General features: G+C 41.1%; 59 protein-coding genes (2 of these 59 only partly in view). 57 read left to right on the forward strand and 2 right to left on the reverse strand.

Translation table 11 applies throughout. The features are described 5' to 3' along the window. From NQ560_RS07225 to NQ560_RS07290, 14 genes are all read left to right on the forward strand, one after another. A protein-coding gene (locus NQ560_RS07225) for a sodium ion-translocating decarboxylase subunit beta (RefSeq protein WP_005332909.1) crosses the window boundary here: on the forward strand, positions 1-450 show its 3' portion. 702 nt of this gene lie to the left of the window's left edge; only the last 450 of its 1,152 coding nucleotides appear in the window; the start codon falls outside the window, past its left edge; its stop codon occupies positions 448-450. A gap of 40 nt (positions 451-490) precedes the next feature. After that, a complete protein-coding gene (locus tag NQ560_RS07230) occupies positions 491-1,906 on the forward strand; it encodes an oxaloacetate decarboxylase subunit alpha (protein WP_040015459.1) in 1,416 nt (471 codons plus the stop codon). Positions 1,907-2,153: 247 nt separating this feature from the next. After that, entirely contained in the window at positions 2,154-3,056 is a 903-nt protein-coding gene (locus NQ560_RS07235) for a MurR/RpiR family transcriptional regulator (protein WP_005332906.1), read from the forward strand. An 18-nt stretch (positions 3,057-3,074) separates the two neighbouring features. After that, positions 3,075-4,319 carry a BaiN/RdsA family NAD(P)/FAD-dependent oxidoreductase gene (locus tag NQ560_RS07240; protein WP_005332904.1) on the forward strand — a complete coding sequence of 415 codons (1,245 nt, stop codon included), beginning with the start codon at positions 3,075-3,077 and terminating at the stop codon, positions 4,317-4,319. 37 nt (positions 4,320-4,356) lie between these two features. After that, a complete protein-coding gene (gene cmk / locus NQ560_RS07245) occupies positions 4,357-5,013 on the forward strand; it encodes a (d)CMP kinase (RefSeq protein ID WP_005332902.1) in 657 nt (218 codons plus the stop codon). Between the two features lie 23 nt (positions 5,014-5,036). Beyond that, positions 5,037-5,894 carry a 4-hydroxy-3-methylbut-2-enyl diphosphate reductase gene (ispH, locus tag NQ560_RS07250; RefSeq protein ID WP_040015458.1) on the forward strand — a complete coding sequence of 286 codons (858 nt, stop codon included), beginning with the start codon at positions 5,037-5,039 and terminating at the stop codon, positions 5,892-5,894. Beyond that, on the forward strand, positions 5,875-6,954 hold the full coding sequence (gene rpsA / locus NQ560_RS07255) for a 30S ribosomal protein S1 (protein WP_005332898.1): 1,080 nt from the start codon (positions 5,875-5,877) through the stop codon (positions 6,952-6,954). The genes ispH and rpsA overlap by 20 nt, the downstream gene beginning before the upstream one ends. Before the next feature lie 179 nt (positions 6,955-7,133). Then, positions 7,134-8,453, forward strand: coding sequence for an electron transport complex subunit RsxC (gene rsxC, locus NQ560_RS07260; protein ID WP_005332896.1), 1,320 nt, complete (start codon positions 7,134-7,136; stop codon positions 8,451-8,453). Positions 8,454-8,497: 44 nt separating this feature from the next. Further along, positions 8,498-9,427 (forward strand): RnfABCDGE type electron transport complex subunit D, encoded by a 930-nt coding sequence (locus NQ560_RS07265; RefSeq protein WP_040015481.1) that lies wholly within the window; start codon positions 8,498-8,500, stop codon positions 9,425-9,427. After that, positions 9,427-10,020, forward strand: coding sequence for an RnfABCDGE type electron transport complex subunit G (locus tag NQ560_RS07270; protein ID WP_005332886.1), 594 nt, complete (start codon positions 9,427-9,429; stop codon positions 10,018-10,020). The genes NQ560_RS07265 and NQ560_RS07270 overlap by 1 nt, the downstream gene beginning before the upstream one ends. A gap of 2 nt (positions 10,021-10,022) precedes the next feature. Further along, the gene (gene rsxE, locus NQ560_RS07275) at positions 10,023-10,742 is read left to right on the forward strand and encodes an electron transport complex subunit RsxE (protein WP_005332885.1); all 720 of its coding nucleotides are present in this window, start codon (positions 10,023-10,025) and stop codon (positions 10,740-10,742) included. A 14-nt stretch (positions 10,743-10,756) separates the two neighbouring features. Beyond that, complete coding sequence (locus NQ560_RS07280; protein WP_005332884.1) at positions 10,757-11,341, forward strand: electron transport complex protein RnfA; 585 nt, start codon at positions 10,757-10,759, stop codon at positions 11,339-11,341. A gap of 12 nt (positions 11,342-11,353) precedes the next feature. Next, the gene (locus tag NQ560_RS07285; protein ID WP_005332883.1) at positions 11,354-12,145 is read left to right on the forward strand and encodes an RnfABCDGE type electron transport complex subunit B; all 792 of its coding nucleotides are present in this window, start codon (positions 11,354-11,356) and stop codon (positions 12,143-12,145) included. Positions 12,146-12,163: 18 nt separating this feature from the next. Further along, positions 12,164-12,643, forward strand: coding sequence for a DUF2752 domain-containing protein (locus tag NQ560_RS07290; protein ID WP_005332882.1), 480 nt, complete (start codon positions 12,164-12,166; stop codon positions 12,641-12,643). 26 nt (positions 12,644-12,669) lie between these two features. On the opposite strand, the gene NQ560_RS07295 is transcribed toward NQ560_RS07290, so the two are convergent. After that, on the reverse strand, positions 12,670-13,647 hold the full coding sequence (locus tag NQ560_RS07295; RefSeq protein ID WP_052302920.1) for an FAD:protein FMN transferase: 978 nt from the start codon (positions 13,645-13,647) through the stop codon (positions 12,670-12,672). Between the two features lie 198 nt (positions 13,648-13,845). Here NQ560_RS07295 and NQ560_RS07300 point away from each other — a divergent pair, with 198 nt between their 5' ends. The 20 genes from NQ560_RS07300 (at position 13,846) to NQ560_RS07395 (ending at position 30,945) form a co-directional block, all read left to right on the forward strand. Next, positions 13,846-14,217: a NusG domain II-containing protein gene (locus NQ560_RS07300; protein ID WP_005332880.1), complete on the forward strand. Its 372-nt coding sequence runs from the start codon at positions 13,846-13,848 to the stop codon at positions 14,215-14,217. 96 nt (positions 14,218-14,313) lie between these two features. After that, entirely contained in the window at positions 14,314-14,811 is a 498-nt protein-coding gene (locus NQ560_RS07305; protein ID WP_040015480.1) for a Gx transporter family protein, read from the forward strand. A 19-nt stretch (positions 14,812-14,830) separates the two neighbouring features. Further along, positions 14,831-15,442 carry a Holliday junction branch migration protein RuvA gene (gene ruvA, locus NQ560_RS07310; RefSeq protein ID WP_005332878.1) on the forward strand — a complete coding sequence of 204 codons (612 nt, stop codon included), beginning with the start codon at positions 14,831-14,833 and terminating at the stop codon, positions 15,440-15,442. Between the two features lie 19 nt (positions 15,443-15,461). Beyond that, positions 15,462-16,469 (forward strand): Holliday junction branch migration DNA helicase RuvB, encoded by a 1,008-nt coding sequence (gene ruvB / locus NQ560_RS07315; RefSeq protein ID WP_005332877.1) that lies wholly within the window; start codon positions 15,462-15,464, stop codon positions 16,467-16,469. Between the two features lie 72 nt (positions 16,470-16,541). Beyond that, the gene (locus NQ560_RS07320) at positions 16,542-16,955 is read left to right on the forward strand and encodes a cell division protein ZapA (RefSeq protein ID WP_005332876.1); all 414 of its coding nucleotides are present in this window, start codon (positions 16,542-16,544) and stop codon (positions 16,953-16,955) included. 145 nt (positions 16,956-17,100) lie between these two features. After that, on the forward strand, positions 17,101-19,263 hold the full coding sequence (locus NQ560_RS07325; protein WP_005332875.1) for a peptidase U32 family protein: 2,163 nt from the start codon (positions 17,101-17,103) through the stop codon (positions 19,261-19,263). 8 nt (positions 19,264-19,271) lie between these two features. Then, complete coding sequence (locus NQ560_RS07330) at positions 19,272-20,744, forward strand: FtsW/RodA/SpoVE family cell cycle protein (RefSeq protein WP_040015457.1); 1,473 nt, start codon at positions 19,272-19,274, stop codon at positions 20,742-20,744. Between the two features lie 37 nt (positions 20,745-20,781). After that, positions 20,782-22,113, forward strand: a complete 1,332-nt coding sequence (locus NQ560_RS07335; RefSeq protein WP_227274999.1) for a peptidoglycan D,D-transpeptidase FtsI family protein — start codon at positions 20,782-20,784, stop codon at positions 22,111-22,113. Between the two features lie 61 nt (positions 22,114-22,174). Next, the gene (locus NQ560_RS07340; RefSeq protein ID WP_005332872.1) at positions 22,175-22,498 is read left to right on the forward strand and encodes a hypothetical protein; all 324 of its coding nucleotides are present in this window, start codon (positions 22,175-22,177) and stop codon (positions 22,496-22,498) included. A gap of 6 nt (positions 22,499-22,504) precedes the next feature. Further along, a complete protein-coding gene (locus NQ560_RS07345; protein ID WP_005332871.1) occupies positions 22,505-23,542 on the forward strand; it encodes a DUF2953 domain-containing protein in 1,038 nt (345 codons plus the stop codon). A 15-nt stretch (positions 23,543-23,557) separates the two neighbouring features. Further along, positions 23,558-23,950: a GerW family sporulation protein gene (locus tag NQ560_RS07350; protein ID WP_005332870.1), complete on the forward strand. Its 393-nt coding sequence runs from the start codon at positions 23,558-23,560 to the stop codon at positions 23,948-23,950. 72 nt (positions 23,951-24,022) lie between these two features. Next, complete coding sequence (locus NQ560_RS07355; RefSeq protein ID WP_005332869.1) at positions 24,023-24,163, forward strand: hypothetical protein; 141 nt, start codon at positions 24,023-24,025, stop codon at positions 24,161-24,163. A gap of 141 nt (positions 24,164-24,304) precedes the next feature. Next, a complete protein-coding gene (rpmB, locus tag NQ560_RS07360; protein WP_005332867.1) occupies positions 24,305-24,493 on the forward strand; it encodes a 50S ribosomal protein L28 in 189 nt (62 codons plus the stop codon). Between the two features lie 164 nt (positions 24,494-24,657). Next, positions 24,658-25,017, forward strand: a complete 360-nt coding sequence (locus NQ560_RS07365; protein WP_040015456.1) for an Asp23/Gls24 family envelope stress response protein — start codon at positions 24,658-24,660, stop codon at positions 25,015-25,017. An 18-nt stretch (positions 25,018-25,035) separates the two neighbouring features. Beyond that, entirely contained in the window at positions 25,036-26,712 is a 1,677-nt protein-coding gene (locus NQ560_RS07370) for a DAK2 domain-containing protein (RefSeq protein ID WP_005332861.1), read from the forward strand. Positions 26,713-26,717: 5 nt separating this feature from the next. Continuing rightward, positions 26,718-28,748 carry an ATP-dependent DNA helicase RecG gene (recG, locus tag NQ560_RS07375; RefSeq protein ID WP_005332860.1) on the forward strand — a complete coding sequence of 677 codons (2,031 nt, stop codon included), beginning with the start codon at positions 26,718-26,720 and terminating at the stop codon, positions 28,746-28,748. Between the two features lie 56 nt (positions 28,749-28,804). Continuing rightward, positions 28,805-29,011 (forward strand): alpha/beta-type small acid-soluble spore protein, encoded by a 207-nt coding sequence (locus tag NQ560_RS07380; protein WP_005332859.1) that lies wholly within the window; start codon positions 28,805-28,807, stop codon positions 29,009-29,011. A 240-nt stretch (positions 29,012-29,251) separates the two neighbouring features. Beyond that, positions 29,252-29,803 (forward strand): 16S rRNA (guanine(966)-N(2))-methyltransferase RsmD, encoded by a 552-nt coding sequence (rsmD, locus tag NQ560_RS07385; RefSeq protein ID WP_005332857.1) that lies wholly within the window; start codon positions 29,252-29,254, stop codon positions 29,801-29,803. 9 nt (positions 29,804-29,812) lie between these two features. Next, a complete protein-coding gene (gene coaD, locus NQ560_RS07390; RefSeq protein WP_005332855.1) occupies positions 29,813-30,307 on the forward strand; it encodes a pantetheine-phosphate adenylyltransferase in 495 nt (164 codons plus the stop codon). Continuing rightward, positions 30,307-30,945 (forward strand): hypothetical protein, encoded by a 639-nt coding sequence (locus NQ560_RS07395; RefSeq protein WP_005332854.1) that lies wholly within the window; start codon positions 30,307-30,309, stop codon positions 30,943-30,945. Before coaD ends, NQ560_RS07395 begins: the two co-directional genes overlap by 1 nt. Before the next feature lie 84 nt (positions 30,946-31,029). Here NQ560_RS07395 and NQ560_RS07400 read toward each other — a convergent pair whose 3' ends face one another. After that, complete coding sequence (locus NQ560_RS07400; protein WP_005332852.1) at positions 31,030-31,977, reverse strand: nucleoside recognition domain-containing protein; 948 nt, start codon at positions 31,975-31,977, stop codon at positions 31,030-31,032. A 156-nt stretch (positions 31,978-32,133) separates the two neighbouring features. On the opposite strand from NQ560_RS07400, the gene NQ560_RS07405 reads away from it, so the two are divergent. The 23 genes from NQ560_RS07405 to NQ560_RS07515 form a co-directional block, all read left to right on the forward strand. Next, positions 32,134-33,579, forward strand: coding sequence for an aminoacyl-histidine dipeptidase (locus NQ560_RS07405; protein WP_040015455.1), 1,446 nt, complete (start codon positions 32,134-32,136; stop codon positions 33,577-33,579). A 201-nt stretch (positions 33,580-33,780) separates the two neighbouring features. Continuing rightward, entirely contained in the window at positions 33,781-34,527 is a 747-nt protein-coding gene (locus tag NQ560_RS07410) for a M23 family metallopeptidase (protein WP_005332850.1), read from the forward strand. Positions 34,528-34,590: 63 nt separating this feature from the next. Next, the gene (locus NQ560_RS07415) at positions 34,591-35,976 is read left to right on the forward strand and encodes an RsmF rRNA methyltransferase first C-terminal domain-containing protein (RefSeq protein WP_005332849.1); all 1,386 of its coding nucleotides are present in this window, start codon (positions 34,591-34,593) and stop codon (positions 35,974-35,976) included. Further along, on the forward strand, positions 35,973-36,689 hold the full coding sequence (locus NQ560_RS07420) for a pseudouridine synthase (RefSeq protein WP_040015454.1): 717 nt from the start codon (positions 35,973-35,975) through the stop codon (positions 36,687-36,689). The genes NQ560_RS07415 and NQ560_RS07420 overlap by 4 nt, the downstream gene beginning before the upstream one ends. 23 nt (positions 36,690-36,712) lie before the next feature. Further along, complete coding sequence (locus NQ560_RS07425; protein ID WP_005332847.1) at positions 36,713-38,614, forward strand: YgiQ family radical SAM protein; 1,902 nt, start codon at positions 36,713-36,715, stop codon at positions 38,612-38,614. Positions 38,615-38,661: 47 nt separating this feature from the next. Next, positions 38,662-39,423: an SDR family NAD(P)-dependent oxidoreductase gene (locus NQ560_RS07430; protein ID WP_005332846.1), complete on the forward strand. Its 762-nt coding sequence runs from the start codon at positions 38,662-38,664 to the stop codon at positions 39,421-39,423. Positions 39,424-39,432: 9 nt separating this feature from the next. Next, positions 39,433-40,011: a hypothetical protein gene (locus NQ560_RS07435; RefSeq protein ID WP_005332839.1), complete on the forward strand. Its 579-nt coding sequence runs from the start codon at positions 39,433-39,435 to the stop codon at positions 40,009-40,011. A 4-nt stretch (positions 40,012-40,015) separates the two neighbouring features. Beyond that, entirely contained in the window at positions 40,016-41,023 is a 1,008-nt protein-coding gene (locus NQ560_RS07440) for an RluA family pseudouridine synthase (RefSeq protein ID WP_005332838.1), read from the forward strand. Beyond that, positions 40,981-41,520 carry a Holliday junction resolvase RecU gene (locus tag NQ560_RS07445; protein ID WP_040015453.1) on the forward strand — a complete coding sequence of 180 codons (540 nt, stop codon included), beginning with the start codon at positions 40,981-40,983 and terminating at the stop codon, positions 41,518-41,520. The genes NQ560_RS07440 and NQ560_RS07445 overlap by 43 nt, the downstream gene beginning before the upstream one ends. Before the next feature lie 75 nt (positions 41,521-41,595). Further along, a complete protein-coding gene (gene hisZ, locus NQ560_RS07450; protein ID WP_005332830.1) occupies positions 41,596-42,843 on the forward strand; it encodes an ATP phosphoribosyltransferase regulatory subunit in 1,248 nt (415 codons plus the stop codon). 75 nt (positions 42,844-42,918) lie between these two features. After that, positions 42,919-43,554, forward strand: a complete 636-nt coding sequence (gene hisG, locus NQ560_RS07455; protein ID WP_005332829.1) for an ATP phosphoribosyltransferase — start codon at positions 42,919-42,921, stop codon at positions 43,552-43,554. Positions 43,555-43,638: 84 nt separating this feature from the next. Further along, positions 43,639-44,931 carry a histidinol dehydrogenase gene (gene hisD, locus NQ560_RS07460; protein ID WP_040015452.1) on the forward strand — a complete coding sequence of 431 codons (1,293 nt, stop codon included), beginning with the start codon at positions 43,639-43,641 and terminating at the stop codon, positions 44,929-44,931. Positions 44,932-44,946: 15 nt separating this feature from the next. Beyond that, on the forward strand, positions 44,947-45,534 hold the full coding sequence (gene hisB, locus NQ560_RS07465; RefSeq protein ID WP_005332827.1) for an imidazoleglycerol-phosphate dehydratase HisB: 588 nt from the start codon (positions 44,947-44,949) through the stop codon (positions 45,532-45,534). Between the two features lie 25 nt (positions 45,535-45,559). After that, positions 45,560-46,843 (forward strand): bifunctional phosphoribosyl-AMP cyclohydrolase/phosphoribosyl-ATP diphosphatase HisIE, encoded by a 1,284-nt coding sequence (gene hisIE, locus NQ560_RS07470; RefSeq protein WP_167532496.1) that lies wholly within the window; start codon positions 45,560-45,562, stop codon positions 46,841-46,843. Between the two features lie 85 nt (positions 46,844-46,928). Beyond that, a complete protein-coding gene (locus NQ560_RS07475) occupies positions 46,929-47,246 on the forward strand; it encodes a hypothetical protein (RefSeq protein WP_005336299.1) in 318 nt (105 codons plus the stop codon). A gap of 123 nt (positions 47,247-47,369) precedes the next feature. Further along, positions 47,370-49,328, forward strand: a complete 1,959-nt coding sequence (locus tag NQ560_RS07480; protein WP_005332824.1) for a polysaccharide deacetylase family protein — start codon at positions 47,370-47,372, stop codon at positions 49,326-49,328. Positions 49,329-49,475: 147 nt separating this feature from the next. Beyond that, complete coding sequence (locus NQ560_RS07485) at positions 49,476-50,066, forward strand: hypothetical protein (protein WP_005332823.1); 591 nt, start codon at positions 49,476-49,478, stop codon at positions 50,064-50,066. Positions 50,067-50,312: 246 nt separating this feature from the next. Continuing rightward, positions 50,313-52,541 carry an NlpC/P60 family protein gene (locus NQ560_RS07490; protein WP_005332820.1) on the forward strand — a complete coding sequence of 743 codons (2,229 nt, stop codon included), beginning with the start codon at positions 50,313-50,315 and terminating at the stop codon, positions 52,539-52,541. Positions 52,542-52,677: 136 nt separating this feature from the next. Beyond that, on the forward strand, positions 52,678-54,024 hold the full coding sequence (locus NQ560_RS07495; RefSeq protein WP_005332818.1) for an MATE family efflux transporter: 1,347 nt from the start codon (positions 52,678-52,680) through the stop codon (positions 54,022-54,024). A gap of 313 nt (positions 54,025-54,337) precedes the next feature. Next, positions 54,338-56,203 carry a TIGR03960 family B12-binding radical SAM protein gene (locus tag NQ560_RS07500; protein ID WP_005332816.1) on the forward strand — a complete coding sequence of 622 codons (1,866 nt, stop codon included), beginning with the start codon at positions 54,338-54,340 and terminating at the stop codon, positions 56,201-56,203. Further along, positions 56,187-56,906, forward strand: a complete 720-nt coding sequence (locus tag NQ560_RS07505; protein WP_040015451.1) for a TIGR03936 family radical SAM-associated protein — start codon at positions 56,187-56,189, stop codon at positions 56,904-56,906. The genes NQ560_RS07500 and NQ560_RS07505 overlap by 17 nt, the downstream gene beginning before the upstream one ends. 84 nt (positions 56,907-56,990) lie before the next feature. Beyond that, positions 56,991-57,476, forward strand: coding sequence for a Cys-tRNA(Pro) deacylase (gene ybaK / locus NQ560_RS07510; RefSeq protein WP_040015450.1), 486 nt, complete (start codon positions 56,991-56,993; stop codon positions 57,474-57,476). A gap of 54 nt (positions 57,477-57,530) precedes the next feature. Then, a protein-coding gene (locus NQ560_RS07515; protein WP_005332809.1) for an HAD family hydrolase crosses the window boundary here: on the forward strand, positions 57,531-57,671 show its 5' end (the start). It continues 468 nt past the right edge of the window; the window shows 141 of its 609 coding nt (coding positions 1-141); its start codon is at positions 57,531-57,533; its stop codon lies off the right edge, out of view.

Raw genomic sequence — 57,671 nt, forward strand, 5'->3', positions numbered from 1 at the left:
CCACTTGTAGGTATGTTGATGCTTGGTAACCTGTTCCGTGAGTCAGGCGTCGTTAGACAGTTGACAGAGACAGCATCCAATGCATTGATGTATATTGTAGTTATCCTGCTTGGTACATCAGTAGGAGCTACAACAAGTGCGGAAGCATTCCTGAACTTTGATACATTGAAAATCGTTGTGTTAGGTCTGATCGCATTTGCATTTGGTACAGCAGCCGGAGTTGTATTTGGTAAAATCATGTGTGCGTTTACACATGGAAAAGTAAACCCTCTGATTGGTTCAGCAGGAGTTTCCGCGGTTCCTATGGCTGCGCGTGTATCTCAGAAGGTCGGTGCAGAGGCAGATCCAACGAACTTCCTTCTGATGCATGCAATGGGACCGAACGTAGCTGGTGTTATCGGTACTGCCGTAGCTGCAGGTACATTCATGGCAATCTTTGGAGTAATGTAACAGTCAATATTGTAATTGACAATATATGGAGGAAATTATAATGGCAGAAATTGAAAAAAAACCAATTAAGATAACGGAAACAGTTCTGCGTGATGCGCATCAGTCTTTGATCGCTACTCGTATGACTACAGAGCAGATGCTTCCGATTGTGGAAAAGATGGACAAAGTTGGATATCATTCTGTAGAGTGCTGGGGTGGTGCTACATTTGATGCATCTCTTCGTTTCCTGAAAGAAGATCCATGGGACAGACTTCGCAAATTCCGTGATGGATTTAAAAATACAAAATTACAGATGTTATTCCGTGGGCAGAATATCCTTGGATATCGTCCATATGCTGATGATGTGGTAAGATATTTTGTGCAGAAATCTGTTGCAAATGGAATAGATATTATTCGTATTTTTGACTGCCTGAATGATCTTCGCAACCTTCAGACAGCAGTAGATGCAGCAAATGAGGAAAAAGCAGAGGCGCAGGTAGCTCTTTCTTATACACTTGGTGATGCTTATACACTGGATTACTGGGTAGAGACAGCGAAGAGAATTGAGGATATGGGAGCAAGTTCTATCTGTATCAAAGATATGGCCGGACTTCTTGTACCATACAAAGCAACAGAGCTTGTACAGGCATTGAAAGAAGCTGTAAATCTTCCAATTCAGCTTCATACCCACTATACGTCAGGAGAGGCGTCTATGACTTACTTAAAGGCTGTAGAGGCAGGGGTCGATGTAATTGATACTGCAATGTCACCATTTGCGCTTGGAACATCACAGCCGGCTACAGAGGTTATGGTTGAGACATTTAAGGGAACTCCTTATGACAGCGGACTGGATCAGAACTTACTGGCAGAGATTGCTGATTACTTCAGACCGATTCGTGATGAGGCTCTTGAGAGTGGACTTCTGAATCCTAAGAACTTAGGTGTTAATATTAAGACACTTCTTTATCAGGTACCGGGAGGAATGTTGTCTAACCTGACTTCCCAGTTAAAAGAACAGGGAGCGGAGGATAGATTCTACGACGTGCTTGAGGAGGTCCCAAGAGTTCGTAAAGATCTTGGTGAACCGCCACTTGTAACACCATCTTCACAGATTGTAGGTACACAGGCTGTATTTAATGTGTTGATGGGAGAACGCTACAAAGTTGCAACACAGGAGACAAAAGACATCTTAAGTGGAAAATATGGTAAGACAGCAAAACCATTTAACCCAGATGTCGTAAAGAAAGTTCTTGGAGATAATCCGGAAGTTATCACTTGCCGTCCGGCAGATTTGATTCCGGATGAGCTTGACACACTCAGAAAAGAATGTGCTCAGTGGATCCAGCAGGATGAAGATGTATTATCTTATGCATTGTTCCCACAGGTAGCAACAGAGTTTTTCAAATATCGTCAGGCACAGCAGACAAAGGTCGACCAGACAATTGCTGATACTGAGAATGGAAGTTATCCAGTATAGCAGAATATAAAATAATGAAAACGGGCGGAAAGTCAAAGATGCATTTATGCGGAAGATTTTCCGCCTGTTTTATTATGCTGGCTTAAAAAAAGATATCAGAGGTGCGCAGTAGAAGTATTTAAGGCAGATTTGAGATAGAATTAAGACAGAATTAAGATAGATGATTGAGATAGATAGGATTAAAGGTTGAAGATTTCTCTTTTACATCTTATAATAGAAACGATGTAATAGAAAAGGAAGACGCTATATGGGAACACAAAATGAATTAGTGCAAAGATTAGAAGACGGATATAACAAGTTCAGTAAAGGGCAGAAAAAGCTGGCGGATTTTATCCGTGAAGATTATGATAAAGCAGCATTTATGACGGCTGCAAAAATGGGTGAAGAGGTTGGAGTCAGTGAATCGACAGTTGTAAGATTTGCAACAGCTCTTGGATATGAAGGTTATCCCCAGTTTCAAAGGGCGCTTGGCGAGATGGTCCGTACAAAACTTAATTCCATTCAACGAATGGAAGTGACGTATGGACGGATCAGTCAAGGAGAGATTCTAACATCGGTTCTACAGTCGGATATAGAGAAGATAAAGCTGACAATGGAAGGAATTGACCATGAGGCGTTTGAAATGGCTGTAGACACGATTCTGAATGCAAGGCGAGTATATGTAGTCGGAATACGAAGCTGTGCACCACTTGCAAGCTTTCTGTCTTTCTATCTCAATTTGATTTGTGATAATGTGACAGCGGTTCATACGAACAGTTCCAGTGAAATCTTCGAGCAATTGCTGCGAATTGATGAAGAAGATGTGATCATTGGGATTAGTTTTCCGAGATATTCTATGAGAACGCTTAAAGCATTGGAATTTGCAAGCAACAGAAAGGCTAAGGTAATCACGATTACGGATAGTGTACATTCGCCGATGAACCTGTATTCTTCCTGTAATTTGATTGCAAGAAGTGATATGGCTTCAATCGTAGATTCTCTTGTAGCACCACTTAGTGTGATCAATGCTCTTGTGGTGGCACTCTGCATGAAGAAGCAGAAAGAAGTAATCACTACACTGGAGGCGCTGGAAGATATCTGGGATGAGTATCAGGTCTACAGTGGAGATGAACTGAATATGGTAGGCGATACAGTCAAAATGAATGACTAGAATAAGAGGATAATATAAATGAGTCATGTTATTGTAGTAGGTGGCGGAGCAGCGGGAATGTTTGCGGCAATTGCAGCGGCAAAAAACGGACATCAAGTCACGCTTTATGAAAAAAATGAAAAACTAGGAAAGAAAATATTTATTACTGGAAAAGGAAGATGTAATATTACAAATGCCGCAGATATGGAAGAGTTGTTTGATGCAGTTGTGACGAATTCTAAGTTTTTGTATAGCAGCTTTTATGGTTATACGAATCAGAATGTGATAGATTTCTTTGAAGATGCAGGGGTGCCAGTGAAGATAGAGAGAGGAAATCGAGTGTTTCCAATCTCGGATCATTCGTCTGATGTTATCCGCGCATTGGAACGGGAAATGAAAAAAGTGGGCGTGAAAGTCTGCTTAAATACAGAAGTGAAAAGTGTAGAAGCTGAAAAAGGCAAGTTTAATAAGGTAGTATTAAAAGATACTACTACACAAACCGCAGATGCATGTATTGTTGCGACAGGTGGATTGTCTTACCGTTCCACAGGATCTACAGGTGATGGATTCCGATTTGCCGAAAACGTTGGTCATAAAGTAACACAATGCTTTCCGTCTCTTGTGCCGATGGAGACAAAAGAACCATGGATCTGTGAATTGCAGGGGCTTTCACTTCGCAATGTAGAAGCAAAGATATTGGATGGAAAGAAAGAATTATATAAAGATTTTGGAGAAATGCTGTTTACACATTTTGGTGTCAGTGGTCCGTTGATTATCAGTGCCAGCAGTTATGTAGGCAAAAAATTCATGGATAAAAATGGACAGAAAAAGGAACTGACATTGGAAATTGATCTGAAACCGGCTCTTACAGAAGAACAACTGGATCAGAGAGTGCTGAGAGATTTTGAAGAGAATCATAACCGGCAATTTAAAAATGCAATCACAAAGCTGTTTCCAACTAAATTAATTCCGGTCATGCTGGAACTTGGCGGGATTGATCCGGAGAAAAAGGTTAACAATATAGAGAAAGAAGAACGGAAACAGTTTGTTCATTTGATCAAGCATTTTCGTATGACGCTTACCGGACTTCGCGACTATCCGGAAGCGATTATTACAAAAGGCGGAGTTAATGTGAAAGAAATTGATCCTGGAACGATGGAATCAAAGCTTGTAAAAGGGTTATATTTTGCGGGAGAAGTACTGGATCTGGATGCATTGACCGGAGGTTTTAATCTGCAGATTGCCTGGTCGACCGGATATGCGGCAGGAAATGCAATCCAGTAATTAAAAGAAATATAAAGCAGATTAAGAAGGAGAAAATATGGGTTATAATGTTGCAATTGATGGCCCGGCTGGTGCAGGAAAAAGTACGATTGCCAAACGGGTTGCGAAAGAAAAAGGATATATATATGTAGATACGGGAGCAATGTATCGCGCGCTTGCTGTCTATTTTTTGGACAAAAAAATTAATCCGGAGAATCTGGATGCTATTGCCGCGGCATGTGAAGGTGCAGAAGTGAAAATACAGTATGAACAAGGTGAACAGCAAGTGTATCTGAATGGCGAAAATATTACTTCCAGGCTTCGAAATGAAGAGGTTGGAAATATGGCTTCTAAAGTATCCGCGGTTCCGGAGGTGAGGGCACATTTGCTGAATCTTCAGAAAGAACTTGCAAGAACTCAGGACGTTGTGATGGATGGAAGGGATATTGGAACCTGCGTGTTGCCTGAAGCGGATGTGAAGATTTTCCTGACAGCAAGTGTGGAGACGAGAGCGCTCCGTAGATACAAAGAACTGGAAGAAAAAGGTGTTTCATGTGATTTGGAAGAAATTAAGAAAGATATCAAAGAACGCGATGAACGCGATTGTACAAGAAAAATTGCACCTCTCAGACAGGCGGAAGATGCAGTGTTGATCGATAGCTCAGATATGACAATCGAAGAGGTTGTAAAAGCAATCACAGATAATATCGTGTGAGAAAAAGAAAAGGTGGGATGAACATGCAGGTAGAACTGGCGAAATCGGCAGGCTTCTGCTTTGGTGTACAGAGAGCTGTGGATACAGTATATAAGCAAATTGAAGAAAATTCGGCAGAGAAGATCTACACTTATGGTCCGATCATTCACAATGAAGAAGTCATCAAAGATATGGAGAAAAAGGGAGTTGAAGTAATCCTGTCAGAAGAAGAACTCAAGCAGATAGAATCAGGAATCGTGATCATCCGTTCCCACGGCGTTCCAAAGAGAATCTGTGATCTTCTGGATGAAAACGGAGTACGTTATGTAGATGCAACCTGTCCATTTGTGAAGAAAATACATAGGATCGTGGAAGAAAAAAGCCGGGACGGATATCATATTGTAATTATAGGAAACCGTGAACATCCAGAAGTTATGGGAATTGAAGGATGGGCGCAAGGCCCGGCTACGATCATTCAGACAGAAGAGGAAGCAAGGGCATTTGAACTGGTCCCGGAGAGTGAAAAAGTTTGTGTAGTAGCACAGACGACATTTAATTACAATAAATTTAAAGATTTAGTTGAAATTATTTCTGAAAAGCGTTATGATATTATTGTTTTAAATACGATTTGTAATGCAACGAAAGAGCGTCAGGAAGAGGCTTATGACATTGCAAAGCGGGTGGATGCGATGATTGTCATCGGAGACAAGAGAAGCTCAAATACCCAAAAGTTATTTGAAATCTGCAGCAATGCATGTGCGGATACGTACTATATACAGACACTTGGCGATTTGAATATGAATCAATTAAGGTCCGTGGAAACAGTAGGTATTACAGCAGGGGCATCCACGCCCAATAAAATAATTGAGGAGGTTCAAAATAATGTCAGAATTAACTTTTGAACAGATGTTGGAAGAGTCTTTAAAAACAATTAGAAACGGAGAGGTAGTAGACGGTACTGTCATCGATGTTAAACCAGATGAGATCGTTTTAAATATTGGTTACAAAGCAGATGGTATCATTACAAGAAGTGAGTACACGAACGACAGCAATGCAGATCTTACTACTATGGTATCCGTAGGTGACCCTATGACAGTGAAGGTTCTGAAAGTAAACGACGGAGAAGGACAGGTGTTGCTGACATATAAGAGATTAGCTGCCGAGAAAGGTAATGAAAGATTAAAAGAGGCTTATGAGAACCATGAAGTTCTGAAAGCTCCTGTTACACAGATCCTTGGCGGAGGTCTCAGTGTAGTAGTTGATGAAGCAAGAGTATTTATTCCTGCAAGCCTTGTGTCAGATACTTATGAGAAAGATTTGAGCAAATATCAGGACCAGGAAATTGAATTTGTGATCAGCGAGTTCAATCCAAGAAGAAACCGTGTAATCGGTGACAGAAGACAGCTTCTTGTTGCTGAGAAAGCTGAAAAACAGAAAGAGCTGTTTGAGAAGCTTCATGTTGGTGATACAGTAGAAGGTGTTGTTAAGAATGTTACTGACTTTGGTGCATTTATCGATCTTGGTGGAGTTGACGGACTTCTTCATATTTCAGAGATGTCCTGGGGACGTGTTGAGAATCCGAAGAAAGTATTTAAAGTTGGCGATGAGTTAAAGGTTCTTGTAAAAGATATTCACGATACAAAGATTGCTCTTAGCCTGAAATTCCCAGAGTCTAATCCATGGGCTAATGCTGCAGAAGATTATGCTGTTGGAACAGTAATTACAGGTAAAGTTGCAAGAATGACAGACTTCGGTGCATTTGTAGAACTTGCGCCTGGAGTAGATGCATTACTTCATGTATCTCAGATTTCAAAAGCACATGTTGACAAACCGTCAGATGTACTGAAAGTTGGAGAAGAAGTAACAGCTAAGATTGTTGATCTGAATGAAGCAGAGAAGAAGATCAGCCTTAGCATGAAAGCTCTTGAGGCAGCTGATGAAGAGACAGCTGACGCTGAGTAATAGATTATAAGATGCAAATAATAAGGGGCGGAAAGTTGTAGAACTTTCGCCCCTTTACTTTGTTAATAAAAGAACGAGCTGTATTACATAATATACAAGAAAATCGAAGCTAACACTGGAAAAATCAGATATTTTCTAGTATAGTATAAAAAGACAAATTAGGAAGGAAGGATAAAAGGATGTCATTGTTAACATTTAAAGGTGGAGTTCATCCGAATGACGGCAAAGCTCTGGCAAAAGATAAAGCAATTGTCCAGGTACAGCCGAAAGGTGATCTGGTATATCCGATGTCACAGCATATCGGTGCACCGGCAGTACCGATTGTGGCAAAAGGTGACCATGTCCTTAGAGGACAGATGATTGCGGAAGCCGGTGGTTTTGTATCAGCGCCAATTTACGCATCAGTTTCTGGAACCGTAAAAGTTATTGAACCGCGTTTCACTCCGGCTGGCTCCAAAGTCAACAGCATTGTGATTGAAAATGACGGAGAGTATGAGGAAGTTGAGTACAGTACACCAAAGGCAGTGTCAGAGATGTCAAAAGAAGAAATTCTGAATGCAATCGGAGATGCCGGAATTGTCGGTATGGGTGGAGCTGGATTTCCAACAAAGGTAAAATTATCTCCAAAAGAACCGGATAAGATCGATTATATCATTGCCAATTGTGCGGAGTGTGAGCCTTATATTACAGCAGATTACAGACAGATTTTGGAGCATGGCGAGGAGTTAGTAGAAGGTATGAAGATAATTCTTCGACTGTTTGATAATGCAAAAGGTCTTTTTGGAGTAGAAGATAATAAACCGGACTGTATTGAAAAATTAAAAGAACTGACAAAAGATGAGCCACGTATGGAAGTGCTGAAACTCCAGACAAAGTACCCACAGGGGGGTGAGCGTCAGCTCATTTATGCAACAACTGGACGTGCGATTAATTCATCAATGCTTCCGGCTGATGCTGGTTGTGTTGTAGACAATGTTGCTACGATTTCAGCAATTTACCGTGCAGTTGCAAAAGGTGAGCCATCTATGGATAGAATTGTAACAGTCAGTGGAGATGCAGTTCATGAACCTGGCAACTTCAAAGCGCCATTTGGTATGAATCAGGCAGAATTGATTGAAGCAGCTGGAGGCTATAAGGTTGATCCGGAGAAGATTATTTCCGGAGGTCCGATGATGGGATTTTCTATGTTTACAGTGGATGTTCCGGTAACAAAGACTTCTTCATCCATTCTCTGCTTCACAAAGGATGAAGTTGCACAGTACGAGCCGACAGCATGTATTAATTGTGGAAGATGTGTGGAGGTCTGTCCAAGTCGTCTGATTCCATCAAGACTTGCAGATTATGCGGAACACCATGATGAAGAAGCATTTACGAAACACGAAGGCCTGGAATGCATGGAATGTGGATCTTGTAGTTATGTCTGCCCGGCTAAGCGTCAGTTGAAGCAGGCAATCGGTTCTATGAGAAAAACAGCACTTGCAAATCGCAAGAAGAAATAAGAAAGAATAAGAGGTGAATCAACGTGAGCGATCAAACATTAAAAATGTCATCATCACCACATATCCGTGATAATATGACAACCAGCAAGATTATGCTCATGGTAGTAATTGCACTGCTGCCTGCATCTGCGTTCGGTATATATAATTTTGGAGTTCCGGCGCTCATTATGCTCATCAGTACGACAGCATCTGCAGTACTGACAGAATATATTTATGAAAAATTAATGCACAAAAAAATTACAATCGGGGATTACAGTGCTGTTGTAACAGGACTGCTTCTGGGGCTTAATATGCCACCTACAGCACCATGGTGGATGGGTGCACTTGGAAGTGTATTTGGTATCTTGATTGTAAAACAGCTTTTTGGAGGTCTGGGACAGAACTTTATGAACCCGGCACTTGGAGCAAGATGTTTCCTTTTGATTTCTTTTACAAGTCAGATGACGACATTCGTCTATGACGGAGTAACAGGAGCAACACCACTGGCGCTTCTGAAGTCAGGGAAAGCTGTTAATTCTATGGACATGCTGATCGGAACAATTCCTGGAACAATTGGTGAGACTTCAGTGATTGCAATTATCATTGGAGCAATCTTCTTAATTTTAATGGGAATTATTGATCTTCGTATCCCTGGTACATATATTGTGACATTCGTTATCTTTATTGGTATATTTGGACATTTCCAGAATCCGGCTGTAGGATTTTTTGATGCACAGTATATTACAGCACATCTGTGTGGCGGTGGACTGATGCTTGGTGCATGGTTCATGGCAACGGATTATGTAACATGTCCGATCACGCCAAAGGGACAATACGTGTATGGAATCTTGCTTGGAATTCTGACTGGACTCTTCCGTCTGTTCGGCGGTTCCGCAGAGGGAGTTTCCTATGCGATCATTATCAGTAACTTAATTGTACCATTGATCGAGAGAGTTACTCTCCCAAAACCATTTGGTAAAGGAGGAGAGAAATAATGAATAAGATTTTGAAAAACACATTGATTCTGACTGCTATCACTTTGATTGCAGGACTTGGACTTGGTCTCGTTCATGAGATAACTCTGAATCCAATCGCCCAGGCGCAGGAAAAGGCGAAAAAAGAAGCTTGGCAGGCTGTATTTCCAGATGCAAAGCTTGATGAGTTTAAAGAGACAGATGTAGATCAGAAGGCTGCAAAGCAGGCAATCAGTGATCTTGGTGTTAATGCAACTATTGACGAAGTCTGTACAGTTGGTGATACAGGATATGTCATCACAACAACCGATAAGGACGGATATGGCGGAGATATTCAGGTTAGTGTTGGTATCCAGTCTGATGGTACTGTGACAGGTGTTTCCTTCCTTTCTATCAGTGAGACTGCAGGTCTTGGTATGAAAGCAAAAGAACCGTCTTTCTATGAACAGTATGTAGGAAAGAATCCGACAAAGTTTGCTGTGTCAAAAGATGGAGGAGACGGTGAGCAGATAGATGCTTTAAGTGGTGCAACAATCACTTCAAGAGCAGTGACCGGAGCTGTCAATGCGGCCCTTGGCTATTATCAGAATGCATTTGGACAGGGAGGTAATTAAAGATGAATAAATGTACGGAAAGAGTTTATAATGGACTGATTAAAGAGAACCCTACTTTTGTTCTGATGCTTGGTATGTGTCCGACACTTGCGGTTACGACATCTGCAATCAATGGAGTTGGTATGGGACTTTCAACAACAGTTGTACTGGTCCTTTCCAATATGTTGATTTCCATGCTACGTAAGATCATACCGGATTCAGTCAGAATGCCGGCGTTCATTGTAGTTGTTGCTTCATTTGTAACAATTGTTCAGTTCCTGTTAGAAGGATTTGTGCCGAGTCTTTATGATGCACTTGGACTTTACATTCCACTGATTGTAGTAAACTGTATCATTCTTGGACGTGCTGAGAGCTATGCTTCCAAGAACCCGGTTCTTCCTTCTATCTTTGATGGAATTGGTATGGGACTTGGATTTACATTTGGACTTGCATGCATTGGTATTGTTCGTGAGTTCATCGGAACAGGAGCAATTTTCGGAAAACAGATTCTGCCGCTTGCAGATCTTGCAGCCGGACAGGGCGGTTATGTCCCGGTAACAATCTTTATCCTGCCACCAGGAGCATTCCTTGTTCTTGCATTCTTGGTTGCAGGTATGAATAAAATCAGAAAAAATGCTGAAAAGAAAGGCAAGAAAATCGCAGAGCCTCAAGGATGTTGCTCAGACTGTGCCGGATGTGCCGGATGTAGCGGAAAAGTATTTCCAACAGGCGATGAAGAATAGGAGGAGTGCAGAGTATGAAGACATTATCAGAATTACTGATTATTGCAATCGGTTCAGCTATTGTAAATAACGTTGTACTCAGCCAGTTTCTTGGAATTTGTCCATTCCTTGGAGTATCCAAAAAAGTTGAGACAGCTACAGGTATGGGAGGAGCAGTTGTGTTTGTTATTACACTTTCTTCCCTGTTGACAAGTTTGATTTATAAATTTATTCTTGTTCCATTAGGATTTGAATATCTGCAGACGATTGTATTTATATTATTTATTGCAGCACTCGTTCAGTTTGTTGAGATGTTTCTGAAAAAAGCGATGCCATCACTTTATCAGGCACTTGGAGTATATCTTCCACTGATCACAACAAACTGTGCGGTTCTTGGTGTAGCACTTACAAATGTCCAGAAAGATTATACAATTTTAGAAGGCGTTGTAAATGGTGTTGGAACATCTGTTGGATTTTTGATTGCAATCGTAATTATGGCAGGTATTCGTGAGAAGATTGAGTACAATGATATTTCAGAGTCCTTCCAGGGGACGCCAATTGTCTTGCTTACAGCATGTCTTATGGCAATTGCGTTCTGTGGATTTTCAGGACTGATATAGGAGGGATAGACAATGAATATTACAGCTGTTATTATTGCTGCTGTTATCGTAGGTGGTACTGGCTTGTTCATTGGTGTATTCCTTGGACTTGCCGGAAAGAAATTTGCGGTTGAAGTAGATGAGAGAGAAGAGGCAATTCTTGGAGTGCTTCCGGGAAATAACTGTGGCGGTTGTGGATATGCCGGATGCTCCGGCCTTGCTGCAGCAATTGCAAAGGGAGAAGCGGAAGTTGGAAGCTGTCCGGTCGGAGGTGCACCAGTCGCAGCCAAGATTGGTGAGATTATGGGAGTGTCTGCAGGCGAGCAGATCCATGAAGTAGCATTTGTAAAATGTGGTGGAACATGTGAGCAGGCAGCAACAGATTACGAATATCATGGAATTGGTGACTGTGTCATGGTCAATATGATGCAGAATGGCGGGCCAAAGACTTGTACATATGGATGTCTTGGAGAAGGAACGTGTGTGAAAGCCTGTCCGTTTGATGCAATCCACATTGTTGATGGCGTTGCTGTGGTTGATAAAGAAGCTTGTAAAGCTTGTGGAAAATGTGTTGCCGCGTGTCCTCGTAAATTGATTGAGATTGTGCCATATGACATGAAACATCTTGTAAAATGTAATTCTAAAGACAAGGGTAAAGATGTCATGAAGGCATGTAAAGTTGGATGCATTGGCTGCAAGATGTGTGAAAAAGCATGCCAGTTTGATGCTGTTAAGGTTCTGGATAATGTTGCGCATATTGATCCGGAAAAATGTACCGGATGCGGTGCATGTGCGGCAAAATGTCCGAAGAAAGTTATTCTCTAGAAAGAATTAAAGTGGAAGATGGAGAAAAAACGTAATCTGAAACAAAGATTAAAAGTTGGAAAAACGATATTTTTTAAAGATGTGAAACATGCAAAATGGGCGATACTTTCAGTATTCGCCTATTTTGTGTTGCTTAGGAAATTTTTTATTACAATCTGTCCGGCTGTGCTGATTACCGGACTTCCGTGTCCGGGTTGTGGCATGACGAGAGCACTTATACGTCTTTTGCATCTGGATTTTGCGGGAGCTTGGCAGATGCATCCATTTGTATATCTTTTTATGATTTTTATTCTGTGGTTCGGAATACGAAGATATATATTGGGAATTTCTGATACAAAAAAAGCATGGAAAATTCTTGCCATGCTTGGAATATTGATGATTTTGTTTTATATCTGGCGGATGCTCCGGTATTTTCCCGGAAATCCGCCAATGAGTTATTATTATGGAAATGTGTTATTGAATCTGCACCATATTATTAAAAGCTTCTTACAAATCTGAAAGATGAAAATAAGTATTTGCCGAAATTACCGAAGAAAATTCTTTGTGTAGTGAATTTCGTTGTCATTTGTAATAAACAATGCATCTACATTTTCTAACTGATCGATCAGATCGTTGGCAGCTTCATATCCCATGAGATAACATACTGTACTCAGAGCATCAGCTGTCAGGGAAGAATCAGTAATGATTGTATCGCTGTACAATGTATTCTCACATGGATAACCTGTGCGAGGATCAAGAATGTGATGGTAAATTTTCCCATCTGCCTCAAAGTAACGCTGGTAAATCCCGGTTGTAACAACAGATTTATTTGCTACTTTGATGGAAGTGATCGGTTCTCCGGTCTCGCCAAATGGTTTCTGGATTCCGATGTTATATTTGGAGCCGTCGGTCTTGGATCCGAGCAGAAGGATATTTCCTCCCAAATCTATGACTGCATGTTTTACACCATTTTTTTTCAGATAATCTTTGATACGATCCGCAATATATCCTTTGGCAATAGCACCTACATCAATGGAAGCGTTTGGATCCAAAAGCTGGACGGTGTTATCAGATACGCTGATATTTTTGTAATTTACGTGACTGAGCGCAGAGGCAATTGCATCTGCATCTGGAACAGTTCCGGAACCAGAAGTAAAATCCCATAATTGGGAAACAGATCCAATCGTGATATCAAAAGATCCATTGGATAAATCGCCGTAGTAGATACCTTTTTTGATAAGTGTCGCAGTATCAGAGGAAACAGCTACCGGCATGCCTTGGGCATGATTGATATTGTAAATGTCACTGCCTTCTACATACATAGAAAACATGGTATTGTATTTTTGACAAAGACTTTTTAATCCGCTCATGACATTCTTGTTTACAGGATCCAGAATCTGGACCTTTACAACTGTATCGTAAAGTGTGTCGGAATAAGTTTGGTCTTTTGCATTCGCAGAACTGCAGCCACATAAGAGCATGGCAACTGAACTTAGAACAGCAATCATTTGTTTTAGTTTCATAATAATCTCCATTTTCAAGTATTTATAACTATGGTAATTATAACATGAAATATGAGATATGCAATGCTATTGTTCTTTCAGACACTTGACACTAGCTGCCTTGAGTTTAAGAAAGTGATTCTGGTGAAAGAAACAATCGAACATGTGGTTGCATAGATAGAAGTACTGTGCTAAAATATCCGTAGAGAGGTAGCCAAGATGAAAAATAGATTGAAGAAAAAAGATATTGTACTAATGATCATCATTCTGGTAGTGGCGGGATCGTGTATGTTGTTACATAGGATTATTGGAGAGAAAAGTGCGGATTACATTACGGTAAAGGTGAATGGAAAGATAGAAGGCGTATATAGTCTGGCAGATGATCAGGAGATCGTGCTGAATAATGGAAGCAATGTTTTGAAAATCAAGAATGGAGAAGCTGATATGATCCGTGCGGATTGCCCGGATCAGCTCTGTGTGAAGCAGAAGGCGGTTTCTAAGAATAAAGAAAGTATTATCTGCCTGCCGAATAAGATTATTGTGGAAGTTGACAGCCATCAGAACAGCCAGTATGATGCGGTAAGTAATTAAAGTTCAGAATTAGTGTCCGTGAAGCAGTAGCATTATGTGCCACAGCGGATAAAGAATAAGAAAGAGCAGCCTGATATAGTAGGAGGAGACATAAAAGTGAAAAACCGCGTAGCATATTTTGGAGTATTTACAGCGCTTGCATTGATTTTTAGCTATATAGAAACTCTTGTTCCGATTTCGTTTGGAATCCCGGGAGTCAAGCTTGGGCTGGCTAATCTGATTATCGTGATTGCACTTTATAAGATACCGCTTAGGGAAGTGTATGTATTATCTATAGTACGTGTCCTTTTAAGCGGTGTTTTGTTTGGAAATTATTTTAGTATTGCGTATAGTCTGGCAGGTGGATTACTTAGTTTAACTGTGATGGCACTTTTGAAAAAGGCAGGAGGATTCAGTGTTATTGGAATCAGTATTGCAGGCGGTGTCTGTCACAATATTGGACAACTGGTTGTTGCAATGATTGTTGTTGAGACATTTGCAATGTCATATTATATGCCGGTGCTTCTTGTTGCCGGACTGATTACGGGATTTTTGATCGGTGTTGTTGCAGATCAGGTGCTTAGGAGAATAAGCGATATTATGTTTTTAGAGTAGAAGGAGCAGAGGAGGTACTATGATATCGTATATACGAGGTGAGCTGGCTGCTCAATATGAAGATAAAGTAATTGTAGATGTAGGAGGCGTAGGATATGGAATTTATATGTCAGCGCAATCTATGAGTAAGCTTCCACCGATTGGAAGTGAAGTGAAGATACATACTTATTTGAATGTCAAGGAAGATTCAATGCAGCTGTTTGGATTTCTGACAGTAGATGATTTGAATGTATTTAAGTTACTGATCGGAGTCAGTGGAATCGGACCTAAAGGAGGTCAGGCAATTCTGTCGGTATTGTCACCAGATGATCTGAGGTTTGCAGTTATGGCTGATGATGTGAAAGCCATTTCATCCGCACCGGGGATCGGGAAAAAAACAGCGCAGAAGTTGATTGTGGAACTTAAGGATAAGTTGAGCATCGAAGATGCTCTGGAACATGCAATAACAGAAGATGGTGCTTTAAAAGCCCAGATGTCAACAGGAGGAGAGATTCAAAGCGAAGCGGTTCAGGCGCTGGTTGCATTGGGATACGGCAATACAGAAGCACTGAAAGCTGTGAAACAGGTGGAAATCACACCAGATATGCAGGTGGAAGAATTGCTTAAACGAGCATTGAAGTTCATGTTCTGATTACTGCAAGGGGAGAGATATGAGCAGGAGAATTATAACAACAGAGAATCTGGAAGAGGATGTCAAGATTGAAAGTCACCTAAGGCCCCAGCTTTTAGATGATTATATTGGACAGGAAAAAGCAAAAGAGATTTTAAAAGTATACATTACTGCAGCAAAAGAGAGGGGGGAAACCCTGGATCATGTACTTTTTTATGGCCCTCCAGGCCTTGGTAAAACAACACTGGCCGGAATTATTGCTAATGAGATGCATGTGAATATTAAGATTACATCTGGACCGGCAATCGAAAAGCCGGGTGAGATGGCAGCAATCCTCAATAATCTGCAGGAGGGAGATGTACTTTTTGTAGATGAAATTCATCGTTTGAATCGTCAGGTGGAAGAAGTTCTTTATCCGGCTATGGAAGATTATGCGATAGATATTATGATTGGAAAGGGAGCAAGTGCCAGATCCATTCGACTGGATCTTCCGAAGTTTACATTGGTGGGAGCAACAACTCGTGTCGGCATGCTGACGGCACCGCTCAGAGACCGATTTGGTGTGATTCACCGATTGGAGTTTTATACAGTTGAAGAACTTAAGAGAATTATTGCCCGGTCAGCAAAGGTTCTTGATGTAGGGATAGATGATGCCGGAGCTACTGCACTTGCGAGACGTTCCAGGGGGACGCCGAGACTTGCAAATCGTCTTTTGAAACGTGTGAGAGATTTTGCTCAGGTGAAGTATGATGGATATATTACAGAAGATGTGGCGAATTATGCACTGGATCTTCTTGACGTAGATAAGTGTGGACTAGATCAGACAGACCGGAATCTTTTAATGACGATCATAGAAAGATTTGATGGCGGTCCTGTTGGACTGGATACTCTGGCGGCTTCTTTGAGTGAGGATTCAGGAACAATAGAGGATGTGTACGAGCCATATTTATTGAAGAATGGATTTATTCAGAGAACACCGAGAGGGCGGATCGTGACAGATCTTGCGTATGCACATTTAGGGATTTTGAAGCAAAATCATGAAAAATAGTTGGTTTTTATGACAGTTTAGTTTATAATAAATTATATTCATAAGAAATAGCAGAGTTTGTGGGAGGCTTTTATGGCATCATCAAAGAATTTTACAGAAGTTTTAATTGGAGGAAAAGTATTCACTTTAAGTGGATTTGAAAGTGAAGAATATCTGCAGAAGGTATCTACATATTTGAATCATAAGATTGACGAATGCAGCAGTAGTGAGGGATATCGTAAGCAGAGTGCAGAGACAAGAAGTGTTCTGCTGGCACTTAATATTGCGGATGATTATTTTAAAGCACGAAAACAGGGCGGTACACTGGAAAGTGATATTGAAGCAAAAGATAAAGAGATGTATGATCTGAAGCATGAACTGATATCTGTACAGATCAAATTAGAGAATGCGGATAAAGCATTGGACAAGTTAAAGGAAGAGAACAAGGAACTTCAGATGAAGATTGTTCAACTGGAGACAGAGATTAAGAATAATAAAGAGAATTAGAATATGAGAGGGGCTGTCGGATTGACGGCCCTTTTTAAAGATAAAGATACCGGAATGACAGAAAAATCATAGAAAATGACAGAGAATTAAAAACTCCTGAATCCTGGTATTCTTGAATAATAATTAATTTAAGGACGAAATCAGAATGAAAAGAGAAATTGAGATACTTGCGCCGGCGGGTTCATGGGAATGCCTGGAAGCAGCGGTCTGTGCCGGAGCAGATGCGATATATATAGGGGGGAGCCGTTTCGGGGCAAGGGCGCATGCGGATAATCTGAATGAGGAACGCATGTTGGAAGCAATTGACTATGTGCATCTGCACGGACGTAAATTATATATGACAGTCAATACGTTATTGAAAGAGCAGGAACTGGGAGAACTTGTAGATTATCTCTGCCCATATTACGAACAAGGGCTGGATGCAGTGATTGTGCAGGATATCGGGGCTATGCGCTTGATTCGGGAAGCATTTCCGGATCTTCCGCTTCATGTAAGTACTCAGGCAACTGTGACACAAACACTGAGCGCACAACTTTTTCAGAGAATGGGAGCAGAGAGAATTGTGCCGGCAAGAGAGTTGTCTCTGGAAGAAATTAAGAATATGAAAAATGCAACTGGTCTGGAGATAGAATGTTTTGTGCATGGTGCTTTGTGTTACTGCTATTCCGGACAGTGCTTAATGAGCAGTATGATTGGCGGGCGGAGTGGAAACCGCGGGGAGTGTGCGCAGCCATGCAGACTTCCATATCGAGTTGAAAGTCGAAAATCTGCAGATCTAATGAGCCTGAAAGATCTTTGTACGATTGATATGATACCCGAACTTGTTGAGGCAGGAATTGATTCTTTTAAGATTGAAGGGCGCATGAAACAGCCGGATTATGTATATACGGTGGCGCAGATGTATCGGAAATATACAGATATTTATCTGCAAAAAGGGAAAAAAGGGTTCCATGTCACAAAGGAGGACAAAGAAAAGCTGGAAAATTGTTACCGCCGAAGAGGGTACTGTGATGGGTACTACAGAAAGCAGAACGGAAAAGAGATGCTTTCTTTGAAGCGTCCCGGAAAAGAGACGGAACTGAAGAAAGAAAAAATGGATTACATATTACAGGAAAAAATTGACGGAACCCTAAATCTTGCAGAAGGCACTGTCTCAGAACTGACTGTATGGCTGCATGACAGACCGGAAATGACGGTAACTGTGACAGGAGATATGGTCCAGACTGCAAAAAATCAACCCCTTGCGGCAGAACGGATCGAAAAGCAGATACGGAAAACCGGAAATACTCCGTTTGTATTTGAAGAGGTGTATATCGATGTGTCTGGAAATCTGTTTCTGCCGATGCAGAGTCTGAATGAACTACGTAGAGCAGCGCTCTCGGATCTGGAAGTGCAGATTACAGAAGAATATCGCCGGCATATGATCTGGTCGGAGATTCAGGCAGAAGACATGTCTGATAATAAGTTTGAAAATAGCAGAAGAAATTATGAGTTTCAGATTTCAGTAGAGACAGTGGAACAGTTAAAGCTGGCTTTAGCCAGGGAATATGTTGATCGCATCTTTATATCTGATGCAATCGCATTTGATGAAACAGTTATCGACATGTTAGAAGAATACCGCTTAAACATGAGAGATAAAAAACATGAATCAAAGATTTGTCTGGCGATGCCATACATTTTCAGGGAAAAAGCAATGAATATCTACAAGGTATATTTTGAGAAGATCAGCCAGTATTATGAAGGTGTTCTTGTTCGGAACTGGGAAGCTTTAGAATGGATGAAATCAAAAGGATATAAAGGGGAGATTCTGTCAGATTATAATTTGTACGGATGGAATAACAGGGCAATAAAAGAATTGTCAGAACTTGGAATTGATCAGTATACGTCTTCCGTTGAATTGAATTTCCGGGAGCTTAGTGAACTGTCTAGGGGAGGTAATCTGATTGTCTACGGGTATCAGCCTGTAATGATTACAGCAAACTGTATCAGAAGGACGATGGAGGGCTGTCTTGGAAAAGATAGTATGTTATATATTACAGATCGCCTTGGAAATAAATTTCCTGTTAAAAATTACTGTAAATACTGTTATAATGTAATATATAATTCAGCTCCGATTGTTCTTTTGGATCAGAAAAATGAAATCAGGAGCCTGGAACCATCTGGAATCCGTCTGAATTTTACATTAGAAAAAGAACGGGAGATGGAACAAATCTTAGAAAGTTATAAAAATGTTTTTCTGGAGGATAAAGAGATACCGATGCCAGATATCAGTTTTACCAGAGGACATTTTAAGCGAGGAGTAAAGTAGGTGAAAAATTGGTAAACATTATTGTTGAATTGTCAAAATATCTGATGATCATATTGATGACTTCGTACACATTCTTGTGTTTCAGTATTTTTGGATATCAAGATCCGGATAAAAAGAAGAGTCTTTTAAGGCAGCAGAATGTGCTGATGTTCATGATACATATTATTGCATATTTGGTCATGTACTTGGAACAGGAGGATATCAAGCTTCTTGCATTTTATCTGATGCAGGTAGTGCTGTTTGGAACTACTATATTGCTATATACGAATATTTATCCGAGAGTGTCCAGATTGGTCGTAAATAATATGTGTATGCTATTATGTATCGGTATGATCATGTTGACGAGACTAAGTTATTCCAATGCAGTAAAACAGTTCGTTATTGCAGCAGGTGGTGTGGCAATCAGTCTGGTAGTACCAGTCGTGATCCGAAAGGTGAAAAAGCTTTCGGAATGGAGAAAGGTTTATGCAATTATTGGTATTGTATCTCTGGCTCTTGTCATTGTAATTGGTTCTGTGTCTTATGGAGCAAAGCTTGGTTTTCAGGTGGCAGGAATTAACGTTCAGCCGTCTGAGCTTGTGAAAATTGTATTTGTATTTTTTGTGGCTTCCAGTTTTAAACAGTCCATGGCATTTAAAGATATCGTTGTGACAACAGCACTAGCAGCGTTTCATGTATTGATTTTGGTTGCGTCAAAGGATCTTGGAGCTGCACTGATTATATTTGTAGTGTACTTGGTTATGCTGTATGTGGCAACCAGACAGCCCTTATATGTATTGGCAGGACTAGGAGCCGGAAGTGTAGCTTCAGTGGGGGCATATTACTTGTTTAATCACGTTAGGAACCGTGTAATCGCCTGGAAAGATCCGATTGCTTCATATAGCGGAAGCGGATATCAGGTGGCACAGTCTTTATTTGCAATTGGAACAGGAAGCTGGTTCGGTATGGGACTGTTCCAGGGACAGCCAGATACGATTCCTGTTGCATCGTCAGATTTTATCTTTTCTGCAATCTGCGAGGAGATGGGGCTGATTTTCGGATTATGCATGACGTTGGTATGTGTTAGTTGTTATGTAATGTTTTTAAACATTGCGATGCAGCTTCGCAATATGTTTTATAAACTGGTAGCACTGGGGCTTGGAACTTGTTACATTTTTCAGGTGTTCTTGAATATTGGAGGAGTAACAAAATTCATTCCATCTACTGGAGTGACACTTCCGCTTGTCAGTTACGGAGGAAGTTCTATACTCAGTACATTGATCATGTTTGCAATTATTCAGGGACTTTATATTTTAAGAGAAGACGAGGAAGAGAATCTTGAAAGAAAAAAGAAGGAAAGGTTACGAGCAGAGAGAGGCAGAGGAGAGGTTAAAAAGAGAGCGCGAAAAACGGCAGATGTCCCGCAGAGAGCGAAAAGAAGCAGACCGGCAGGACAAGCGCCGAGAAAAGAAAAAGCGCGCCCGCAACAAAGAGTTCGCTAGAGTCACATATATTTTTGTAGCACTGTTTATTGCTATGATGGGTTATATCTCTTATTTTAATGTTGTGAAAAGCAGAGATATCATCAGCAGCCCTTATAATAAGAGGCAGGATTCTTATGCGGACCGTGTGATCCGCGGAAAGATTCTGGACAGAAATGGAAATGTGCTGGCTCAGACAAATGTGGCAGAAGATGGGACAGAGACAAGAGAATATCCGTACAATAATATATTTGCTCATGTGGTCGGTTATACTGCTCAGGGAAAATCTGGTCTGGAGTCTGTTTCTAACTTTGAACTTCTGACTTCCAATGCATTTTTTGTAGACAAATTAAAAAATGAATTCCAGGATAAGAAAAACCAGGGAGATAATGTAGTAACGACACTGGATACAAATCTCCAGGAAGCAGCTTATGATGCACTTGGTTCTAATAAAGGCGCAGTAGTTGTTATGGATCCAAGTACAGGAAAGATTTTAGCTATGGTTTCAAAACCTGATTTTGATCCGAATACAGTCAGCCAAAACTGGGATGAACTCAGCACAAGTGAGGATAGTGTGCTTCTGAATCGTGCAACGCAGGGGCAGTATGCACCTGGTTCTACGTTTAAACTTGTAACAACACTGGAGTTCATGCGTGAAAATGCAGATTTTGATTCCTATTCCTATAACTGTACAGGTTCTATTGAAAGTGGTGATGTTACAATTCATTGCTATGGTGGACACGTACACGGACAGGTGACTTTGAGGGATAGTCTTGCGTATTCATGTAATACTTCATTTTCCAATATCGGAAGATCACTGAATGCAGACACTTACAAGGATACTGCGCAAGAGCTTCTGTTTAATAAGAAACTTCCGTCTGTCCTGCCGTACAGCAAGAGTCAGTTTACGTTGACTTCATCGGACACGGAGGCAGAGCGGATGATGACTGCCATGGGACAGGGAAAAACACAGGTAAGCCCATATCATATGGCTTTGATCACGTCAGCAATTGCCAATGGCGGAACATTGATGAAACCATATCTGGTAGATTCTGTTACCAACAATGCAGGAAATGTGATCGAGAAGACAAAACCGGAGAAATATAAAGATCTGATGACTTCCAAAGAGGCGGCGCAGCTCAAAGATTATATGACGGCTGTTACCGATTATGGAACAGCATCTGTACTTGGTGGACAAAACTACACGGCTGCAGGAAAGACCGGAACGGCAGAATATAGCTCAGATAAGGAAAAAGATCATTCCTGGTTCGTTGGAATTGCTAATGTTGACAACCCGGAACTTGTGATCAGTGTGATTATTGAGCAGGCTGACGGTTCTGCAAAAGCAGTTAATATTGCAAAAAAAGTGTTTGATGCATATTATCAATAAAGAAGATTCTGTGATATGTGCAGGTAATAATTGTAAATAGTTGAGAAAATGGAAAGATAACATGAGATATTATCGCAGACTTTACTGGGGTGAAGACCTGAAAAAGAAAAAAGAAAAGATTATAAGAAGACTGAATACGGGAAAACTTCAAAGAGATATCTATGTACTGGTATTGCCGGAACATGGGTCGAATCAGCTTGAAATTTATAATGCAGCGCTTTTCCTTCAGCCGGATTTTCCAAATGATGATTTCTTTGTTGTAGGAATTGTAAGAGGTTACGAGGCGGCTCTGGAGCTGGTAGAAGAGATCGCCGGGAAAGTGTATGAACAAACAGGAGCGGCGGATATCCGCACATATCTGTTAGAAAGAGAACAGGAAGGCTAAGATGCGATGCTACATATTTTGATTTTGATATTAAAAATAATCGGCATAATAATCGCTGTAATACTGGGAATCCTATTGCTATTGATTGCTATTTTTCTTTTTGTGCCGGTTCATTACGAGGTACAGGGAAGGTGTGATGGTGACCTGGATTCTCTGAAGGGAAAAGTGCAAGTTATCTGGCTTTTGCAGCTTGTTCGGGCGGACATCTTGTATAAGAATGGAAAAATGAAGTGGCGGCTTAGATTTGCATGGATAAAAAGAGGAAATACAGGAGCCGGAAAGAAACAGAAAAAGGTACAGACGCTGCAGAAACAAGCTGAGAAAGCTGAGATTTCTGGAATAGAAGAAGCTGAGAAAACTGAGATTTCAGAAATAGAAGAAGAGGAGAAATCGAATCATGAGAAGAGTATTACAGAAACAGACAAGATTGAAAAGAATGAATCTGAAAAATTTGCAGAAAAATCTGAAGAGAATCTGGCGACGTCGCAGACGATACGCCAAAAGAGTGCGCATGCTCCGGAATCTGAAAAATGGAAAACTGAAAAAGGAATTCCTGAAAAAGAAAAATCCGTGGACAGTGAAAAGAATGGAAGCTTCTATCAGAGGATTCTTTCGTGGATTCAGAAGATAAAATGTACTTTTGGAAAATTGTGTGATAAAATAAAAGCATTGTCGGGAAAGAAAGAAAAGTTGGAAGAATTTCTTCGAGATGAGGTGCATAAAGGGGCATATCACAAATGTAAAAAAGAACTTTTCAGGCTTATGAAACATTTAAAGCCCAAAAAGGCAGATGTGAGGATTATTTATGGATTTGATGATCCGTATTATACCGGACAGGCTTTGGCAGTGTTTGGCGTGCTATATCCATTTGTTGGAGGATGTATAAGTGTGACACCTGATTTTGAACATCAGGTGCTGAAAGGTTCAGCATATTTAAAAGGAAAGATTTATCTGTGGCATTTTGTTCAGAGCGGCTGGAAACTGATCTGGAATAGAAATGTGCGTCAGACTTATCGTGATATTCGTAATTTTAAAATAAAATAACAGGAGGATTTTTATATGGCAGATAATAATTTTAAAGGGACTGTGGAGGCATTGTTCACAGGAATTGATGGAGTTGTTTCATCGAAGACAGTAGTAGGAGATGCAATCCATATCGGGGACACAATCATTCTTCCACTGGTGGATGTATCTTTTGCAATTGGAGCCGGAGCGTTTAATGCGGACAAGAAGGAAAAAGGAGCCGGAGGTGTTGGCGGCAAGATGACACCTTGCGCAGTTCTTGTGATCCAGAATGGACACACAAGACTGGTAAATATTAAGAACCAGGATACGATCACAAAGATTCTTGATATGGTGCCTGACATGGTCGACAAATTTACAGGAGGTAAAGATTCAAAACTTGACGAGAATGATGTGAAGGATATTCTTGACAGCGTAGATGTACAGTAGTTATCTGTAATGTCCGGTCTGTGTGAAGCATAGAATAGAGTAAGATACATTATAAGAGAAGGGTCGATAAAAATGAAACGGGTAGTGGGATTTGCGCTGTTTGGAATAGCAATCGGACTTGTGATCGCCATGCTTTTGCCCAATACATTTGTAACTGTTCTGTGTGTCATACTATGCCTGCTGGCTGGATATAATTTGTTTTGCTGTAAATAACAAAAAAGGCAAATATAAATCTTGATTGAAAAATGTCGGAAAAATCTTGAAAATAATACTTGCTTTTGTGAGAATTATCTGCTAGTATATTATTGTTGCGAGTCTGAAAAAGACTTATTATGAGCGTTAGGAGGTGCAGTCATGGCAAAATGTGCTATTTGTGAAAAGGGTGCTCACTTTGGAAACAACGTAAGCCACTCTCATAGAAAATCCCCAAAAATGTGGAAATCTAATGTAAAATCTGTTCGTGTTAAGACAGAGAACGGAGCTACAAAGAGAATGTATGTTTGTACTTCTTGTTTGAAATCTGGCAAAGTTGAGCGAGCATAATAGTATAAAAGCTCAGATTCCAGAAATGGAATCTGGGCTTTTTTTCGTTATGTGAAAAATGATGATCAGGCAGAACAGTCGGGACATGCCTGTTTTGCCTTGTAATATATAATGAAACAGAGTATAATACATATGTTAAATATACGGATATGGAGGTATCGGATATGAAAGGTTGTATGAGCACGGATCTCGGAATTATTACGATTGATCCTGAAGTGATAGCAAAATATGCAGGAACTGTAGCGGTAGAGTGTTTTGGAATCGTTGGAATGGCTGCAGTGAATATGAAGGATGGTCTGGTTCATCTGTTAAAAAAGGAGAGCCTGACTCGTGGAATTAAGGTGCGTATCTCTGAGGATAACCATGTAAGCTTGAGCTTTCATATCATTGTTGCGTATGGCGTAAGTATTTCAGCGGTTACGGATAACCTGATCAGCAATGTGAAGTATCGTGTGGAAGAGTTTTCCGGAATGCCGGTAGATAAGATTAATATCTATATCGAGGGCGTACGCGTCATTGATTAATCAAGGAGGACATAAGAAGTGGCTACAAAGACAATTGATGCAAATATGCTTGCGAAGATGTTTCTTGCAGGCGCGCAGAATATAGAAGCAAAGAAAGAATTTATCAACGAACTGAATGTATTCCCTGTTCCGGATGGAGATACGGGAACTAATATGACTTTGACAATCCTGTCAGCAGCTAAGGAAGTGACAGCGCTTGCAGATGTTGATATGAAGAACCTGGCAAAAGCAATTTCTTCCGGTTCCTTAAGAGGAGCCAGAGGTAACTCGGGAGTTATTCTTTCTCAGCTTTTAAGAGGGTTTACAAAGTCGATCCGTGATGAAAAAGAGATTGACACTGCAGCCCTTGCAGCAGCTTGCCAGAGAGCAAGAGACACAGCATACAAGGCGGTTATGAAGCCGAAGGAAGGAACAATCCTTACTGTTGCAAGTGGAATCGCAGATAAAGCAGCAGAGCTTGCTCTTGAGACAGAAGATCTTGAGGAGTTTATCCCGGCAGTTATTGAGCATGCGGATGAAGTCCTTCAGAAGACGCCGGAGATGCTCCCGGTTTTGAAAGAAGCAGGGGTAGTGGATTCTGGTGGACAGGGACTCTTAGAAGTTATCCGCGGAGCATATGATGCATTTCTTGGGAAAGAGATTGATTATAGCGCAATTGCACCGGCTGCTGGAAATAGTACAGCAGTAAAAGTCAGCGTCGAGGAAGAAAAAGAGATTAAATTTGGCTACTGTACAGAGTTTATCATTCTTCTCGAAAAGGAATTTACAGAGAACGACGAGCATGAGCTGAAAGCATACTTGTCATCAATTGGTGATTCTATCGTATGTGTAGCAGATGATGAAATCGTGAAGATTCACGTACACACGAATGATCCAGGACTTGCGATTCAGAAAGCACTGACTTATGGACAGTTATCACGCATGAAAATAGATAATATGCGTGAGGAGCATAGGGAAAAACTGATTCGTGATTCCGAGAAGCTTGCAAAAGAACAGGCAGAAGCCGAAGAAGCTAAAAAGACTGCAGAGCCGAAGAAGCCAATGGGATTTATTGCAGTATCTATCGGTGATGGAATGAACGAAATCTTCCGTGAACTTGGAGCAGATTATATCATTGAGGGTGGACAGACTATGAACCCAAGTACAGATGATATGTTAAAAGCCATTGATCAGGTCAATGCAGAGACAATTTTTATTCTTCCAAATAACAAGAATATTATTCTCGCAGCAAATCAGGCAAAAGACCTTGTAGAAGATAAAGAAATCATTGTAATCCCAACAAAGACTGTTCCACAGGGGATTACTGCAATTATTAACTTTGTTCCGGATGCAGATGCAAAGTCTAACGAAGAGACAATGCTTGATGAAATTAAGAATGTGAAAACCGGACAGGTTACTTATGCAGTCCGTGATACACACATTGATGACAAAGAGATTCATCAGGGAGACATTATGGGAATTGGTGATGCAGGAATCCTTTCTGTAGGACAGGATATTGCAGAGACTACACTGGAAATGTTAGAACAGCTTGTAGATGATGATTCGGAACTGATCAGTCTGTATTATGGACAGGATGTGACTGAGGAAGAGGCGGATGCCTTTACACAGGAAGTTGAAAAACTCTATCCAGATATAGATGTTGATGTGCACTGTGGTGGTCAGCCAATCTATTATTATGTATTAGCTGTAGAATAAGAGATATGATTGAACAGAGTAAGATTCATGAAATAAAAGGCGTCGGGGAGAAAACGGAGAAGCTGTTTGCAAAACTGGGAATTTATACAGTTGGTGACCTTCTCAGGTATTATCCGAGAAATTACGACGTGTATGAGGAGGCCGTCCCTATCGCAGAGGTAGAGGACGGTCGAACTGTTACTGTAACAGGAATGATTTTCGGGCGTGTGCAGGTGGGTGGAAGTCGTAACTTACAGGTGACGACCATTTACGTAAAAGATCTGACGGGGACGATCAAAGCAGTCTGGTTTCGTATGCCGTTTCTTAAAAATACGCTGGCAGGTGGTGGTCAGATTACCTTGCGCGGCCGGGCTGTGAATCGGCGGGATGGACTTGTACTGGAACATCCGGAAATCTTTTATCCAAGTGAAAAATATGAAGAAAAACTGCATACACTACAACCGATTTATAATCTGACAGCAGGCCTGACGAACAATGCGATTTCAAAAGCTGTTAAGCAGGTCGTAGAAAGCCTTGATCTTACAAAAGAGCATTTGCCTGAAGAAATCCGTCTGCATTATCAGTTGGCAGAATATAATTATGCCATTCGTGGTATTCATTTTCCGGAAGATAAAGAAGTCTTTTATCATGCAAGAGAACGGCTTGTATTTGAAGAGTTTTTACAGTTTATACTTGCAATCCGGAAACTAAAAGACAGCAATAGCCGCATGGATAATGAATATGTGATTCCATTGGATTTACGGACAGAGGAGTTTCAAAAAGCGTTACCATTTGAACTGACCGGGGCGCAGCAGAACGTATGGAGAGAAATCCAGCAGGACATGGCATCTGAGCATGCCATGTCAAGACTTGTGCAGGGAGATGTAGGGTCAGGTAAAACAATCGTTGCAGTATTAGCGCTTCTTAATACCGCATTAAAAGGCTATCAGGCGGCAATGATGGCACCGACAGAGGTGCTGGCAAGACAACATTATGAATCGATCACCAGTCTTTTTGAAGCATATAATATTCCGATAAAAGTAGTGCTTTTGACAGGTTCGATGACGGCAAAAGAAAAACGCAGAGCTTACGATCGGATCGAGTGCGGACTTGCGAAGATCATCGTGGGGACGCATGCACTTATTCAGGACGCAGTTTATTATGATAATCTGGCACTTGTAGTGACAGATGAACAGCATAGATTTGGAGTAAAACAAAGAGAGTCATTTGCAAAAAAAGGCGGTGTTCCGCATGTTCTTGTTATGAGTGCGACACCAATCCCGAGAACCCTTGCAATCATTTTATACGGAGATCTTGATATTTCTGTGATAGATGAACTTCCGGCGAACCGTCTGCCTATTAAGAATTGTGTGGTAGACACCAGTTACCGGCAGACGGCCTACACATTTATGAAAAAGCAGATTGCAGAAGGAAGACAGTGTTACATTATCTGCCCGATGGTAGAAGAAAGTGAAGCTATGGAGGCGGAAAATGTGACAGATTATTCCAGAATGCTGCAAGAAGAAATGGGGACTCAGATTGTAGTTGATCATCTTCATGGGAAAATGAAGCAGGCAGCAAAAGACGAGATTATGGAGCGTTTTGGACGTAATGAAATCCAGATCCTTGTGTCAACGACAGTTATTGAGGTTGGAATTGATGTGCCTAACGCAACCGTTATGATGATTGAAAATGCAGAGCGTTTCGGACTGGCGCAGCTTCATCAGCTCCGCGGTCGTGTTGGACGAGGAAAATATCAGTCTTATTGTATTTTTATGACCGGCTCAAAGGCAAAAGAAACAAAAAAACGTCTGGAAATTTTAAATAAAACGAACGATGGATTTAAAATCGCAAGCGAAGATTTAAAACTTCGCGGTCCGGGAGATTTGTTTGGAATCCGTCAAAGCGGACTTATGGATTTTGGACTGGGAGACATTTATCAGGACGCGGCAATTTTGCAGAAAGCGAACGAAGCCGCAGAATGGCTCTTAAAAAATAATCCTGAATATGTCCAGCAAATTCCAGATTATGAAGGAACTTCTAGTGTAATAATTTAAATCCTCCATATACTAACAACGTAACAAAAACAAAGTTACAAAAGGAGGAGTATAAAATGGCAAATCGTTCATCTAACAAAGCAGCAGTTCCAGAGGCAAAAGGAGCACTGGACAAATTCAAGTATGAGGTAGCAACAGAACTTGGAGTACCATTAACAGACGGTTACAATGGTGATCTGACTTCCAGACAGAATGGATCAGTTGGTGGTTATATGGTAAAAAAGATGATTGAACAGCAGGAAAAACAGATGGCCGGTAAATAATATTTAACGGTAACAGAACAAAGATGAAATGGGGATATGACAAGAAAAAGTTGTATCCCTAATTTCATGGAGTCAGTGTCAGAATTTTGCATAGAATACAGTACATCGGGGAATCGGATTGACATTTCCATGGGACAAATTTATAATGAACGAGAAACTAAGAAAAATTTACGAAAAATATAGATAAAAATAGATGAAATAGTATAAAAAAGAACTGATAAAGATAAAGAGGAATGTGATATGAGAGTAATTGCAGGAACAGCCAGACGTCTGCAGCTTAAGACACTGGATGGAATGGATACAAGACCTACAACAGACCGGATAAAAGAAACATTGTTTAATATGATTTCGGCAGAACTCTATGATAGTAATTTTCTGGATCTCTTTTCCGGAAGCGGCGGGATTGGGATTGAGGCGCTGAGCCGCGGGGCGGCAAATGCGGTATTCGTAGAGAAGAATCCAAAAGCTATGAAGTGCATACAGGAGAATCTGGAATCTACAAAATTAAAAGACCGGGCAAAGACGATGCAGATGGACGTATTTGCGGCGCTTTCGAGACTGAATGGTGAGTGGAAGTTTGAGTATATATTTATGGATCCACCGTATAATCACGAATGGGAAAAGCAAGTGCTGGAATTTCTCACTGATACGACTTTGCTGGCGGATGACGGAATTATTATCGTGGAAGCATCGAAGGAGACAGATCTGTCTTATGCAGAAGAACTGGGCTATTCCATAATAAAAGAAAAGATGTATAAGACAAATAAACACATTTTCCTGGAGAAAGAATAAGGAGCAGTTATGAAGAGAGCAATTTATCCCGGAAGTTTTGATCCGGTTACATATGGACATTTGGATATTATCAGAAGATCCGCACCGCTTGTGGACGAGCTGGTCATCGGAGTATTGAATAATAATGCAAAAACCCCGTTGTTTTCCGTAGAGGAACGTGTTAAAATGTTAAATGAGGTAACACGGGATATGACAAATGTAATCGTAGTCCCATTTGATGGGCTGCTGGTAGAATTTGCCAAAAAGATGGATGCCTGTATGATAGTTCGAGGACTCAGGGCGATCACAGATTTTGAATATGAGCTTCAGATGGCTCAGACGAACCATAAACTGGAGCCAAGTGTTGAGACAGTTTTTTTAACGACAAGCCTGGAGTATTCTTATCTGAGCTCTACCATAGTAAAAGAAGTAGCTTTCTATCATGGAGATATTTCAAAGTTTGTTCCCGATGTTGTGCGAGAAAGAATAAGGGAGAAAATGAATCAAAAAGGAGAGTGTAGATAATGAGCAGCCGTATTGAGCAGATCATTGAAGAAATCGAGGAATATATTGACAGTTGTAAGTTTCAGCCACTGTCTACATCAAAAATTATTGTAAATAAAGATCAGATGGACGAGCTCCTTCGTGAGCTTCGTATGAAGACACCAGATGAAATCAAGCGTTATCAGAAGATCATTGCAAATAAAGATGCAATCCTTGCTGATGCACAGGCAAAAGCGGACAGCATGCTGGAGGAAGCGCAGATTCATACGAATGAACTGGTGAGCGAGCATGAAATTATGCAGCAGGCATACGCACAGGCGAATGAGATTGTAACTGCTGCCACAGAGCAGGCACAGGAGATTCTTGATAATGCAACAAGCGATGCGAATGAAATCCGTATCGGAGCTATGCGTTATGCAGATAATCTGATGGCGAATGCAGAAGGAATCATCGGACATACACTGGACAGTTATACAACCAAGTATGATAGTCTTGTGAATTCTCTTCAGGAGTGCTATGACATGGTTCGTAATAACCGTGCGGAGCTGGATATTCCGGATCAGCCGGTAGCAGCACAGAATGAAGATCAGGGATATGAGCAGGAAGAAGAACCAGCAGAGGATGCATTCCCGGATTTTGACCTGGACAGTGAGGAGTAGATTCTTTATCCTGTACGAAGATTTGTTTACAGATTCTCAATTAAGAGTCAGGAATTGCTACAGATGTGAGTGCAAACACAGTTTTTAGGTTGAACGTATATAAAGATAAGCAAACAGACTGGTCACCAGAGCGGTGACCAGTTTTTTTCTTGCATAGGAGTTGAGAGAAAGTCCGCTTCCATTTATCATGCTGCCTGTCTGAAAAAGTGCACACCAGCCGCCGAAAGCAGTGTGTCCCATACAGAGGCTATAATAGATAGGAAAAGACAGAGGGATGGTCTGGGCGGTTATTGTTTTGTTTAAGAGAGCGCAGCCGTTAGTTAGTTCTAAAGATGGCAGAAGAAATAACTGATAAAACGGGTGTGAAAGCGGGAGCTTTTGGAGTAAATTTAAAATGACGGAAAAAAGGATAATATATCCGCCGATTTTAACGATAGCCTCAGAACTATCCATAAGACAGAAATCGAGAGAACATGAAGGAATTTTTGAAATAGTGAATGGAGATGTAATGTCTGTAGTGTTCGATGATGCGAAATGTTTCTTTATGCGAAAGAAAAAAGTTAGTAGGATTGGCGTTCCGTATAAGATCAGCACAGATGGGAAAATGAGTCTGGGGTTCTGAAAATATCCGAGAACAATATAATGGATGAGGAATGCAGGGCTTGTATTATTGCAAAATGACAGTAGATAAGAAGCTTCTGCTTTTGAAATCTGCCTTGCATGAAAGAGATCGGCGGTAATCTTTGCCCCCATAGGATAACCACACAGAAATCCTACAATAAAAGCGAAGGAACCTTGGGCGGAAATGCCGAACAGACGGCTTATCACAGGAGCAAGGAGTTTGTTTAAAAGTGAACAGGCACAAGAGTCAAGAAGCAGGCGTGAAATGAGAAGAAATGGAAAAAGCGTTGGCAAAACAGTAAGGAACCAAAGTAGAAGTCCGGATTTTGCGCCTTCAAATACTTCAGAAGGAAATAAAAGCATCACAAAAAAGCATAGGATCAGAAAAAACTGAAAAAAATGATTTTTCATGGAACAAGCCTCCTGCTGAGCAAAATCTTAAAACTTAATTAACCATATGGAAATATTTGATTTTTTATGACAAATGATACATAATAGAGAAAAAAATTCGTGGTTGCGCAGATATGGGGTGACCACAAAAATTATTTCAAAGAGAGGGTTATAAACATGGTATTAGAAAATTTAGAACCAAAAGAAGTATTTCGATTTTTCGAGGAAATCTGCCAGGTACCTCATGGTACATTCGATACAAAGCGAATCAGTGATTACTGCGTAGCATTTGCAAAAGAAAGAGGACTTGCATGCATACAGGATGAGACGAATAACATTATCATTTCCAAACCGGGAACAGTGGGATATGAGAACAGTGAACCGGTCATTATTCAGGGACATATGGATATGGTATGCGAGAAACGTCCGGAATCAAATCATGATTTTAAGAAAGATCCGCTTGAACTGTATGTAGAAGACGGATATGTAAAAGCAAAAGACACTACACTTGGCGGTGATGACGGTATTGCAGTTGCTATGGCACTGGCGATTTTGGACAGCAAGGATATTCCGCATCCACCAATTGAGGCTGTGTTTACGGTAGATGAAGAGATTGGAATGGGTGGAGCAGAGAATATTGACTTGTCCGTACTTAAAGGAAAGAAGCTTATTAATATTGACTCTGAAGAAGAGGGAATCCTGACAGTTGGCTGTGCAGGCGGATTCGGATATAATACTGAGATTCCAGTCACACGCGAGAATGCAGAAGGAGAGAAAATCAGTATCCGTATCCACGGACTTCTTGGAGGACATTCCGGAGCGGAGATTCACAAACAGCGTGGAAATGGACATAAAATGATGGGAAGACTTTTGAATCACGTATCTTCGGAGACTGACATCCGCCTGATCAGCATTGCAGGAGGAACAAAGAACAATGTCATTTCAAGTGAGTGTAAGGCAGAGATCCTTGTGGCGAAAGAAGATGCTGATAAAGTAAAAGCTTCTGTTGCAGAGTTGAAAGCAACATGGGACAAGGAATTCCTTGGAAAAGAACCGGGACTTACTGTGGATGTTGAAGAAGAAAGTGTATCTGGTGTGGCAGTTATGAACGCGGAGAGTACAAAACGTGTGATCACATATTTTGTAATCTGCCCGAACGGAGTACAGTGTTATGACCGTGAACTGGAAGGGCTGGTTGAAACTTCCCTGAATCTTGGTATTGTAGAAACGACTAAGGACGCTGTAAAACTTGAAAGTCTTGTAAGAAGTTCTATGGAGAGTAAGAAAGCAGATATGAAAGAAATCCTGGATACTTGTGCACAGGCTGTCGGAGCTAACGGAAAGGTGCAGGGTGGATATCCTGCATGGGAGTACAAAGTAGATTCCGAACTTCGCAAAGTAATGGTAGAGACATTCGTAGAGCAGTATGGAAAAGAACCGGTTGTATCTACCATTCACGCCGGACTGGAGTGTGGACTTTTCCTTGGAAAGAAACCAGATTTGGATTGTGTATCTATGGGACCGGATCTTTTGGATATTCATTCCTTTAATGAGAAGCTGGATATTGCCTCTACACAGAGAACATGGGAATACTTAAAAGGAGTTCTTGCAAAATTAAAATAGGATAATGTGGTGTGTAGTATAAAAAAATCTACAGACATCATGGCAGTTTGAAAAATAAGAGAATATAAAAGTAGAACATATGGAGAAAGAATCTGTATGTTCTATTTTTATTTTTACCATCTGCAGAGGTGGGGGTTATTTTACATTTGATATAGTCATATAGTAGAAGAAAAATGTGCGGAAAATGAGAATAAAACTGAAATGAAGAAAAACAGGAATCTTAGAAATAAACAAGTGTATACCTGGCAGGTAAGCTTGAGGCTGTTTGCAATTCTGCTTGTGATAGCGCTACTGGATGCTGTTGGAATATCAATTTCATATACGTCCGGAAAACACATGACAGATCGAATGCTGACGTTGGCTGCGCAGCAATTTCGAGATAAATTTTTTTCGGAAGAACTGCGTCAGAATAAATACCTGTCTTTAACATGCAGGCAGGCGATGCAAAATGTGGAAAAAGAGGCCTTGTATTTCCCGATTCCAGAGTCTGATTTGGATAAATCCTTGAAAGTAAGTTTTGTGGACACCTGGCATATGGAACGTAATTATGGCGGAAAGCGGGTGCATGAAGGAACAGATCTTATGGCGGCTGAAAATAAACGGGGGCTGTATCCGGTGGTGAGCGTCAGTGACGGAACGGTGAAAAATAAGGGCTGGCTTGAAAAAGGGGGTTGGCGGATTGGTATCATAAGCGATAGTAGTACATATTACTACTACGCGCATCTGGACTCTTATACAAACCTGAAAATAGGAGATTATGTAAGAGCAGGAGAATTGCTTGGGTACATGGGAGACAGCGGTTATGGAGCAGAAGGAACGGTGGGACAGTTTCCCGTACATTTACATTTTGGGATTTATTTTTATGAAAATGGGAAAGAAATCAGCGTTAATCCGTATGAAGTGCTTTTGTTTTTAGAAAATAAAAAATTAATCTATTCATATTTCTAGAGTTATACACCCAGATATGCTATACTACATTATGTATGTTTATGTGCTGGAGGAGAAAAATCAATGAGATTGCCAGAGAATTTTGAAAAAAAGATGCGAGATCTTCTGAAAGAAGATTTTGACGATTATATTGCATGTTATGAAGAGCCACGTTATTATGGGCTTCGTGTAAATACGAATAAAATTTCCGTAGAAGAGTTTAAAAAGATCTGTCCGTTTGAAATCGAGCCGATTCCCTGGATTGAGAATGGATTCTATTATGACGGGGAGCATGTAACTCCGTCTAAACATCCATATTATTTTGCAGGGCTTTATTATCTGCAGGAGCCAAGTGCCATGACACCGGCAAACCGGCTTCCGGTGGAACCGGGAGACAAGGTGTTAGATGTATGTGCGGCACCGGGAGGAAAGGCTACGGAGCTTGGAGCAAAGCTTCAAGGGGAAGGAGTACTTGCGGCCAATGATATTAGTAATTCCAGAGCCAAGGGACTTCTGAAAAATATTGAGGTGTTCGGTATTGGCAATGTTCTTGTTTTAAGTGAAGAGCCTGGAAAAATGGAAAGCTATTTTACAGAGTATTTTGATAAGATTCTGATTGACGCACCGTGTTCCGGAGAAGGAATGTTCCGAAAAGATAAAAAAATGGTATCTGCATGGGAGGAGCATGGGCCGGACTTTTTCTGTAATATTCAGAAGAGCATTATCTTGCAGGCTGCTCGTATGTTAAAGCAAGGCGGAATGATGCTGTACTCCACCTGTACTTTTGATCCGAAAGAAAATGAGCAGGTCATCGAACATTTACTTAAGACCTATCCGGAATTTAGAATCTTGAAGATTGCGCCATATGAAGGCTTTGTTCAGGGAATGCCGGAAGTGACAGAATCACGGGATCCGTCGCTTGCGGATACTGTCCGCATATTTCCACATAAAATGAAAGGGGAAGGACATTATCTGGCACTTGTACAAAAGGGCGAACCGTGTGACCGTGTGAAAGGTGAACTGACCGGTGGAAAAGGAAAGAAGAAATTACCAGAGGAACTGGAAGAATTTTTAAATGATGTAAAGAAAGAAATCCGTACGGATCTTCTGGATATCCACGGCGAGCGTGTCTATGTAATGCCGGCAGGGCTTCCAAATCTTAAGGGACTTCGGTTCCTGCGTACCGGACTTTTACTTGGAGAACTTAAGAAAAAACGGTTTGAGCCAAGCCAGGCCTTTGCCATGACCCTCAAAAAAGATGATTATGAGAAGATTGTTGATCTGCCACTAGAAGATGATCGTGTGAGCCGTTATCTGAAAGGGGAAACACTGGATGTTGATGATTTGGTAGAGATGAAAGCAAAAGGCTGGTATCTGGTCTGCGTGGATGGTTATCCATTGGGATGGGGAAAGCTTGCTAATGGAACTTTGAAGAATAAATATCTGCCGGGATGGAGGTTGAATTCATGATCCGGTTAGACAAGTTCCTGTCTGAGATGGGCGTAGGAACCAGGCAGGAAGTGAAGCAGTATATTCGAAAAGGCAAAGTAGAGGTAGATGGCGAGATTGCAAAGCGCCCGGAACTTAAAGTGGACGAGACAAAAGCAAATGTTACACTGGACGGTGAACGAATCGGATATGCCTCTTATGTATACTATATGTTGAATAAACCGTCGGGGGTGGTGTCTGCAACAGAAGATAAACGCGAGAAGACCGTGATCGATTTGATCAAGGGACAGAAGCGGAAAGATCTGTTCCCGGTGGGTCGTCTGGATAAGGATACGGTGGGACTTCTTTTAATTACAAATGATGGAAATCTGGCACACCGGTTACTTTCTCCGAAACATCATGTGGATAAGTGCTATTTTGCAAAAGTGCAGGGGAACGTTACAAAAGACGATGCGGAAAAATTTGCAGAAGGTGTAAATATTGGCACAGAAGATGAACCGGAGATCACGATGCCGGGAAAACTCGACATTATAAAAAGTGATGATTTATCCGAAATACGTCTGACCATCCAGGAAGGAAAGTTTCATCAAGTAAAACGCATGTTCCAGGCAGTGGGAAAAGAGGTTGTTTATCTGAAACGGGAACGTATGGGCAGCTTGATTCTGGATGATAATCTGGCAGAGGGCGAATACCGCATGCTGACCGAAGAAGAATTAAAGAATTTATTATTTTGAACGCTACAAGTGAGGTATTATAGATGTCACAGGGATTTTTACCAATATGTAAAAAGGATATGGAAGAACGGGGCTGGGAACAGTTGGACTTTGTGTACATTTCAGGGGACGCTTATGTAGACCATCCATCATTTGGACCGGCAGTTATTACAAGGCTTCTGGAAGATTATGGATACAAGGTCGGAATCATCGCACAGCCGGATTGGAAAGATAAGAACAGCATCACCGTTCTTGGCGAGCCAAGACTTGCTTTTCTGGTATCGGCAGGTAATATGGATTCTATGGTAAATCATTACTCTGTATCAAAAAGGCGTAGAAGTACAGATGCCTATACTCCAGGCGGTGTTATGGGAAAACGTCCGGATTATGCGGTGACAGTCTATGGCAACCTGATCCGCCAGGTTTATAAAAAGACACCAATCATTCTCGGAGGAATCGAGGCGAGTCTTCGAAGACTGGCACATTATGATTATTGGTCCAATAAATTAAAACGCTCCGTGCTATTGGATTCCGGGGCGGATATTATTTCATATGGAATGGGTGAGCATTCGATCATTGAGATTGCGGAGGCGTTAGATAGTGGACTTAGTATTCAAGATATTACTTACATTCCGGGAACTGTGTGTAAGGTCAAGAGTCTGGACAGTGTCTATGAACCGACAATTCTCCCATCCTATGAGCAATTGAAAGAGGACAAGCTCAATTATGCAAGAAGTTTTTATGTGCAGTATTGTAATACAGATCCGTTTTCGGGGAAATGTCTCGTAGAGCCTTACAGCGATCATCTTTATGTTGTACAGAATCCGCCTGCAAAACCGCTTTCTCAGGACGAGATGGATCTGGTGTATGGCCTTCCGTATATGAGGACTTACCATCCGAGTTATGAAAAAGACGGAGGGGTTCCGGCAATCAAAGAAATCAAGTTCAGTCTGATCAGTAACCGTGGCTGTTTTGGAGGGTGCAGCTTCTGTGCCCTGACCTTTCATCAAGGAAGGATTGTGCAGACGAGAAGTCATGAGTCCTTATTAAAAGAAGCGAATGAAATGGTGAAGGACAAGGATTTTAAAGGATATATTCATGACGTTGGAGGCCCAACGGCAAACTTCCGTGCACCGTCCTGTGAAAAGCAGTTAAAATACGGCGTCTGCAAGGAAAAGCAGTGTCTGTTCCCGAAACCGTGTAAAAATATGAAGGTCGATCACCGGGATTACGTGGCACTTCTTAGAAAATTGCGTAAAATACCTGGAGTCAAGAAAGTTTTTATCCGTTCCGGAATCCGGTTCGATTACGTTATGGCAGATAAGGATGACACATTTTTAAAGGAACTGTGCCAGTATCATATAAGCGGGCAGCTTAAGGTTGCACCGGAGCATGTATCAGACGCAGTCCTGGAGAAAATGGGAAAACCGGAGAATTCTGTCTATAAGGGGTTTGTAAAACGGTATAAAAAAATGAACGAGCGTCTTGGTATGGATCAATATCTTGTGCCGTATCTAATGTCTTCTCACCCGGGGTCAACGTTAAAGGAAGCAGTCGAGCTTGCAGAACATTTGCGGGATCTTGGATATATGCCGGAGCAAGTACAGGACTTCTATCCGACACCGTCCACCATATCTACCTGTATGTATTACACAGGCGTAGACCCAAGAAATATGAAACCAGTTTATGTACCGAAGAACCCGCATGAAAAAGCAATGCAGAGAGCATTGATCCAGTACCGGGATCCGAAGAATTATGATCTGGTCATGGAGGCGCTTAGAAAATCCGGGCGCATGGATCTGGTGGGATTTGACCAGAAATGCTTGATTAAGCCAAGGAAAATCAAGTCAGACATGTCTGGAGTAAAAAGAAAGCAGAACTGCAAGAATTCAAAAAATGTAAAAAATAACAGAGGCGGAAACAATAAACGCCGAAAGAGCAGATAATAACAGCGAAAGTGATAATTGTAAACACTGCAAGAGGTGATAGGAGTATGATGAAGATAGCATTGATTACAGGGGCATCTTCCGGACTTGGAAGAGAATTTGCAAGGCAGATTCCAAAGCTTTATCAGAATCTGGATGAAATCTGGGTCGTCGCAAGACGGGCAGAACGTCTGAACGAACTGGAAATGGAATTAAAAGTTCCGGTGCGTATTTTTGACGGAGATCTGAACCAGGATTATATTTATAAAAAACTGGGAATAGCACTGGGAAAATCCCACGCCAATGTACGGATGCTCGTAAATGCGGCGGGTTATGGAAAGATTGGAACATTCTGCGAGTATGGCTGGAAGGAAGAAACCGGCATGGTAGATCTCAACTGCCGGTCACTGACAAGAATGACAGCACTTTGTCTTCCGTATATGCATTGTGGCAGCAGAATTGTGAACCTTTCATCAGCTGCAGCATTTGGGCCACAGCCTGGATTTGCAGTGTATGCAGCAACAAAATCTTACGTTTACAGCCTGTCCATGGCACTTGGCAGAGAACTCAAAGGAAGCGGTATTTATGTGACTGCCGTGTGTCCGGGACCGGTGGATACAGAATTCTTTGACCATACCGGAAAAGAAGTCGCAAGTGTGAAAAAGAAATTTCGTGCCGATGCGAAAGACGTGGTCAGAAAAGCTCTGATCGACAGCGTGAGAGGCAAAAAGATTTCCGTGTATGGTCTACCCATGAAAGCTGCCTGGGTGGCATCAAAAATTGTGCCGGACAGTGTGATCGTGGCAGTGATGGAGAAAATTGCAGAATAGGAGGTTCGCATGAAGAAAAAAGAAAAGGGACAGCCTGGTTATATTAAATGGAGAAAAGAAAAATACCTGATCGGAACGATTGCGGAGTTTGCAGTTGTCATAGCACTTGTCGTGCTTGGTTATGTGCAGACGAAGACCAAGCTGAATCTGCTCACGGTAGTTGCAGTCGTCGGGTGTCTTCCGGCATCAAAGATGCTGGTCGAATTTATTACCATTGCACCACATCAGAGTATAGAAAAAGATATTTATCAGGAAATCGAGGCGAAAGCGTCACTTTTAAAAAGAGTTTATGATCTTGTCATTACAAGTCCGGAGAAAGTGATGCCGGTTGACGCTATTGTGATTTCCGGGCATACAGTCATCGGTTATGCGTCGAATACAAAGACGGACGAGGTAACATGTGCCAGATATTTGAAGGACATGCTCAATGCAAATCATCACGAGAAAATGACGGTCAAGATATTCCACGATTACAAAGCATTTTTAAGCCGCGTGGAGGGCATGAATAATATTGTTGAGGTGGGACATACAGAGAACGGACGGGAGGACCGTGCAGTCCGGAAACTGATTTTGTCCACTTGTATGTAGAATTATGAAAGAGACGATTATCAAAGAAAATGAGTCCGGTCAGAGGCTGGACAAATATTTGAAAAAATATCTTCCCCAAGCGCCTGGGAGTTTCATTTATAAAATGCTCAGAAAGAAGAATATTACATTAAATGGGAAAAAGGCAGCAGGACAGGAGAAACTTAATACCGGAGATTCGATAAAGTTTTTTCTTGCAGAGGAGACAATCGATAAATTTACAGGAAATGCAGCAGCAAGTGAGTCTTATCCGGTAAAAAAGGATTTGGAGATTATTTATGAAGACGATAATATCCTGCTTATAAATAAACCGGCAGGCATGTTATCTCAGAAAGCGAAGAAAGAAGATGTGTCACTGGTGGAATATGTGATTGGATATCTTCTGTCAAATGGTTCTGTTACAAAAGAAGAACTTCTGACATTTCACCCTGGAATCTGCAACCGGCTGGACCGAAACACAAGCGGTATGGTCGTGGCAGGGAAAAGCCTGGCCGGGCTTCAGATTATGGGGGAAGCTTTTAAAGAAAGAACCCTTGCAAAATATTACCTTTGTCTGGTCAAAGGCTGTATTAAAGAAACTTCACATATTCGTGGATATCTGAAAAAAGATGAGAAAACGAATAAAGTTATGATTAGCCGGAAAATGTCGGAAGGGGCAGCAGCCATTGAGACAGAATATGAGCCAGTGGCTTATCAAAAAGAGCTTACGCTGTTAAAGGTTCATCTGATTACCGGTCGGACGCACCAGATCCGTGCACATCTGGCAAGTATCGGACATCCGTTAATGGGGGACTACAAATATGGAAATATATCCTGGAACCACCAGTATGAGACATATGGTGTAAAGACACAAATGCTACATTCTTATGAGCTACATTTTCCGCAGATGCCAAAACCTTTGGAAAATCTTTCGAAAAATGTATTTCAGGCGCGTGTTCCGGGCAAATTTTATCGACTTATTAAGGAGACAGCATGGGAACATGGAACTCAAGAGGCCTTAGAGGTTCTACATTAGAAGAGATGGTCAATTGGACCAACGACCATTATCTGGAAAAGGGACTTGCCCTGATTCAGAAGATACCGACCCCCATTACACCGGTGCGCATGGACGCAGATCACAAACAGATCACACTGGCGTATTTTGAAAAACGAAGTACGGTAGATTACATTGGAGCAGTCCAGGGAATTCCAGTGTGCTTTGATGCAAAAGAATGTGTAGCTGATACATTCCCATTACATAATATCCATGAGCATCAGATTACATTTATGACTCAGTTCGAGCATCAAGATGGAATTGCGTTTATCCTGATTTATTATTCTGAACGGAACGAACTTTATTATATGCGATTTGAAGAAATGATTCGTTTCTGGAACAGAGCATGTGATGGCGGGCGTAAAAGTATCCGCTACGAGGAATTAGATCCACGATTTTTTATGAAACCAAAAAACGGGTATTATATTCCTTATCTGGACTTCATAAATCTGGATTTGGAACTCCGTGAGGAAGCTTGACAAAGTGCCTGGAAATGCGTATAATGCAATAAGGTTTTAATATGGTAGCACGCTAAAGTGCGGGAGGAATGATCTATGGAAAAACTACTTCATACGCCGGAGGGAGTCCGGGATATTTATAATGTTGAGTGCGGAAAGAAGCTGGCACTGGAAAATCGACTAAAAAAAACACTGCATTTATTTGGATATCATGATATTCAGACTCCGACCTTTGAATATTTTGATGTGTTCCGGAAGGAAATCGGAACAATACCGTCCAAAGATCTGTACAAATTTTTTGATAAAGAAGGCAACACGTTGGTTTTGCGACCAGATATCACACCGTCCATCGCACGTGTGGCTGCTACATTATTTGGAGAGGAAGATCTCCCGATACGGCTTTGTTACACAGGTAATACATTTATTAACCATTCCAACAATCAGGGACGATTAAGAGAAGTGACCCAGATGGGAGCTGAGCTGATTGGGGATGATTCCGTGGAGGCAGATGCAGAGATGCTTGCTATGGTCATTGAATCTATGCAGGCGATCGGACTTAAGGAATTTCAATTAAGCGTTGGACATCTTGGCTTTTTCCAAAGTCTTATTGAAGACGCTGCATTGGACGAAGAAGCACGGGAGCGGGTCGTTGAACTGATCAACAACCGCAATTACTTCGGAGTTGAGGAATATCTGGACAGTATTATGGTAAAGAGAAGCTCAAAAGAGGCATTTGCAGCTCTTGGAAATCTGGTCGGAGGCGTGGAAGTTCTTGCGAAAGCAAAGAACATTGCACCCAATTCCAGTGGAATCATGGCTGTGAAGCGGCTGGAGAAGATTTATGATATCCTCGAACTTTACGGAGTCGAGAAGTTTGTGACTTTTGATCTGAGTATGACAGGAAATTATGGATATTATACGGGAATCATCTTCCGTGGTTATACATTTGGAACCGGAGATGCGGTAGTCAAAGGCGGCCGTTATGATCATTTGCTGGAGAAGTTTGGGAAGACATCAGCATCTATCGGCTTTGCTATTGTCATTGATGAGTTGATGAATGCTCTGATCCGCCAGAAAATCCGCATTGTTTATACAAGAAAGAATGCAATTATTCTTTATGATGAGAGCCGTGCAAGAGATGCAATCCGGCTTGCAAAAGATTTCCGGGCGAAGGCAAAGAACACAGAACTGATTAAGAAATCACCGGAGAAGGGACTGGAAGACTATATCCGGTTCGGCAAGGAATATTACGCCGGAAGTCTTGTATATATTAAGAAAAGCGGTGAAATTACCATGGTAAATCTGGTGACCGGAGAACAAAAGGAAGTTAATAATAACAAATAAAATGTCTGCTTTGGCAGACTCGGATTCGAAAACCCTTGAAAATGGGTTGTGAATTTGACGATAGGAGTTTTTTATATGAGATATCTGACATTTGCCCTCGGAAAAGGGCGTCTTGCCAATCAGACCCTGGAATTGTTTGAAAAGATTGGTATTACTTGCGAAGAGATGAAGGATAAGAATTCCAGAAAGCTGATTTTTACCAATGAAGAATTGAAGCTTCGTTTCTTTCTGGCAAAGGGACCAGATGTACCGACCTATGTAGAGTATGGTGCAGCTGATATTGGAGTTGTAGGAAAGGACACCATTTTGGAGGAAGGGCGTAAAGTCCACGAGGTTCTGGATCTTGGCTATGGAAAATGTAAAATGTGTGTCTGCGGATATAAGGATGCAGTGCCGCTTTTACAGCATCATGAGTTGATCCGTGTGGCAACAAAATATCCGAATATTGCAAAAGATTATTTTTATAATAAAAAGCATCAGACTGTGGAGATCATTAAACTGAACGGTTCCATTGAACTGGCACCAATTGTTGGACTTTCTGAGGTCATTGTCGATATTGTGGAGACCGGTTCTACACTTCGTGAAAATGGACTGGAAGTTCTGGAGGAAGTATGTCCTCTTTCCGCAAGAATGATTGTGAATCCAGTCAGCATGCGTATGGAAAGCGAGCGGATTAAGAATCTGTTGATGAAGCTTCGCACACAGATTTAAAATAATAAATGGTTTCTGGACAGAAAAAGCAAAAAGACATGTAAGATGATAACAGGAGCCTTGAATATAGGAGGAAGAACGGCAATGAGAATACAGAAGTTAGATGAAAACAGCAGAAAAAATCTTTTAGAAGATCTGTTAAAGAGAAGCCCGAACAATTATGGACAGTATGAGCAGGGAGTGACAGAAATTCTCGCAAATGTAAAGGCAAACGGAGATCAGGCTCTGTTTGAGTACACAAAAAAATTTGATCAGGCAGACTTAAATGCAGGAAACATCAAAGTTACAGATGCTGAGATTGAAGAGGCTTATGCACTGGTAGATCGAAAGCTTGTTGAGATTATCCGTAAATCACTTGCAAATATACGTACTTATCATGAAAAACAGCGTCAGACAAGCTGGTTTGACAGCAAACCGGACGGAACAATCCTTGGACAGAAAGTGACAGCACTTCACAGAGTAGGTGTGTATGTACCAGGTGGAAAGGCAGCGTATCCATCTTCTGTATTGATGAACATTGTACCGGCAAAGGTAGCTGGAGTTGATGAGATTATTATGGTGACACCTCCGGGAAAAGACGGAAAGGTAACACCGACTACACTGGTGGCAGCAAAAGAGGCCGGAGCAGATGCAATCTATAAAGTCGGCGGAGCACAGGCAATCGGAGCACTTGCTTATGGAACTGAGAGCATACCAAAAGTTGACAAAATCGTAGGACCTGGTAATATTTATGTGGCACTTGCAAAGAAAGCAGTTTATGGTTATGTAAGTATTGATGCCATTGCCGGACCAAGTGAGATTCTTGTTATTGCAGACGAGACTGCAAACCCAAGATTCGTGGCAGCAGACCTTCTGTCACAGGCAGAACATGATGAACTCGCCTCAGCAATCCTTGTAACAACAAGCGAAGAACTTGCCAAGAAAGTTTCTGATGAGACTGACAAGTTCATAAAAGAATTATCCCGTGGTGAGATTATTCAGAAATCTCTCGATAACTATGGATACATACTGGTTACAGATACGATGGATGAGGCAATTGAGACAGCAAATGAGATTGCATCCGAGCATCTTGAAATCCAGACAAAGAATCCATTTGATGTCATGACAAAAATTCGTAATGCCGGAGCTATTTTCATCGGAGAGTACGCAAGTGAGCCACTGGGAGATTATTTTGCCGGACCGAACCATGTTCTTCCGACAAATGGAACTGCAAAATTCTTCTCACCACTTTCCGTAGATGATTTTGTTAAGAAATCAAGTATAATATCTTATTCTGAAAATGCACTTCGTGCGATCCACGAGGATATTGAAGCATTTGCTACAGCTGAACACTTAACTGCACATGCAAATTCAATTAAAGTTCGTTTTGAGAAATAAGGAGGCTTGAAAGATATGGCAAGAATAGCAACAAAGAAACGTACAACAAAAGAAACTGACATTGAAGTAACACTGAATCTTGATGGAACCGGGAACAATCAGATCGATACAGGAATTGGATTTTTTGATCATATGTTGGACGGAATGGCAAGACATGGGTTGTTCGATCTTACCGTAAAGGTCAATGGAGATCTGGATGTGGATTGTCATCACACCATAGAGGATACCGGAATCGTAATCGGACAGGCAATTTTGGAAGCGGTAGGAGATAAAGCCGGAATCAAGCGGTTCGGGCATATGATTCTTCCGATGGACGAGACACTGGCACTGTGTGCAGTAGATCTTTCCGGACGTCCGTATTTGAAATATGATGCAGAATTTACGGTAGAGAATATCGGTGAGCTGGATACCGAAATGATCAAAGAATTCTTCTATGCCATATCTTACAGTGCAATGATGAATATTCATCTGAAAATTATGGACGGAGAAAATAATCACCATATGGCAGAAGCCCTGTTCAAGAGCTTTGGTAAGGCTCTTGACATGGCGACAATGAGAGAACCGCGTATTGATGAGGCGTGGACAACGAAAGGAAGCCTGTAAAAGGAGAGAATAAAACTTAATTATGATAAGTTACAGAAAATTAATCCCATGTATTTATATTGCAGGAGGGAAAGCGATAAAATGGTTTAATGACCGGGAAGTACTGGCAGATAATGTAGTAGAGCTCGCAAAGCACTACAGCGACCGCGGGGCAGATGAACTTCTGATTTTTGATTTATCAGATTCTGATGATGATCACGAGGCATCTTTAAATCTTCTCAGACAGATTCATAATGTGATCAGTATTCCAATGGTAGCAGGAGGCAACATCAAACGTATGGAAGATGTACAGAGAATCCTGTATTCCGGAGCTAAACGAGTGATTTTGAATTTTTCAAAACCGGACAGTGCTGAGATGATGGCAAAAGCGGCTGAACGTTTCGGAAAAGAGAAGGTTGCAGTTTCGTTAGATGATTTTGACGGATTGTTCAAGCATCAGCATTTGATTGAAGCTAATTGCAGCCAACTGATTTTTATGCACAGACTGGATCTGAACTCTGTTGTGGCAGTTACAGACATTCCATGTGTCATTGTGACTGATACGATGGAAGAACTGGAATTATTTAAAATTTTAAAATCCGAAGGAGTCAAAGGTCTGTCTGGACGATATATCAGTCAGCCGGAAATGAATTTTAATGATTTTAAAGAACTCTGCGAAAAAGAAGATATTCAGATGACTTCATTTGAAAGTATCATGGAGTTCTCGCAGTTTAAGAAAAATCCACAGGGGCTTCTTCCGGTCATCGTACAGCATTACCAGACAGGAGAAGTGCTGATGCTGGCGTATATGAATGAAGAAGCATTTAACCAGACGGTTAAGACCGGGCGCATGACTTATTACAGCAGAAGCAGACAGAAGCTTTGGCTGAAAGGAGAGACAAGCGGACATTTTCAGTATGTGAAGTCACTGACAATAGATTGCGATCTGGATACGCTCCTTGCAAAAGTCGATCAGGTGGGAGCAGCTTGTCACACAGGAAATCCAACTTGTTTCTTCCAGCCTATTGTTGGAAGTGATAATAATGAGAAGAGCCCGGTACAGGTGTTCGAACATGTTTACCAGACAATTATTGACAGAAAAAATAATCCAAAGGAGGGGTCTTATACAAATTATCTCTTTGAACAGGGACAGGATAAGATCCTGAAGAAGATTGGAGAAGAAGCAACCGGCATTGTGATTGCCTCCAAAAATCCAAATCCGGAAGAATTGAAAACGGAAATGGCAGATTTCCTTTATCATGCTATGGTACTGATGGTGGAAAAAGGAATTACATGGGAAGATATTACAAATCAGTTATTGCAGAAATAGATTCCTTGCAGGTATAGGTGCATAAGTAAGTTCATAGATTTAAGAAAGCGATAAATGTTCAATAATGAATAAGGTGGAGGAAGCTATGAATGATGCAGAAAGACGCAGGCAGGAGCTTTTGGAGCAGACAAGGGCTCTGTATAATGATAGAAGGACGATACCTGCAGTACACCCAAGATATGCAAATGCATATCATTACCTGTATGGAAAGTCACAAGAGGATATAAATGAAGATACAAAAGGCGGAACATTTGGAATCCGCCTTTTTTTGTGTGCATTGATGTTTGCTGCATTTTTAACAATAGATAAACAAAAACAGGAAGTATTTCATATGAGCAGCAGTGATATAGCCAATGAAATTACAAAAGATACGGATATTCAGGAAATTTGGAAATCATTGTAACAGGTTGTAATAAGTTGTAACAAAACCTTAAGAAATTCCTAATAACTATCCCGTTGAGAAAAATGTCGAACTGAGCTATACTTAACTGAGAATAAGAAAAGGAAAAGTGGAGAAAGAATACCTATGAGTAAATTTCGAGATGAAGATGAATTTAATATAGATGAAGATCAGAGATATGCTTTTGGTGAAGACTATGATCTGGACGATGAAGACAGTGGATTAGATGACGATGAAGACTATGGAGACTATGATCTGGATGAAGATTATAATCTGGACGAAGATTATAATCTGGATGATGATTATATAGATTACGGAACAGAAGCAGAAGATTCGGAGAGGTATTCTGACCATGACGAAGACGATGATTGGATTTCTCATGAGAATAGAAGAATCCATGGAAACCATTCAAAGAAAAAATCGGATGATCTGAAAGGGCATGATAGCAGAAGTGAAAGACATGAAACCCTTAAAAACCACCGAAAGAGAAAGAAGAGGAATCAAATCCTGATTTTGGCAGCCTGTTTAGTACTTGCATGTCTGGTCTTGACCGGAATATTAAAGTTTGCCGGAGTGATTGGTGTTAAGACTGAAGTTACGCTCAAAGCAGACAAGATTGAAATACAACAGAACAGTCAGGATCCGGTAAATCTTACAGCTACGGCAACATCAGAGGACGAGAAAAAAGCTGCCAAAGTATGGCTGGATAAGAAAAAGGGTTACAGTGTTGCAGATTTCATTAATGAACTGAGAGCTGGAAAGAATTATGAGATTTCCACAGATGCCAAGACTGATACAGAAGGAAAATACAAGATCACGATTAAGATGAATTCCGATATCCAGAAAAAGCTGGAGAATGAATGGAAACATAAAGTCAGACTGACAGTTGAAGGCGGTACATTTGTTGTGACAAATCCAACAGGAACATGGGATGGAGACAAGTTTAAGAAGTACGATGGTACATATGTAATGAATGATTTTGTGGTTTCCAAAAGTAAGACTTATTATTTTGATGCAGATGGTAATAAAGTAACCGGAAAGCAGACCATCAATAATGCAACATATTTCTTCAATAAAGACGGTGTTATGCAGACCGGATGGAAGAAAACTGATGACGGAACATATTATCTAGGGGATAATGGTGCGGCAGTCATTGGCTGGCAGACCATTGAAGATGATGATTATTATTTTGACAATAGTGGAATTATGGCGACCGGAGAAGTTCAGGTAGGTCTTGCAAAATGTACATTTTCCAAAAAAGGTAAACTGAAATCAAAAGGAGATGTCAATATTGATGCGAGTAAACCGATGGTGGCGCTTACATTTGATGACGGACCGGGAGAACGAACCGGAGAGCTTCTGGCTCAGTTAGAGAAGTATAATGCACATGCAACATTTTTTATGCAAGGAAAGAATATTCCGGGAAAAGAAGATTTTGTAAAGAAGATGAAAGAAACTGGTTGTGAATTAGGAAACCATTCTTATGACCATCCGCAGCTTACAAAGCTCAGTGCAGATAAGATCGCAAATCAGATTGGTACAACGAACGATCTGATCCAACAGGCAGCAGGATCCACGGCAACCGTCATGAGACCACCTTATGGTGCAATCAATGATACGGTAAGATCTTCTGTAGGACTGCCAATGATTTTATGGAGTATTGATACCCTGGATTGGAAGACAAGAAATGCGCAGTCAAGCATTGATACGGTTATGAATGATGTACAGGATGGAGATGTTATTCTGATGCATGATATCCATACAGAATCTATTGATGCGGCACTTGTCTTGATTCCAAAACTTGAAGAAGCAGGCTATCAGCTCGTGACAGTTTCAGAGATGGCAAAGGCAAAAGGCGTTGCATTACAGAACGGTGAGAAGTATGTTGATTTCTGGGCAAAAGATGTAGAAAAGTATAAGAGCAGCGGCTCAGCCCTGACAGATACAAGCAGCAGTTCAACATCTGATGCGAAGAGTGAAGCAACATCTGATGCAGACAGCTCAAAGAAAAGTGACAGCACTTCTTCGAAGAATAGCAGTTCTTCAAAAAAAAGCAATTCTAAAAAGAGCAGTAAGAAGAATTAAAAAAGTATATATAAAACATGAAGTATTAAAGAAAGAATCTGCAAGCCACAATCAACAGATTCTTTCTTTTTGCATTATTTGAAAATCAGATAAATTGTGCTACAATAGACCACAGAAAAAAGATAGATGCAGGAGGCGTTACATTAGATGAGAACAAGTAAGATTACAAGAGACGAGGCACTAAAATTACTGGAGAAATACAACAAAGAGCCTTTTCATATTCAACATGGACTGACTGTAGAAGGCGTGATGCGCTGGTATGCAAAAGAACTTGGATACGGTGAGGAAGAAGAATACTGGGGACAGGTCGGACTGCTCCATGATATTGATTTTGAATTGTATCCAGAACAGCATTGTATTAAAGCACCAGATTTGTTAAAAGAAGGTGGAGTTGGTGAGGATATGATTTATTCTGTCTGTTCTCATGGATATGGAATCTGCTGTGATATAAAACCAGAGCATGAGATGGAAAAAGTATTATTTGCGGCCGATGAGCTGACAGGACTGATCTGGTCAGCGGCACTGATGCGTCCTTCTAAGAGCGTAATGGATATGGAGGTAAAGAGCCTGAAGAAAAAATTCAAAGATAAGAAATTTGCGGCAGGCTGTTCCAGAGACGTAATCCGTCAGGGTGCCGAGAATCTTGGCTGGGAGCTGGATGAGTTATTTGAGAAGACGATTCTTGCAATGAGAAGCTGCGAGGCAGAGATTCAGAAAGCTATGGCGGAGAGAGCGTAGCAGGTACAGGTAAAAATAATATGTAACTTTGAAAGTCATTGGATTTCGGTCTGAAAAAATCCGGAAGCTGATGTCTGCAAACTGTGAAATAAGTATGAAAATTTCCGATAAGCTTTTTATTTAAGAATAAATGGTGTATAATGTGTTATTATTCAGATGCCAGCTGAGAGTATAAAGCTATTCGCTGGCATTATGGTTGAGAAAATTTCCTCAGCATTTTATTAAATAGTTAAGAAGGTACAACTTGTGAAAACTAAAAAGACCAACATTATAAAAAAACAAGGAACAAAGACATTGGCAGGGATTCTGGCAGTTGGTATGACATTTGGCACACCGGTCTCAGTACTTGCAGACGATAATACACCGGACAGTACGATGGAACAACAGGCAGGGGTACAAAATGTACTGGCTAAAAAAGTCGATGGTTCAGAAACTTTGGTAAAAGTATCTGAAGTAGTACTTGGAATGATTCAGCGCAATGAGGTGAAGCTGGACACCGATAAGTTTCTGAAAGATGTGACGACTGGACAGAAGGTAGATCCGACAACCGGAAAACGAGTAACAGAACTGGAAACACCCGTAGAACCGAGCGAACCGGAAATACCGACAACACCGACAGAACCGAGTGAACCGAGTGAACCGAGTGAACCGGAAATACCGACAACACCGACAGAACCGAGTGAGCCGGATGAACCGGAAACTCCTGCTGACAATATAGAAAATACAGAGACAGATCAGAATGGGCAAGCTAATCAGGAGGAAGCTGTTCAAACTGAGAATACAGAAACAGCAAGTAATGAGGATTTAATTTCCAGGCAGCAGATTGTAAAACTTCCACAGATTATTGATGATTTCAGATTTTGGACAGTTGCGAGAACTTATGCATTTGCAAAGGATAATCTGTATGTCAGAGAATCCATTCCGGAAGGAATAGATGGAACCGCCGACACATCAGATGAGTCTTTGAAAGCAGATAAAAAGGCTGCGAAAAAAGAAGCAAAAAAGTTAAATGCCATTTACGAAAAGGCAGAGCAGAATAAAAAAGCAGCAATTCACGCAGAGCCTATTACCGAACAGCAACAGACAGAAGACGATGTGACACTAAACGAGAATGTAACAGATCAGAATGCTGAGCAGGTCCGTTACATTGGTAAACTTGATAAGAATGGTCTTCTTTACATTTTAAAAGAAGAAGAAAATGGCTGGCTTTACGTAGAGTCCGGTAATGTCAGAGGATTTGTGAAAGCATCAGAAGTTTATACCAGCAATGCAGCGCAGAAACTTTTGGAAGTTTATCAAAAAGAAGCAAAGAAAACTGCAGCAGAGAATGGGACTGAATATACTGGAATTGAAGGAACGGCAGCAATTGCCCAGACATTAGTTTCACCACTGGAAAATCAGGCATATACGTATCTGCGTGCAACGGTAAATCAAACTGTTGCAGATAAGAATTATGCGACGGTAAATGCGACGATGCTGAATGTACGTGAGGGCAAAGGTACAGAATCCAGAATCGTGGGAACGATGAATCAGGGAGCGCTTTGTTATGTGCTTGCAGATGCGGATTCTGACTGGGTATATGTGGAGTCCGCAGATGTGCGTGGATTTGTGGCAAGACAATATCTGAATACTGGAGATGAAGTAACCACACAGGTGGAGATTACAGGTGAGGATCACTATCAGACTGCAGAAGAAATTATATCGCCAGAAGAGAATCAGGCACTTTACTATACACTGACGTCTACAAAAGAAGGAACTCCGAATGGAGCAGTTCGAGAATCTATTTTGGAATATGCGTCTCAGTTTATAGGTAATCCATATGTCTGGGGAGGAACCAGTCTGACAGAAGGGGCAGACTGTTCTGGATTTGTGCAGCAGATTTATAAGGCATACGGATATGAACTTCCAAGAGTTGCACAAGATCAGAGTCAGTATGGGACACAGATTCCTGTGGAAGATGCCCAGCCGGGAGATCTGATTTTCTACGCAAAAGCAGGACATGTTTACCATGTAGTCATGTATGCTGGCGATGGAAAAACGATTGAGGCAGCCAACACGAAAGCCGGAATTATCAGTGGCACTGTCAATACGGAAAATGCAGTGTGGGCAACTCGTATATTGGAGGATAATGAGGTAGTTGTTGATGGAGGCATTGGAGAAGTCAATGCAACGACAGATATGTATGGTACATGTCTTGGAAATTTTAAGATTACATACTACTGCGCATGCGAAAAGTGTTGTAATAAAGCAGATGGAATTACAGCAACAGGAAGCCGTGTGGCAGAAGGAAGAACCATTGCAGTTGATCCAAGTGTAATTCCATACGGAACAAAAGTTATCATCGGAGGACATATATTTACAGCAGAAGACTGTGGTGGAGCGATTAAGCAGAATCACATTGATATCTATGTGAACAGCCATGAAGAAGCAGAGGCGCTTGGCGTGGCAAATGCCTCTGTATATCTGGTGAAGTAAGGATTTTTTTTGAAGATTTATTATGAATTGCAAAATGAGAGACAGTAAAGTAATGAAATCATGCTTTGCTGTCTTTTCTGAGCTAAAAACACAGGCGTTTATTTTCATATAGAGGATAATAAAAAGGAAGAAAATTATGAGCAGGGAAAACAAATACGAGATTGATATGTGTAATGGATCAATCATGGACAAGTTAATATCATTTGCATTGCCGTTGATGTTATCCGGTATGCTGCAGTTAATGTTCAATGCGGTGGATATTGTAGTCGTAGGAAGATTCAGTGGAAGCCAGTCTCTTGCGGCAGTAGGGGCAACGACAGCGCTTATTTATCTTTTTACAAACTTATTTATTGGTATTTCTCTTGGTGCAAATGTATTAGCTGCCCGATATTATGCAGCGGGAAAGCATGAAGAGATGTCCGAGACCGTTCATACAGCGATGATGTTTGCTTTGATCAGTGGAATTATTATGATTTTTGTGGGATTATTTTTTTCAAGACTTGCGCTTGAGATTATGGGTACCCCTTCTGATGTTATTGATCAGGCAACGTTGTATATGAGAATTTATTTCCTGGGTATGCCTTTTTTTATGCTTTATAATTACGGCGCAGCCATATTAAGAGCTGTCGGAGATACGAAACGGCCGCTGATATTCCTGATTATTTCCGGAGTGGTCAATGCGTGCTTAAATATGTTGCTTGTTATTGTATTCCATCTGGACGTGGCAGGAGTTGCAATTGCAACGGTGACTTCACAATTTATTTCCTGTGTACTGGTAATTGGTTGTTTATACAGAACTAAGAGCAGCTACCAGTTACGATTTTCCCGCTTGAAGATACGGAAGGAATATCTGAAACCAATCTGCCAGGTTGGAATCCCGGCTGGAATTCAAAGTACTGTAATTAATTTTTCAAATGCATTGCTTCAATCTTCGGTGAATTCATTTGGTTCAACGACTATGGCCGGATATACAGCAGCAAATAATATTTTTGGATTCTTATATGTCTCTGTCAATGCAATCACACAGGCATGTATGAGCTTTACCAGTCAGAACTATGGACTGCGAAAACTGAAACGTATGGATAAAATATTGATTGATTGCCTAATTCTGACGGTTGTCGTATCGCTTGTATTAGGAGGCGGAGTTTATTTATTTGGAGCAGAGATTCTGAGATTATATACAGAAGAGGCGGAAGTAATCCGTTGTGGTATAGAAATTTTTGCATATACCACCGTGACATATTTCCTGTGCGGAATTATGGATCTTTTTCCAGGGGCACTCCGTGGTATGGATCGTTCAACAGTACCGATGATCTTATCCGTTATTGGTACAGTGGGAACAAGAATTGTATGGGTGTTCTGGTTGTTCCCGGCTCACCGTTCGCTGGCATTTCTGTTTATTTCATATCCGGCATCATGGCTCATTACAATTGCGATGCAAGTTATTTGCTTTTATCTTGTGAGGAGAAAAGTGCATGGGTAACAGTAGATTATGCTAAGATTTGACAGGAAATCCTGGATGTAACCGATAGTGAATAATATGTGGGAAAATATGCAATCGAATTTAATTGACTATTATCTGATTACCATATATTATTATATATTGTTAACCATTACTAAACGTCAGTCAGTGTTTAGAATTTTGGAAGTTTTGTAGTAATTTACGATTTTCACTCTAGAATAGACTAAAATACAGCAAAAAAACAGTTACAAAAAACAACGAAAATTTATGATTTTACAAGAAAAAACAGTAAGAATTTCTTTGTGTATATTGCATAAAGAATCGAGGAGATTTAATGAGAAAGCTTGCTTTAAATGATGAAATATTACTAAAAATCGAGAAGCCTGCCCGTTATATCGGAGGCGAGTATAATTCGGTCATGAAAGACCCGGAAAAGGTAGATGTCAGGTTCGCTATGTGTTTTCCGGACGTCTACGAAATTGGAATGTCCCATCTTGGCATCCAGATTCTTTATGACATGTTCAACCGCCGTGAGGATGTGTGGTGTGAGCGTGTTTATTCTCCGTGGGTAGATCTGGACAAGGTGATGCGCGAGGAACATATTCCTCTTTTTGCATTGGAATCTCAGGATCCAGTGAAAGAGTTTGATTTTCTTGGTATTACAATCCAGTACGAAATGTGCTATACGAATATTTTGCAGATTCTGGATCTGAGTGGAATTCCACTTCACGCGAAAGAAAGGACGGAGGATGATCCAATTGTAATTGGCGGCGGTCCTTGCACCTATAATCCGGAACCAATTGCAGAATTTTTTGATATGTTTTATATCGGTGAAGGAGAAACGGTTTATGACCAGCTCTTAGATATTTACAAAGAAAATAAGAAAAATGGTGGAAGCAGATGGGATTATCTGGCGAAGGCTGCAGAGGTAGAAGGTATCTATGTTCCGGCGTTTTATGATGTAACATATAAAGAAGATGGCACGATTGATTCATTTGTACCGAATCATCCAAATGCAAAAGAAAAGATTAAGAAGCAGCTTGTAATGGATATGAGTGAGGCTGTCTACCCGGAGAATCCGGTTGTTCCATTTATTCGTGCGACGCAGGACCGTGTTGTACTTGAGATCCAGCGTGGCTGTATCCGAGGCTGCCGTTTCTGCCAGGCAGGAATGTTGTATCGTCCGACCAGAGAAAAAGATGTAGAGGTTTTGAAAAAGTATGCTTATAAGATGTTAAAGAGCACCGGGCATGAAGAGATTTCACTAAGTTCCTTAAGTTCCAGTGATTACAGTCAGCTAAAGGAGCTTGTAAACTTTCTGATTGACGAATTCAAAGGAAAAGGGATCAATATTTCTCTGCCGTCTCTTCGAATTGATGCCTTTTCTCTGGATGTTATGGAACGTGTCCAGGATATTAAGAAAAGCAGTGTGACATTTGCACCGGAGGCTGGTTCCCAGAGAATGAGGAATGTGATTAATAAAGGACTTACGGAAGAGGATATTCTCGGTGGTGCAGGACAGGCATTTGACGGGGGCTGGAACAAGGTAAAACTTTACTTTATGCTTGGACTTCCGACGGAAACTGAAGAAGATATGAAAGAGATTGCGGTTCTGGCAGATAAAATTGCGAGACGCTACTATGAGATTCCAAAGGATCAGCGCAATGGAAAATGTCAGATCACAGCCAGTAGTTCTTTCTTTATTCCGAAACCGTTCACTCCATTCCAGTGGGCGCCGATGTATGAAAATACAGAATATATTGCAAGAGCTGCCATTGTGAAACATGCATTTCAAGATCAGCTTAACCGTAAGAGTCTGAAGTACAACTGGCATGATGCAGAAGTGACTGTTCTGGAAGGTATCCTTGCCAGAGGCGACCGAAAGGTCGGAAAACTGATTGAGGAAGTATATCGTCTGGGAGCTATTTACGATTCCTGGAGTGATCAGTTCGACAATGATAAATGGATGCAGGCATTTGAAAATACTGGAATTGATATTGGATTTTACAATTTACGAGAACGTTATGAAGATGAAGTGTTCCCGTGGGATTTCATTGATATTGGTGTTACGAAAAAATTCTTGAGAAAAGAATGGGACAAAGCTATGAAAGGAGAAGTAACACCGAACTGCAGAATGCAGTGTTCCGGCTGTGGTGCCGCAAGATGGGGAGGAGGTGTCTGTGTTGAAGGCAAGAATTAAATTTCGAAAATACGGATGTATGAAATTTATCGGACATCTGGATGTTATGCGTTTCTTTCAAAAAGTGATGCGGCGGGCAGACATACCGATCGCGTTCAGCGGCGGATACAGTCCGCATATGATCATGTCATTTGCTCAGCCACTGGGAATCGGCCTTACCAGTGACGGAGAATATCTGGATATTGAATTGACAGAGCCGATTGATTCAAAAGAAGCGGTGGCCCGAATGAATGCAGTCAGCGTAGAAGGAATTGAGATGGTAAGTATGGTGCAGATTTCCGAGGAGAAAAAGGCCAGTGGTATGACGATTACGGCAGCCTCCGATTATCAGGTGTTTTTACTGGAATCAGGAAAGAGTTCTGATGTTCGAAGAAAGATTCCGTCTGAATGGAAAGAATCCTGGGAGGAGTTCTTAAGTCAGGAGCAGATTTTGGTTTGGAAGAAGACAAAGAAGAGCGAAAAAGAAGTTGATATTAAGCCGATGATTTACGGGTCAGAAATAAAGGAAGAATATATATATCTATATCTGGCAACCGGTAGCGAACAGAACTTGAAACCAGATCTTGTAATGGAAACATTTCTGAAATATATTGGGCAGGAAGATGCACCGTTGTTCTATAATCGCCTCGATGTATATGCAAGGGACGAGGCTGGAAAACTGGTGCCCCTTGAGGCACTTGGGACACCGATGGTCTGTTCTTAGTTAGAAAGAGTAGTTTGACGTGTTTTTTACAGCGAGAATGTGCCGAGGCGCATTCTTTGTTCAATAAGACAAGGAGTGATTGACTTGAGTAAAAAAGAAGTAAAGACAAATGCCATGCGTATGTTGGATCGTATGAAGATTCCATATGAATATGAAGAATATGAATGTGATGAATTTTCAGACGGTATTGAGACTGCAGATAAGTTAGGGTATGATCATAAATATGTATACAAGACACTGGTAACAACAGGAAAAAGCGGTGGACATTATGTCTTTGTTATTCCTATCGAGGAAGAAATCGATTTTAAGAAGGCTGCAAAAGTTGTAGGTGAAAAATCACTGGAGATGCTTCATCTGAAAGAATTGACAAAGGTGACCGGATATGTGCGGGGAGGCTGTACATCAATCGGAATGAAGAAACAGTTTCCGACAGTGATCCAGGAAGATGCAAAAGAACTGGAGCATATGCATGTCAGCGGTGGAAAGCTGGGCATGCAATTGACTTTGTTGCCTGAAGATCTTGCAAAAGCCGCAAACGCACAGTTTGCTGATGTTATTCATAAAGATTAACAGAGGATTTTTTGCGAGAATGCCGAGGCGCTCTTGAAAGAAGGAGAGACAATTATGGATAATTACCTGACAGAAAATATTGATACCGTAATTTTTGATATTGGAAATGTATTGATACATTTTGCGTGGGAGGACTATCTTCATGATCTTGGTTATGAAGGTGCGATGTTTGACCGTGTGGCAGATGCAGTATTT

Source organism: Dorea formicigenerans (assembly GCF_025150245.1).
In the GTDB taxonomy this organism is placed as follows: Bacteria; Bacillota; Clostridia; order Lachnospirales; family Lachnospiraceae; genus Dorea; species Dorea formicigenerans.

Coding starts and splice junctions, on each gene's coding strand:
- NQ560_RS07230 (WP_040015459.1), top strand. CDS start 491: ATGGCAGAAATTGAAAAAAAACCAATTAAGATAACGGAAACAGTTCTG.
- NQ560_RS07235 (WP_005332906.1), top strand. CDS start 2,154: ATGGGAACACAAAATGAATTAGTGCAAAGATTAGAAGACGGATATAAC.
- NQ560_RS07240 (WP_005332904.1), top strand. CDS start 3,075: ATGAGTCATGTTATTGTAGTAGGTGGCGGAGCAGCGGGAATGTTTGCG.
- cmk (WP_005332902.1), top strand. CDS start 4,357: ATGGGTTATAATGTTGCAATTGATGGCCCGGCTGGTGCAGGAAAAAGT.
- ispH (WP_040015458.1), top strand. CDS start 5,037: ATGCAGGTAGAACTGGCGAAATCGGCAGGCTTCTGCTTTGGTGTACAG.
- rpsA (WP_005332898.1), top strand. CDS start 5,875: ATGTCAGAATTAACTTTTGAACAGATGTTGGAAGAGTCTTTAAAAACA.
- rsxC (WP_005332896.1), top strand. CDS start 7,134: ATGTCATTGTTAACATTTAAAGGTGGAGTTCATCCGAATGACGGCAAA.
- NQ560_RS07265 (WP_040015481.1), top strand. CDS start 8,498: ATGTCATCATCACCACATATCCGTGATAATATGACAACCAGCAAGATT.
- NQ560_RS07270 (WP_005332886.1), top strand. CDS start 9,427: ATGAATAAGATTTTGAAAAACACATTGATTCTGACTGCTATCACTTTG.
- rsxE (WP_005332885.1), top strand. CDS start 10,023: ATGAATAAATGTACGGAAAGAGTTTATAATGGACTGATTAAAGAGAAC.
- NQ560_RS07280 (WP_005332884.1), top strand. CDS start 10,757: ATGAAGACATTATCAGAATTACTGATTATTGCAATCGGTTCAGCTATT.
- NQ560_RS07285 (WP_005332883.1), top strand. CDS start 11,354: ATGAATATTACAGCTGTTATTATTGCTGCTGTTATCGTAGGTGGTACT.
- NQ560_RS07290 (WP_005332882.1), top strand. CDS start 12,164: ATGGAGAAAAAACGTAATCTGAAACAAAGATTAAAAGTTGGAAAAACG.
- NQ560_RS07295 (WP_052302920.1), bottom strand. CDS start 13,647: ATGAAACTAAAACAAATGATTGCTGTTCTAAGTTCAGTTGCCATGCTC.
- NQ560_RS07300 (WP_005332880.1), top strand. CDS start 13,846: ATGAAAAATAGATTGAAGAAAAAAGATATTGTACTAATGATCATCATT.
- ruvA (WP_005332878.1), top strand. CDS start 14,831: ATGATATCGTATATACGAGGTGAGCTGGCTGCTCAATATGAAGATAAA.
- ruvB (WP_005332877.1), top strand. CDS start 15,462: ATGAGCAGGAGAATTATAACAACAGAGAATCTGGAAGAGGATGTCAAG.
- NQ560_RS07320 (WP_005332876.1), top strand. CDS start 16,542: ATGGCATCATCAAAGAATTTTACAGAAGTTTTAATTGGAGGAAAAGTA.
- NQ560_RS07325 (WP_005332875.1), top strand. CDS start 17,101: ATGAAAAGAGAAATTGAGATACTTGCGCCGGCGGGTTCATGGGAATGC.
- NQ560_RS07335 (WP_227274999.1), top strand. CDS start 20,782: ATGGGTTATATCTCTTATTTTAATGTTGTGAAAAGCAGAGATATCATC.
- NQ560_RS07340 (WP_005332872.1), top strand. CDS start 22,175: ATGAGATATTATCGCAGACTTTACTGGGGTGAAGACCTGAAAAAGAAA.
- NQ560_RS07345 (WP_005332871.1), top strand. CDS start 22,505: ATGCTACATATTTTGATTTTGATATTAAAAATAATCGGCATAATAATC.
- NQ560_RS07350 (WP_005332870.1), top strand. CDS start 23,558: ATGGCAGATAATAATTTTAAAGGGACTGTGGAGGCATTGTTCACAGGA.
- NQ560_RS07355 (WP_005332869.1), top strand. CDS start 24,023: ATGAAACGGGTAGTGGGATTTGCGCTGTTTGGAATAGCAATCGGACTT.
- rpmB (WP_005332867.1), top strand. CDS start 24,305: ATGGCAAAATGTGCTATTTGTGAAAAGGGTGCTCACTTTGGAAACAAC.
- NQ560_RS07365 (WP_040015456.1), top strand. CDS start 24,658: ATGAAAGGTTGTATGAGCACGGATCTCGGAATTATTACGATTGATCCT.
- recG (WP_005332860.1), top strand. CDS start 26,718: ATGATTGAACAGAGTAAGATTCATGAAATAAAAGGCGTCGGGGAGAAA.
- NQ560_RS07380 (WP_005332859.1), top strand. CDS start 28,805: ATGGCAAATCGTTCATCTAACAAAGCAGCAGTTCCAGAGGCAAAAGGA.
- rsmD (WP_005332857.1), top strand. CDS start 29,252: ATGAGAGTAATTGCAGGAACAGCCAGACGTCTGCAGCTTAAGACACTG.
- coaD (WP_005332855.1), top strand. CDS start 29,813: ATGAAGAGAGCAATTTATCCCGGAAGTTTTGATCCGGTTACATATGGA.
- NQ560_RS07395 (WP_005332854.1), top strand. CDS start 30,307: ATGAGCAGCCGTATTGAGCAGATCATTGAAGAAATCGAGGAATATATT.
- NQ560_RS07400 (WP_005332852.1), bottom strand. CDS start 31,977: ATGAAAAATCATTTTTTTCAGTTTTTTCTGATCCTATGCTTTTTTGTG.
- NQ560_RS07405 (WP_040015455.1), top strand. CDS start 32,134: ATGGTATTAGAAAATTTAGAACCAAAAGAAGTATTTCGATTTTTCGAG.
- NQ560_RS07410 (WP_005332850.1), top strand. CDS start 33,781: ATGAAGAAAAACAGGAATCTTAGAAATAAACAAGTGTATACCTGGCAG.
- NQ560_RS07415 (WP_005332849.1), top strand. CDS start 34,591: ATGAGATTGCCAGAGAATTTTGAAAAAAAGATGCGAGATCTTCTGAAA.
- NQ560_RS07420 (WP_040015454.1), top strand. CDS start 35,973: ATGATCCGGTTAGACAAGTTCCTGTCTGAGATGGGCGTAGGAACCAGG.
- NQ560_RS07425 (WP_005332847.1), top strand. CDS start 36,713: ATGTCACAGGGATTTTTACCAATATGTAAAAAGGATATGGAAGAACGG.
- NQ560_RS07430 (WP_005332846.1), top strand. CDS start 38,662: ATGATGAAGATAGCATTGATTACAGGGGCATCTTCCGGACTTGGAAGA.
- NQ560_RS07435 (WP_005332839.1), top strand. CDS start 39,433: ATGAAGAAAAAAGAAAAGGGACAGCCTGGTTATATTAAATGGAGAAAA.
- NQ560_RS07440 (WP_005332838.1), top strand. CDS start 40,016: ATGAAAGAGACGATTATCAAAGAAAATGAGTCCGGTCAGAGGCTGGAC.
- NQ560_RS07445 (WP_040015453.1), top strand. CDS start 40,981: ATGGGAACATGGAACTCAAGAGGCCTTAGAGGTTCTACATTAGAAGAG.
- hisZ (WP_005332830.1), top strand. CDS start 41,596: ATGGAAAAACTACTTCATACGCCGGAGGGAGTCCGGGATATTTATAAT.
- hisG (WP_005332829.1), top strand. CDS start 42,919: ATGAGATATCTGACATTTGCCCTCGGAAAAGGGCGTCTTGCCAATCAG.
- hisD (WP_040015452.1), top strand. CDS start 43,639: ATGAGAATACAGAAGTTAGATGAAAACAGCAGAAAAAATCTTTTAGAA.
- hisB (WP_005332827.1), top strand. CDS start 44,947: ATGGCAAGAATAGCAACAAAGAAACGTACAACAAAAGAAACTGACATT.
- NQ560_RS07475 (WP_005336299.1), top strand. CDS start 46,929: ATGAATGATGCAGAAAGACGCAGGCAGGAGCTTTTGGAGCAGACAAGG.
- NQ560_RS07480 (WP_005332824.1), top strand. CDS start 47,370: ATGAGTAAATTTCGAGATGAAGATGAATTTAATATAGATGAAGATCAG.
- NQ560_RS07485 (WP_005332823.1), top strand. CDS start 49,476: ATGAGAACAAGTAAGATTACAAGAGACGAGGCACTAAAATTACTGGAG.
- NQ560_RS07495 (WP_005332818.1), top strand. CDS start 52,678: ATGAGCAGGGAAAACAAATACGAGATTGATATGTGTAATGGATCAATC.
- NQ560_RS07500 (WP_005332816.1), top strand. CDS start 54,338: ATGAGAAAGCTTGCTTTAAATGATGAAATATTACTAAAAATCGAGAAG.